At 67.0% G+C, this 48,398-nt stretch carries 38 protein-coding genes; 20 read left to right on the forward strand and 18 right to left on the reverse strand.

From position 1 onward, the window contains the following. The first annotated feature begins 470 nt into the window (after positions 1–470). Both ACK4HJ_RS19950 and ACK4HJ_RS19955 read left to right on the forward strand, forming a co-directional pair. Positions 471–1,064, forward strand: a complete 594-nt coding sequence (locus ACK4HJ_RS19950; RefSeq protein WP_409834802.1) for a ferritin-like domain-containing protein — start codon at positions 471–473, stop codon at positions 1,062–1,064. Positions 1,065–1,068: 4 nt separating this feature from the next. Beyond that, positions 1,069–1,536 carry a c-type cytochrome gene (locus ACK4HJ_RS19955; protein WP_409834804.1) on the forward strand — a complete coding sequence of 156 codons (468 nt, stop codon included), beginning with the start codon at positions 1,069–1,071 and terminating at the stop codon, positions 1,534–1,536. Positions 1,537–1,733: 197 nt separating this feature from the next. Here ACK4HJ_RS19955 and ACK4HJ_RS19960 read toward each other — a convergent pair whose 3' ends face one another. The 5 genes from ACK4HJ_RS19960 to ACK4HJ_RS19980 all read right to left on the reverse strand — a co-directional run bounded on the left by ACK4HJ_RS19960 (position 1,734) and on the right by ACK4HJ_RS19980 (position 14,371). Beyond that, positions 1,734–2,912, reverse strand: a complete 1,179-nt coding sequence (locus ACK4HJ_RS19960; RefSeq protein WP_409834805.1) for an L-lactate dehydrogenase — start codon at positions 2,910–2,912, stop codon at positions 1,734–1,736. Positions 2,913–3,238: 326 nt separating this feature from the next. Next, entirely contained in the window at positions 3,239–5,524 is a 2,286-nt protein-coding gene (locus ACK4HJ_RS19965; protein ID WP_409834807.1) for a diguanylate cyclase domain-containing protein, read from the reverse strand. A 93-nt stretch (positions 5,525–5,617) separates the two neighbouring features. Beyond that, entirely contained in the window at positions 5,618–7,972 is a 2,355-nt protein-coding gene (gene pbpC / locus ACK4HJ_RS19970) for a penicillin-binding protein 1C (RefSeq protein ID WP_409834864.1), read from the reverse strand. 19 nt (positions 7,973–7,991) lie between these two features. Continuing rightward, positions 7,992–8,390 (reverse strand): hypothetical protein, encoded by a 399-nt coding sequence (locus tag ACK4HJ_RS19975; protein WP_409834809.1) that lies wholly within the window; start codon positions 8,388–8,390, stop codon positions 7,992–7,994. Positions 8,391–8,416: 26 nt separating this feature from the next. Then, positions 8,417–14,371, reverse strand: a complete 5,955-nt coding sequence (locus tag ACK4HJ_RS19980) for an MG2 domain-containing protein (RefSeq protein ID WP_409834866.1) — start codon at positions 14,369–14,371, stop codon at positions 8,417–8,419. A 268-nt stretch (positions 14,372–14,639) separates the two neighbouring features. On the opposite strand from ACK4HJ_RS19980, the gene ACK4HJ_RS19985 reads away from it, so the two are divergent. The 3 genes from ACK4HJ_RS19985 to ACK4HJ_RS19995 all read left to right on the forward strand — a co-directional run bounded on the left by ACK4HJ_RS19985 (position 14,640) and on the right by ACK4HJ_RS19995 (position 18,948). Next, positions 14,640–16,757: a catalase gene (locus tag ACK4HJ_RS19985; protein WP_409834811.1), complete on the forward strand. Its 2,118-nt coding sequence runs from the start codon at positions 14,640–14,642 to the stop codon at positions 16,755–16,757. Positions 16,758–16,817: 60 nt separating this feature from the next. After that, on the forward strand, positions 16,818–17,426 hold the full coding sequence (locus tag ACK4HJ_RS19990; RefSeq protein WP_409834813.1) for a hypothetical protein: 609 nt from the start codon (positions 16,818–16,820) through the stop codon (positions 17,424–17,426). A 265-nt stretch (positions 17,427–17,691) separates the two neighbouring features. Then, the gene (locus ACK4HJ_RS19995) at positions 17,692–18,948 is read left to right on the forward strand and encodes an OpgC domain-containing protein (protein WP_409834815.1); all 1,257 of its coding nucleotides are present in this window, start codon (positions 17,692–17,694) and stop codon (positions 18,946–18,948) included. Here ACK4HJ_RS19995 and ACK4HJ_RS20000 read toward each other — a convergent pair. From ACK4HJ_RS20000 to argH, 3 genes are all read right to left on the reverse strand, one after another. Then, a complete protein-coding gene (locus ACK4HJ_RS20000) occupies positions 18,925–19,785 on the reverse strand; it encodes an SGNH/GDSL hydrolase family protein (protein WP_409834817.1) in 861 nt (286 codons plus the stop codon). The genes ACK4HJ_RS19995 and ACK4HJ_RS20000 overlap by 24 nt on opposite strands. A 128-nt stretch (positions 19,786–19,913) precedes the next feature. After that, positions 19,914–20,909 carry a Bug family tripartite tricarboxylate transporter substrate binding protein gene (locus ACK4HJ_RS20005; protein ID WP_409834818.1) on the reverse strand — a complete coding sequence of 332 codons (996 nt, stop codon included), beginning with the start codon at positions 20,907–20,909 and terminating at the stop codon, positions 19,914–19,916. Between the two features lie 58 nt (positions 20,910–20,967). Continuing rightward, on the reverse strand, positions 20,968–22,437 hold the full coding sequence (gene argH, locus ACK4HJ_RS20010) for an argininosuccinate lyase (RefSeq protein ID WP_409834820.1): 1,470 nt from the start codon (positions 22,435–22,437) through the stop codon (positions 20,968–20,970). Positions 22,438–22,489: 52 nt separating this feature from the next. On the opposite strand from argH, the gene ACK4HJ_RS20015 reads away from it, so the two are divergent. Then, the gene (locus ACK4HJ_RS20015) at positions 22,490–23,743 is read left to right on the forward strand and encodes a sensor histidine kinase (protein ID WP_409834821.1); all 1,254 of its coding nucleotides are present in this window, start codon (positions 22,490–22,492) and stop codon (positions 23,741–23,743) included. After that, positions 23,724–24,476: a LytR/AlgR family response regulator transcription factor gene (locus ACK4HJ_RS20020; RefSeq protein WP_409834822.1), complete on the forward strand. Its 753-nt coding sequence runs from the start codon at positions 23,724–23,726 to the stop codon at positions 24,474–24,476. The genes ACK4HJ_RS20015 and ACK4HJ_RS20020 overlap by 20 nt, the downstream gene beginning before the upstream one ends. 123 nt (positions 24,477–24,599) lie before the next feature. Here the strand turns inward: ACK4HJ_RS20020 and ACK4HJ_RS20025 are convergent, their stop codons facing one another. Then, positions 24,600–25,436, reverse strand: coding sequence for a ZIP family metal transporter (locus ACK4HJ_RS20025; RefSeq protein WP_409834824.1), 837 nt, complete (start codon positions 25,434–25,436; stop codon positions 24,600–24,602). 159 nt (positions 25,437–25,595) lie between these two features. Then, positions 25,596–26,495, reverse strand: coding sequence for a dienelactone hydrolase family protein (locus ACK4HJ_RS20030; protein WP_409834867.1), 900 nt, complete (start codon positions 26,493–26,495; stop codon positions 25,596–25,598). Between the two features lie 318 nt (positions 26,496–26,813). Here ACK4HJ_RS20030 and ACK4HJ_RS20035 point away from each other — a divergent pair, with 318 nt between their 5' ends. Continuing rightward, positions 26,814–29,171: a PAS-domain containing protein gene (locus ACK4HJ_RS20035; RefSeq protein WP_409834826.1), complete on the forward strand. Its 2,358-nt coding sequence runs from the start codon at positions 26,814–26,816 to the stop codon at positions 29,169–29,171. 23 nt (positions 29,172–29,194) lie between these two features. Then, the gene (locus ACK4HJ_RS20040; protein ID WP_409834828.1) at positions 29,195–30,100 is read left to right on the forward strand and encodes an NAD-dependent epimerase/dehydratase family protein; all 906 of its coding nucleotides are present in this window, start codon (positions 29,195–29,197) and stop codon (positions 30,098–30,100) included. A 25-nt stretch (positions 30,101–30,125) separates the two neighbouring features. Here the strand turns inward: ACK4HJ_RS20040 and ACK4HJ_RS20045 are convergent, their stop codons facing one another. The 3 genes from ACK4HJ_RS20045 to ACK4HJ_RS20055 all read right to left on the reverse strand — a co-directional run bounded on the left by ACK4HJ_RS20045 (position 30,126) and on the right by ACK4HJ_RS20055 (position 32,823). Then, positions 30,126–31,058, reverse strand: coding sequence for an amino acid ABC transporter substrate-binding protein (locus ACK4HJ_RS20045; protein WP_409834830.1), 933 nt, complete (start codon positions 31,056–31,058; stop codon positions 30,126–30,128). Positions 31,059–31,139: 81 nt separating this feature from the next. Beyond that, positions 31,140–31,916, reverse strand: a complete 777-nt coding sequence (locus ACK4HJ_RS20050; protein WP_409834832.1) for an aspartate/glutamate racemase family protein — start codon at positions 31,914–31,916, stop codon at positions 31,140–31,142. Between the two features lie 16 nt (positions 31,917–31,932). Beyond that, the gene (locus tag ACK4HJ_RS20055) at positions 31,933–32,823 is read right to left on the reverse strand and encodes an amino acid ABC transporter substrate-binding protein (RefSeq protein ID WP_409834834.1); all 891 of its coding nucleotides are present in this window, start codon (positions 32,821–32,823) and stop codon (positions 31,933–31,935) included. 335 nt (positions 32,824–33,158) lie between these two features. On the opposite strand from ACK4HJ_RS20055, the gene ACK4HJ_RS20060 reads away from it, so the two are divergent. Continuing rightward, entirely contained in the window at positions 33,159–34,379 is a 1,221-nt protein-coding gene (locus ACK4HJ_RS20060) for a D-amino acid dehydrogenase (protein WP_409834836.1), read from the forward strand. 5 nt (positions 34,380–34,384) lie between these two features. On the opposite strand, the gene ACK4HJ_RS20065 is transcribed toward ACK4HJ_RS20060, so the two are convergent. Next, a complete protein-coding gene (locus ACK4HJ_RS20065) occupies positions 34,385–35,296 on the reverse strand; it encodes a LysR substrate-binding domain-containing protein (RefSeq protein WP_409834837.1) in 912 nt (303 codons plus the stop codon). Positions 35,297–35,528: 232 nt separating this feature from the next. On the opposite strand from ACK4HJ_RS20065, the gene ACK4HJ_RS20070 reads away from it, so the two are divergent. The 5 genes from ACK4HJ_RS20070 to ACK4HJ_RS20090 all read left to right on the forward strand — a co-directional run bounded on the left by ACK4HJ_RS20070 (position 35,529) and on the right by ACK4HJ_RS20090 (position 38,596). Continuing rightward, positions 35,529–36,110, forward strand: a complete 582-nt coding sequence (locus ACK4HJ_RS20070; protein WP_409834839.1) for a GbsR/MarR family transcriptional regulator — start codon at positions 35,529–35,531, stop codon at positions 36,108–36,110. A gap of 44 nt (positions 36,111–36,154) precedes the next feature. Then, positions 36,155–36,607, forward strand: coding sequence for a thiol-disulfide oxidoreductase DCC family protein (locus ACK4HJ_RS20075; RefSeq protein WP_409834841.1), 453 nt, complete (start codon positions 36,155–36,157; stop codon positions 36,605–36,607). Between the two features lie 16 nt (positions 36,608–36,623). Continuing rightward, a complete protein-coding gene (locus ACK4HJ_RS20080; RefSeq protein ID WP_409834843.1) occupies positions 36,624–37,031 on the forward strand; it encodes a DoxX-like family protein in 408 nt (135 codons plus the stop codon). Further along, a complete protein-coding gene (locus tag ACK4HJ_RS20085; RefSeq protein WP_409834845.1) occupies positions 37,028–37,507 on the forward strand; it encodes a DUF2269 family protein in 480 nt (159 codons plus the stop codon). Before ACK4HJ_RS20080 ends, ACK4HJ_RS20085 begins: the two co-directional genes overlap by 4 nt. 72 nt (positions 37,508–37,579) lie before the next feature. Continuing rightward, complete coding sequence (locus ACK4HJ_RS20090; RefSeq protein ID WP_409834847.1) at positions 37,580–38,596, forward strand: SRPBCC family protein; 1,017 nt, start codon at positions 37,580–37,582, stop codon at positions 38,594–38,596. A gap of 134 nt (positions 38,597–38,730) precedes the next feature. On the opposite strand, the gene ACK4HJ_RS20095 is transcribed toward ACK4HJ_RS20090, so the two are convergent. The 3 genes from ACK4HJ_RS20095 to ACK4HJ_RS20105 all read right to left on the reverse strand — a co-directional run bounded on the left by ACK4HJ_RS20095 (position 38,731) and on the right by ACK4HJ_RS20105 (position 41,331). Then, positions 38,731–39,363 carry a glutathione S-transferase family protein gene (locus ACK4HJ_RS20095; protein ID WP_409834848.1) on the reverse strand — a complete coding sequence of 211 codons (633 nt, stop codon included), beginning with the start codon at positions 39,361–39,363 and terminating at the stop codon, positions 38,731–38,733. A gap of 23 nt (positions 39,364–39,386) precedes the next feature. Beyond that, positions 39,387–40,289, reverse strand: a complete 903-nt coding sequence (yghU, locus tag ACK4HJ_RS20100; RefSeq protein ID WP_409834850.1) for a glutathione-dependent disulfide-bond oxidoreductase — start codon at positions 40,287–40,289, stop codon at positions 39,387–39,389. Between the two features lie 157 nt (positions 40,290–40,446). After that, positions 40,447–41,331: a LysR family transcriptional regulator gene (locus ACK4HJ_RS20105; RefSeq protein WP_409834851.1), complete on the reverse strand. Its 885-nt coding sequence runs from the start codon at positions 41,329–41,331 to the stop codon at positions 40,447–40,449. A gap of 174 nt (positions 41,332–41,505) precedes the next feature. Between ACK4HJ_RS20105 and ACK4HJ_RS20110 the strand changes: the two genes are divergently transcribed. After that, positions 41,506–42,012: a universal stress protein gene (locus ACK4HJ_RS20110; protein ID WP_409834853.1), complete on the forward strand. Its 507-nt coding sequence runs from the start codon at positions 41,506–41,508 to the stop codon at positions 42,010–42,012. 172 nt (positions 42,013–42,184) lie between these two features. Here ACK4HJ_RS20110 and polA read toward each other — a convergent pair whose 3' ends face one another. Beyond that, on the reverse strand, positions 42,185–44,980 hold the full coding sequence (gene polA, locus ACK4HJ_RS20115) for a DNA polymerase I (RefSeq protein ID WP_409834855.1): 2,796 nt from the start codon (positions 44,978–44,980) through the stop codon (positions 42,185–42,187). A 54-nt stretch (positions 44,981–45,034) separates the two neighbouring features. Here polA and ACK4HJ_RS20120 point away from each other — a divergent pair, with 54 nt between their 5' ends. The 4 genes from ACK4HJ_RS20120 (at position 45,035) to ACK4HJ_RS20135 (ending at position 48,232) form a co-directional block, all read left to right on the forward strand. Beyond that, positions 45,035–45,406: a hypothetical protein gene (locus ACK4HJ_RS20120; protein ID WP_409834856.1), complete on the forward strand. Its 372-nt coding sequence runs from the start codon at positions 45,035–45,037 to the stop codon at positions 45,404–45,406. A gap of 106 nt (positions 45,407–45,512) precedes the next feature. After that, entirely contained in the window at positions 45,513–46,463 is a 951-nt protein-coding gene (locus ACK4HJ_RS20125) for a homoserine kinase (RefSeq protein ID WP_409834858.1), read from the forward strand. Between the two features lie 151 nt (positions 46,464–46,614). Next, positions 46,615–47,475, forward strand: coding sequence for a BPSS1780 family membrane protein (locus ACK4HJ_RS20130; protein ID WP_409834860.1), 861 nt, complete (start codon positions 46,615–46,617; stop codon positions 47,473–47,475). Further along, entirely contained in the window at positions 47,423–48,232 is an 810-nt protein-coding gene (locus ACK4HJ_RS20135) for an iron dicitrate transport regulator FecR (protein WP_409834862.1), read from the forward strand. Before ACK4HJ_RS20130 ends, ACK4HJ_RS20135 begins: the two co-directional genes overlap by 53 nt. Positions 48,233–48,398: the final 166 nt, after the last annotated feature.

A 48,398-nucleotide genomic window follows, 5' to 3' on the forward strand; every position in this document is an offset into this window, starting at 1 on the left:
GCACTCGTCGTTGCCGTGCTCGCCGGGTGTACAACCCGGCTGCGCCCGGCGCCTAGATTGCGGCCTTGCCAGACCCTCACGCACCGCCGATTACTCGGGCTCAGTGGACTAGAGTCTGCGCGGCAGAAGGCATCGAAGCGAAACGCGCGAAAACCGAGGGTCGCGTGGTGCTACCGACTAGCCCAGGGTGGGGCCCTGGGCGCAGGAAGTATTACCGCGCGAGGCCGGTTTGTCGTGCGTTGCAGCCGATGCCCCTTCTGCCGCACAGACTCGTGATACGCAGCGGGCGGCGGTTTGGATGTGGCGGAGCAGATGCCCTACTTTGCCAGTGGGCCTTTTGGAGGCGCATGAATCTGCGAATCCGGCAGCGCCGTATTGCAGATGTCGCCACCACAGCGGCAACGAGGCAAACCGTGCGGACCGTGTAGTGCGTTCCGCGCATCTTCCCCACTGAAACCAAGGACTCCACCATGACATCCATCATCACGCCGCGCCCCTCTGCAGCCCCCGCATCACGCCGCTCGTTCATTGCCACGTCGGGCTCGCTGTCCGCAGTGGCGGTGGCCCTGCTGGCTGGCAAGGACGCACTTGCGCAGGGCATGGCTGCCGATACCTCAAAGGACGTACAGATACTCAATGTGGCACTCGGGCTGGAGCACGAAGCCATCAACGCCTACCAGCTGGGGGCTGGCAGCGGCCTGCTGCAAAAGCCGGTGCTGGACGTGGCCCTCGCCTTCCAGGGCCACCACAAGGCGCACCGCGATGCGCTGATCGCGACCATCCAGAAGCTCGGCGGCATGCCGGTGCTGGAAAAAAAGATGGACGAATACGCCGCTGCACTGAACGCAAGCACTCTGAAAAGCCAGGCCGATGTACTGACCCTGGCCGCCCGCCTGGAACTGGGCGCCACCAATGCCTACCTGGGCGTGATCCCGGCTTTCGGCAACAAGGACCTGGCCAAGGTGGCCGCACGACTGGCGGCGGACGAGACCATGCACTACACCGTGCTCACCCAGGCGCTGGGCCGCCCGCTGCCCGCAGGCGCGCTCTCCTTCGGTGCGTGAGCGGATGGTGCGCAGCCTTTGGCGGCCGGCGCCGCACCGCTGGGCCAAGGCAGCCATCGCGGTGGCAGCGGTTCTTGGCGTGGCAACGCCGGCGGCCCGCGCGCAGTCAGCGCTTGCAACACCCGCCGCGCCTGCTGCCGCATGGAGCGCGTCCGCCGAGCGCGGCATGAACGTCTATGCCGCGCGTTGCAGCGGCTGCCACAGCGAAGACGCGCACCGCGTGGGGCCTCTGCACCGAGGGGTTGTGGGCCGGCGCGCTGGGGCCCTGGCCGATTTCGACTACTCGCCCGCGCTGCGCGACAGCAAGCTGCTGTGGACAAGGGCCACGCTCGCCGCCTGGCTGGCCGACCCCGAGGCGCTGATTCCCGGGCAGGGCATGGACTACCAGCTCGAAGATGCGCGTGAGCGCGAGGACGTGGTGGCCTACCTCGCCACGCTCAAGCGGCCCGTGGCCCCTGCCCGCGGCCGGTAGCTACCGGGCATGGCCCGCAGCGCCTGCGCAAGGGCTCAGAAGCTGAGAGTTTTTTGGCCGGGCCCCGAAAGGCGCGCCAAAACGCTTCGGAGGAGGCGCAAAGCACCGCCATAGCTCGGGCTATGGCGAGCATTTGCAACGATGCGCCGGAGCGTTTTGGCGTGCAGGGCGGGCCGGGACAAGAGACTCTCAGCCTCTCAGTGCCCCGTGGGGTACGTCCCCGGCAGCAGGATGCTCCGGTCCACCGTGTTGATGTTGGTGTGGCCGCAAAACGCCATGGTGATGTCCAGCTCCTTCTGGATGATCTGCAGCGCGCGGGTCACACCGGCCTCGCCAAAAGCGCCCAGGCCGTACAGGAAGCTGCGACCGATCAGCGTGCCTTGTGCACCCAGCGCGCGGGCCTTGAGCACGTCCTGCCCGCTGCGGATGCCGCCGTCCATCCACACCTCGATGCCGCCTCCGGCGGTGCGTACGGCTTCGGCAATGCCGGGCAGCGCGGCGATGGAGGACGGCGCGCCGTCCAGCTGGCGGCCACCGTGGTTGCTGACGATGAGCGCGTCGGCGCCGCTGTTGATGGCCAAGCGCGCGTCCTCGGCGTCCATGATGCCCTTCAGGATCAGCTTGCCGCCCCAGCGTTTTTTGATCCACTCCACATCGCCCCAGTTGAGCTGCGGATCGAACTGCTCGGCCGTCCACGACGACAGCGACGACAAGTCGCCCACGCCCTTGGCATGGCCCACAATGTTGCCGAAGCTGCGGCGCTTGGTGCCCAGCATGCCCAGGCACCAGCGCGGCTTGGTGGCCAGGTTGATGAGGTTGGCGATGGTGGGCTTGGGCGGGGCAGAGAGGCCGTTCTTGATGTCCTTGTGGCGCTGGCCCAGGATCTGGAGATCGAGCGTGAGCTGCAGCGCCGAGCAGTTGGCGGCCTTGGCGCGATCGATCAGGCGGTTGATGAAGTCGCGGTCGCGCATCACATAGACCTGAAACCAGAACGGGTGGCGGCCGGTGTGTTCGGCCACGTCTTCGATGGAGCAGATGCTCATGGTGGACAGCGTGAATGGGATGCCAAACGCCTTGGCTGCCTTGGCGCCCAGGATTTCACCGTCGGCGTGCTGCATGCCGGTGAGTCCCGTGGGCGCAATGGCCACGGGCATGGCCACGTCCTGGCCGACCATGGTGGTGCGGGTGCTGCGGCCTTCCATGTTGACGGCCACGCGCTGGCGCAGCTTGATGCGCTGGAAGTCGCTTTCGTTGGCGCGGTAGGTGCCTTCGGTGTACGAGCCGGAGTCGGCGTAGTCATAGAACATGCGCGGCACGCGGCGCTGGGCAATCAGGCGCAGGTCTTCGATGCAGGTGATTTTGGACAGGTCGGGCACGCGCGGGCTCCAGGCTTGTTGAGGGGCAGAGTGGCCTCAGTGACGCATGGACACGGAGGACATAAAAGACGACAGCGCCGCATGGTAGGTGCTGGCGCGGACGCGGGCCATCAAAATTATTTTGCGGGGGTGCAACAAATTTCCAGCGGGGGTGAGTCGGGGAGGAATGTGGGGGTGACATGCTGACGGCATAGACCCCTCTCCCAAGCCCTTTCCCTCAAGGGGGCCAGCGAGCGACAGCGGCCAACTTTTAAGATAAATTGGGCTTTAGCGCTTATCCAGAAAGCGCTGCAAGCTATCGATTTAAGAGCAGAATCCACTGCGGATCAGGATGCTGACGGGGGCGTTGGCGCGGCAGGCAGCACGGCTTCGGGCTCGGTGTCGGGGCCTCGGTAGAGCATGAAGCGCATGCGCCCGTCGCGCTTGGCGGCGTACATGGCGCTATCGGCGTGGCGCGAAAGGGCGTCCAGCGTGTCGCCATGCTGCGGGTACAGCGCGATGCCGCCGCTCAGGCCGACGGTGACGATGTGGCCGGCCAGGTCAAAGGGCGCCTCGGATGCGGCCAGGATCTTGCGCGCCACGCGGCATGCGGCCTCGGCGCCGTCCAGGCCGGGCAGCAGGACCACAAACTCGTCGCCGCCCTGGCGGCACACGGTGTCGGACGCGCGCACTGCGGCCTTCAGGCGCTGGGCAAACTGCACCAGCAACATGTCGCCCACGCCGTGGCCCAGGCTGTCGTTCACGGCCTTGAAGCCGTCCAGGTCCAGGTACATCACGGCCAGCAGTTTGCCGTCGCGCCGCGCCTGCGAGATGGCCTGCTGGGCGCGGTCCTGCAGCAGCACGCGGTTGGGCAGGTCGGTCAGCGCGTCGAACTGCGCGAGGTGCGCCATGCGCTCTGCCATGGCCACCGACTCCGTCACGTCGCGCAGCACGGCCACGCCGCCGGTCACGGTGCCGTGGCGGTCGGTGATGGGGCTGGCGGTTTCGTCCACCTGAAAGCGCTGCCCGCTGCTGCGGTGCACGACCATGCCGCGCAGCCCGTCCACGGCGCGGCCTTGGTCCATGGCGGCGCGCAACGCGCTGGCCAGGGGCTGGTCGTTGTCGGGGCTGCGCAGGCGCACCACGGTGTCCACATTCTGTCCCGCGGCATCAAAGGCCTGCCAGCCCGTCAGGCGCTCGGCCACGGGGTTGAGGTAGGTGATGTTGCCCTGCGCGTCGGTGCACACCACAGCGTCGCCGATGGCCTGCAGGGTCAGCCGCACGCGCTCTTTCTCGTCGAACAGCTCGTCCTCCATGCGCTTTCGCTCGGAGATGTCGGTGGCCTGTACAAAGATGCCGCGCACCACGCCTCCTTCGGTGTCGGGCCGGTAGGAGACGATCACGTGGCGCTGCACCCCGCGCATGTCCACCAGGGTGGACTCGAACAGCTGGGGTTCGCCCTGCAGGGCGCGCTCCAGGTGGGGCTTGTTGTCGGCATAGGCCGCAGGCGACAGCATGTTGGAGACGTGCATGCCGCGCAGGCGGTCGGGTGGCAGGCCAAACCATTCCTCATGCGCCTGGTTGGCAAAGCGGTTGCGCAGCTGGGCGTCCCAGTAGGCGATCATGGACGGCATGTTGTTGAGGATGGTGCGCACATCGTGCTCGGCCTCGCGCAGACGGGCCGACACCTGCTGGCGCAGCGCCAGCTCGCGCACAAATAGCGTCGCCAGGCCCAGGCAGGCCCCCATCAGCAGCACGGTGAACACCCCCAGTACCCAGGCGTTCACCATCCACTGGCCCAGGATGGTGCGGGTGGACTGGGCGACGTTCAGGATCAGCGGATAGCGGCCCACGGGGCGGAAGGAGTGCAGGCGCTCCACCCCGTCCAGCGCGGCCGTGCCCACAAAGGTGCCGGTGCCCTCGGCCTGAAAGCGCATGAAGTTGGGCGTGCCGCCGATGGTTTTGCCCACGTCGGCATCGCCGTACGGAAAGCGCGAGATCACCACGCCATCGTTGCGGAACAGATTGATGCCGCTGTTCGCCCCCAGGTCCAGCGCACCAAAAAGTTCGTTGAAATAGCTCAAGCGGATCGCGCCCACCACCACACCGGCAAACCGCCCGTCGGCATGGTAGTAAGCCCGGGACAGCGGAAGGATGTTGAGGCCCGTGACCCGCGACGGCACGGGCTTGCCCACAAACAAGCCTTGGTGCCCGCCGGACTGAAACGCCAGGAAGTAGTCCCGGTCGGAGAGGTTGACCCGCCGCGGCTCGGGTGCGCCAGAGTCCAGCACCACGTTGCCGCGCGCGTCCAGCACCAGCACATCGCCTGCGCCGCGCGAGCGCAGCGAGTTGTCGAACACCACGCGTGCGCGCAGGCCCGGAGGCAGGGCCCACACCTCGGGGCGGCTGACTTCGAGGGCCACGCCAGCCAGCGACTTGTCGAACGAATCCAGCGCCCAGCCCAGGCCCTGCTCCAGGGTCTGCACCAGGTTGGTATTGGTCTGGACGGCGTAGTTCCACTCGTCTTTGCGGATGGTCCAGATGGTGCGTGCAAACAGAGCGCCAATGCCCAGGGACACCAGCAAAGCCAGCCAGATGAGGCGGTGGGAGAAAAACTGGCGCAGAAATGGCATAGAAATAATTTGTAACCATTCTACGGGGCTGCTGTGGTGCGGCCCGGCGCCGGATGGAGGGTCTTCGCAGCCTATTTCCGGGCTTTGTCCGCGTCAATGCGCGGCTGCCCGGGGTGCCGGGCCCACGGCGCCCGCGCCGCGCACTTCGATGCGCACCTCATCGAGCACCTGGCCGCGCGCGTCGGTGATCTGCACCACATGGCGGCCCGGCCAGGGCAGCCACGCGACGCGCGGGCCGCGGCCCAGGGGCTTGCCGTCCATGCGCCAGTGCACGGTATCGCCGCCCGTGGCGGCGAAATGCAGGCGCTGGCGCGCGGGCGGAATGTCCGGATCCAGCGCCACGATGGTGCCGGAGGCGGGTGCGGTGATGCGTGGCGGCACGGCCGGTGGCGCAGGAGCGTTACTTGCCTGGGATCGACCCCGGTGGGGCAATTTTTTAGTGTCATTTTGGCCACCAGCGCTTTCTGGGTAAGCGCTGAAAGCTACTGAATCAATAGCAAACAGTGCCTGCTGTGTGCCCGCCACAAACCATTCGCTCCGGGCGGCCTCCAGCGGCTGGCGGTGGTCGCGCCAGCCCGGCGCGCCGGCAGGCCCCGGGCCAAAGCGCACGGCGGTCTGCTGCAGGCCCGCGGGCGGCCGGGGCGCCCGGCTGGGCTCGCGCGCGTGCAAAAAGCCCGTCACGGCCGACCAGATGGGCGCCGCCCCGCTGGTGCCGCTCACGTCGTGCATGGCGGCGCCGCTGGCGTTGCCGATCCACACGCCCACGGTGTAGCGCTCGGACCAGCCCACGGCCCAGTTGTCGCGCATGTCCTTGCTGGTGCCGGTCTTCACGGCCGACCAGAAGCGTGTGGCCAGCACGCTGTCGGTGCCAAAGGTGCGGGCGCGCGCGTTGCCGTCCGACAGGATATCGCCCACGATGTAGGCCGCCCCGGCGTCCAGACCCTGCGAGAAGCGCGGCGGCGCCGCCCCGTCTGCCGCCAGTGCCACGGGGCTGTGCCGCCCGCCGTTGGCGAGCGTTCGGTAGGCATTGGTCAGGTGGAACAGCGGCACCTCGGGGCTGCCCAGCGCCAGGCTGAAGCCGAAGTAGTCGCCGCTTTCGCGCAGCGGCAGGCCCATGCGCCCGAGCTGGCGGTGAAACGCGTCGGGCGTGACCATGACCAGCGTGCGCACCGCCGGCACGTTGAGCGATGCCGCCAGCGCCGTGCGCACCGACACCCAGCCCTTGAACTGCCGGTCGTAGTTCTGCGGGATGTACAGGCCGCTGGCCGTGGTGATCTGCGCGGGCGAATCCTCCACCAGCGACGCGGGGGTGAGGCGGCGCTCGGAAATCGCCTGCCCGTACAGGAACGGCTTGAGCGTGGAGCCGGGCTGGCGCAGCGCGAGCACACCGTCCACCTCGCTGGCCTGGCTGAGCGCGCCGGACGAGCCCACCCAGGCCAGCACCTGGCCCGTGGCGTTGTCCAGCACCAGCACCGCGCCGTCTTCCACATTGCGCCCGCGCAGCTCGCGCAGGTGCTGCTGCAGGGTTTGCACCGCAAACCGCTGCAGCGGCGCGCGCAGGGTGGTGGGCACGCGCTCGGGCACCGCGGCGTCTTTGCCGAACCGCTGGCGCAGCAGGTAGCGCGCAAAGTGCGGCGCCACGCCTTCGCTGGCGTCAAACGCGCGGCGCTGCAGCGCGGCGGTGGTGAACAGGTCGAGCGCCTCGCAATCCACGGCCGGGCGGGGTGCGGCGACGGCTGCCGCCCTGCCCTGGCGCGGCGCGCGGGGTGCGGCAGGGGCATCTGCCGCCGCCATCTCGCGCAGCACGCCGCAGGCCCGCTGGGCCACCAGCGCAGGGCGGGCATTGGGCGCGCGCACCAGCGCGGCGGCCACCGCCGCCTCGCGGTCGTCCAGCCCATGCGCGGCCTTGCCAAACAGCGTGCGGGAGAGGGCATCAATGCCCACCAGCTCGCTGCGAAACGGCACGAGGTTAAGGTAGGCCTCCAGGATCTGGTCTTTGCGCCAGCGCCGGTCCAGCACCTGGGCGGCCACGGTCTGCCCCAGCTTTTGCACCACGGTGCGCCCGCCCGGGCCCTGGCGCCAGTCGCCGTCCAGCAAACCCGCCAGTTGCATGGTGATGGTGCTGGCGCCGCGCGTGCGCTGGTTCCACAGGTTGCCCCAGGCAGCGGCCGATGCGGCGCGCCAGTCCACGCCGCTGTGCTCGTAAAAGCGCTTGTCCTCGCTCAGCACCAGGGCCGTGCGCAGCGCGGGCGACACATCGACCAGCGGCACCCACTGCCCGCGCCGCACGGTGGCGTCGGTGCGCAGGCGCTGCAGCAGCTCGCCCTCGCGCGAGAGGATTTGCGTGTCGGACGGGCGAAAATCCCGGCGTACTTCATCAAAAGCAGGGATGGCGCTTGCTGGTAAAGCGCAAGCAGCTATCAAAACAGGAGCTATCCATTGCCTCAGGTGGCCCGCTGCGCGGTGACTACGGGCCACTGCGGTGCTCCTGGTCAAACCGTTTTTCCGCCTCGCTCAGGTGGCGCACCAGCACGTGCGATGTCAGGTTGACCCCGATGCCGCCAAACACCACCGGCACGATGTACAGCGCCAGCGAAATCTCGGAGATGAACAGCGCGTCATCGGCCAGCGAGGGCGTGCCCTTGGCCACCGATGCCAGGCTCTGCAAAAGGTACACATCCACGCCGGAGATGAGCACCAGTGCAATGCCCAGCCCCAGCACTGCCATGCGCGAGATGGCCCGCACGCGCAGCAACAGCACGTAGATACCCACCGGCAGCACTGCCGAGAACACGACCAGCAGCCAGAACCTCAGCTCCACAAAGACGCTGAGGCTGGTGGCGGGGGACGCGAGCGGCGAGGCCATGGGCAGGGTCCGGCGTGGCAGGCAGGTCAACGCGTGGGTTCCACTTTGACCCGCGCGTTCGGCGCCTCGCCAAACATCTCGGGCGCATACAGGGCTTCCACACGGCTGGGGGGCAAGGCAAAGTCGCCCACGTTGTTCAGCCGCACGGTGTATTCCATGGTCACGGTGCCCTTGGGCAGGTATTCGTAGTAGCTGCGGAAAGACTCGAAGCTGCGCTCCTCGAACGCCGGCCAGCCCGCGCCGCTGCGCCGTTCGCCCTGCGTGGCAATGGCCGAGTCACGGCCCAGGCCGCTGCCCAGAATGGTGGCGCCGCCCGGGATGGGGTCGGTGATGGCCACCCAGGTCATGTCGGCGCTGGCGTTCACCTCCAGCTTCACGCGCAGCACGTCACCCCGGGTGTACTGGCCTGCGGGCAGCGACTTGTTGGCCTGCTCCACGGGCGTCACGGTCTTGGTGATCGTGTAGCCCGCCGAGAACGGCGCCTTGAGCTGCACGGCCGCCACCGATTGCAGCGTGAGCCAGGGCTTGCCCGGGCCCTGGTGGGCCACGGCCAGGGTCTCCTTGCCGCCCGCCTTGCCCCACACCAGGAACATGTCGTTGCCGCGCAGCATGCCGGGCGCTGCGGGGGCGCCAAACCAGGTGGTCTGGTGCGCGGCGCCGCTGGCATCGCTGGTCTTCACGCGCTCGACCTTGCTCCAGTCAACGCTGGCGGTGTTGCCGCCCATGCCCGCCTTGGTGGTACCCGAGACGGGCGTGGCCTCAAACCTGGCGCTGAATTTTTCCAGCGCCAGCCCGCCCCACAGGTTGGCCGTGGTGGTGTGCCAGGCGCCCGCCTGCTGGCGGCTGATGAAGCCGTTGGCCAGGCGGCCCATGTCGTCCTTCCAGGCCGGGTCGTCCATCACGGCGAGCATCAGGCGCGCGGTGTTCACGTCGCCGTTTTGCATCAGCCACCACCAGTAGTCGTCCTGTTCGGTGCTGAAGATGAGCTTGGTGCCCTGGAACGACAGGCGTGCGCGCAGCACCTGCATGGCCTCGGCCAGGCGCTGGTCGCGCTGCGGCACGTCGGCCACGCGCTTGAGCACGTTGACCCAGTCGATCACCGTGTGCGTGGGCCACTGGTTGGGCGCGATGGTGATGCTGCTGACCATGCGGCCCTGGGCCTTGCCGTAGCGCGACAGCGCTTCGAGCGCGGCCACCTTGCGCATGTCCAGGTCCTTGCGCGGGCTCCAGAAGCTGCGCTGGATGCGGCCTTCCACAAAGGCGATCAGGCCCCGCTCCATGGGCGCGCGCAGGTCGTCGGGCAGTGCGAACGCGGGGTTCAGGCTCGCAGCTTCATGGGTTGCCGCGAGCAGGTAGGCCGTGAGCGTGTCGCTGCCGCGGTTGCCATCGCCGTCGCGTGGCGGGAAGTAGTTGGCCAGGCCGTCGCTGTCGAGGTAGGTGGGCAGCTGCGCCACCACGGTCTGCCACAGCGCGCCGTCGCGCAGGCCCACGGCCTTGCTGGTCTTTTGCTCCAGGCACACGAACGGGTAGCGTGCCCACCAGTCGCGCACGCCGGGCAAGCCTTCGGCCAGCTTGGGCTGCAGCGACATCTTGAGGCCGCCCCGGCCCGGGATGGCATCGGCAGGCGGGTTCACGTCCAGGTGGAAGCTGCCATCCACCTGCACCAGCGTGGCCTGCTGCACCGTGAGCGGCACGGCCGGGATCAGCTTCTGGCTGGCCTTGAGCGCATCGCGCGCGCCGCTGACGGTGTCCTTCGCTTCGATTTCCCACAGGATGGCCTGGGCGCGCGTCTGCCCGAGCTGGGCGGGGGCGGTGACAGTCCAGGCCACTTCGCGCGCCTCTTCAGGCGGGATGTCCACGGTTTGGGGTTTCAGGTCCAGCAGCGTGGCGCGCGGCGCCACCTCGACCTTCATCGCGGCCTTGGTGGTGTTGCGCAGCGTGATCTGGGCACGGAACTGGTCGTCCTCGCGAACCAGGGGTGGCAGGCCGCTGATGATCTGCAGGTCCTGCGTGGCACGGATTTGGGTAGCGCCGGTGCCGAACAGGCCCGTGGCGGCATCGGCCACGGCCACGATCTTGAAGGTGGTGAGGGCGTCATTCAGCGGCACGGTCACCTTGGCCTGGCCGTTGGCATCGAGCTTGATCGCCGGCTCCCACAGCAAAAGCGTGTCCAGCAGTTCACGCGTCTGCGCCTTGCCGCCACCACCGCCTGCGGGCACGGCCTTCTTGCCGTAGTGGCGGCGGCCGATGATCTCCATCTGGGCCGTGGAGGTCTCCACGCCCCAGCTGCGCCGCTGCAGCATGGCTTCGAGCAGGTTCCAGCTGGTGTTGGGCATCAGCTCCAGCAGCGCCTGGTCCACGGCGGCCAGGGCCACCTCGGCATGCGCAGCGGGCTTGCCGCCCGGCAGCGTGGCGGTGATGGTGACCTGCGCCTTGCCGCGCACGGCATAGCTTTCCTTGTCGGCCTGCACTTTCACATCGATCTGGTGGGCCTGCGTGCCCACGCGGATCTCGGCCACGCCCAGGCGGAAGGCGGGCTTGGACAAATCGACCAGCGCGGTGGGCGCCTTGTATTCCTTGCCCTCGTACCAGAAGGATGTCCACCACTCGCGCGGCGACTTAAAGCCCCAGGTGAAGAAGCTGTACCACGGCACCTCGCGCAGACGGCCGCGCAGAGCCAGCACGCTCACGTACACATTGGGGCCCCAGTCGGGCTGCACCTTCAGGCTCACCGTGGGGTCCTGCCCGTTGAGTTGCACAACCTGGGTGTCGATGATGCCCTCGCGCTCCACGGCCACCAGCGCGGTGGCAAAGCGGAACGGCATGCGCACCTGGAACTTGGCCACCTCGCCAGGCTGGTAGCTTTTCTTCTCGGCCAGCAGGTCGATGCGGTCGTGGTCTTCGCCGCCAAACCACAGCTCGCCCTGGCGCGTCACCCACACCGACGACGCGGCCACGCTGGTGTTGCCGTCCTTGTCGGTGGCCGTGACCACCAGTTCCACCTCGCCGGGTTCGTCGAGCTTGGATTCGCACAGCAGCAGGCCGCGCGCATCGCTTCTTCCGCTGCACAGCGTGCCCAGGTCCTTGGTCTCGGTTTGGTTGTCGTAGCTGTAGAAGCCGCCCACCATTCGCTTGCGCGTGCTGGTGGTGATGCGGGCGATGGCCTGCACCTGCAACGAGGTGTCGGCCGCCGGCGTGCCGTTGTGCTGCAAGGCCAGTGCCTGGAAGCGAATCTTCTGACGGGCCGACACCCAGCCTTCGGTCTTGATGCCCGCCACCACGCCCGCAGGCCACAGTGCTTGCGTGCTGCGGATCGTCTGCACCTCGCCGTTGGGGTCGGCGTAGGTGGCTTCCAGCACCAGCTCCTGCGGCTGGCGTGTCTGGGGCACGTTCTCGATGGTGACCTTGCCCGCGCCATTGCGGTCCAGCGTCAGCGGCAGCTTGTCGGCGATCACGCGCGCGTCCTGGCTGGCCGTGGCTTCTTCTTCGTCGCTGCTGGCGTTGCTCTGCTCGCGCTTGCGCGGCGGGTTGAAGCTGAAGGTTTCGTAGTCGTCGTACTGCAGGTACTTGCCGCGCACCAGGGCCGACACGCGTACCGGCAGGTTGACGGCAGCGCCGCCCGCCACATAGTTGACCTGCACATCGGTGGGCACGGAACGCACGCGCACCAGCGCCTTCTTGTCCGCTGGCGTGATGCGCCCTTCCAGCACAGGCAGGCGGAACTCCTCCACGCGGAATTCGCCCGAGCTGAAGCTGCGGCCGCGCTCGGTTTCGCTGCGCAGCTCTACCTGGTACACGCCCAGTTTGGCTGCGGGCGGTATGGCGAAGGTGCTCTGCGCGCTCTGGCCGCCGGTGGCGGTGCCGCGCCAGGCCAGCGGCTGTGTGAACTGCTGGCCGCTGCCCACGTGGGTGATGACAAGCGTCTCGGGCACGGCCTGCGGCAACGCAAAGCCCTGGCGAGTCTGTGCGCGCACCAGGTGCTTCATCGACACGGTCTCACCCGCGCGGAACAGGGTGCGGTCAAAGATGGTGTGGGCACGCTCGTCGGGCCGCGGGTCGCTGCTGGTGGGCACGTTGAAGCGCCAGGGCTCGATGCCGCGCTGCCAGTCGCTCCAGGTGAAGGCCAAGTCTTCCACGCCATCGGCACCTTTGTGCCGCGCGCTCACAAAGTAGGCCGTGCCGCCTTCGCCCCAGTAGCCATCTTCTGTGCAGCGGGTGGGGTCGGATGACAGCCCTTCGATGCGGGCCACACCGTTGGCATCGGTGGTGGCGTTGGCCAGTTCATTGCCCTTGCAGTCGCTCACGCGCACGGTGGCGCCCTGCACGGGCTGGCCCTTGTCCAGCGTGGTCACCCAGGCCATGGCGTTCTCGCGGCCCAGCTTGAAGTGCACGCCAAGGTTGGTGACCAGGGCCGAGGTACGCACGTACATCGTGCGGTTGTCTCCCAGACGCTCGTCCAGCAGCGATGCGCCAAGCTTTTGCGATGCGATCTCCACCACATGGAAGCCGGGTGTGAGCGGGATGCCCACCACCTCGAAGGGCCGCACGTCGTTGCTGGCGGGCTTGGGCAGGTCCAGCGTCTTCACGCCGCTCTTGCCGGCCAGCAGCGACAGGGTGCGCGACTGCACCTGCTCGCGCTCGTCGTCGATCACGCGGGGCAGCGGGCCGGTCACGTCCTGGCGGGCCTGCTTGCGGCTGACGGTGTAGTTGTCGTAGCGCTGCACCTTTTTGAACCAGGCAATGATGTCGGCGTCGGTACGGGGCTTGAGCGTGCTGACCTTGCCGGCTGGCGCAGCGGCCGTACCGGTGGCGCCCGCCTGCAGGCCCTGGACCTTGAGCGCCGCTTCCACATTGCGCAGCGTGACGGGCAGCAGCGCGGGCGGCTTGTCGGCGGCGGGGCCTTCGGCAAACCGCTCGACGATGCCGAAGGGCGCGGCCGCGAACTTGGCCAGCGGCGGCGTGCCGCCCGTGGTCACCTTCAGCGGAAAGTTGTCGGCGTTGCGCAGGCTGCGCCCGGCGGAATCCTTGAAATCCTTGGGCAGCTCGATGGTGAAGGCGGTGTTCTCAGCCAGCCCGGGGCCAAACTGCACGCTGGTCACCAGCGCGTCGGGGTCCACCTTGCGGCCGGGGGTGTCGCCGTCCAGGCGGGGCTTCAGCGTCTCCTTGGCGGACTTCAAGCGTATGCCCTCGGCCAGCTTGCGCGGCACCGGGGCGTTGAACGACAGCGTCATCGGCAGGATGGGCCAGCAGGCGGCCTGGGCGTTCTCGCGCTCGCAGCTGAACTCGGCCGCAAACGGCTCGCGCACGGTGTAGTCGTACCGCCGCTCCACGGTGTTGGCCACGCCGCTGGGGGTCGCCACGCCCCGCCCATACACAAACTGCATGCGCGACCCCGAGGTGAGCCGGCGGTTGCACGCCACGGTGACGATCTGCAGCGGGTCCTGCGCGGCCCGCTTGTCCAGGCCCAGGGCCTTGAGCACGTCGGTGCGCTGCGTGCCATCGATCATCCGCACGGGGATGCGCTCGCCCACGCCGTCGGCCGTGCACCACACATTGGCTTGCACGCTGGCCAGTGTGGCCGGGCCGTTGAGCTGCAGCACAAAAAACTGCTCTTCGTCGATCAACTGGTAGGTGCCGGGGCGGATGTTCTGCACAAAAGGCCCGCCGCTATTGAATTGATAGCTTTTGGCGCCCGTCAGCTCTGCGCCAGCGGCTGATTTGAACCCCGGTTTGACGGTGGCGGTGCATCGCACGCCGGGCGGCAGGTCGCGTTCAAAGTCGAACACCCACTCCCGCTCGCCCGTCCAACGGCCCGTGCCTTTGGTGGCGTCCGCATCGCTGCAGCTCAGGCTGATGGGCGCAGGCGCCTTGGGGTCGCCGAAGTTGACGGCCGCGCTGTCGAACTTGGCCACCACCTGCCGCACACGCGCCACCTCGCCCTGCGGCGAGAAACTGCTGATCTGCAAGGCCTGTGCGCCCATCGCCAGCAGCGAAAGGCCGGCAGCCCCTATCCATTGTTGTGCTTTCACGGGGAACCCTCCGAACGAACCGGCAAGCGTAACAAAGCCGCATGAAACCGGCGAGCGTGTTGCAAGCGCTTACGTGTATGCCGCGTACAGGCTCCGCGGCAGGCAATCGCCTGCCGCCGATGACGCCCCCATGGGGCACCGTCTTACACCCCTTGCGACCTTCGCGGCCAAAGATGGCGGCTTCCCCTCTCCCTGCATTTGGACCCCTTCAGGAGCGCCCATGGCCCGATCCCCTTCATCGCGCAGCGCGGCTAAGAGCACGCCGTCTGCACTCCCCTCTTCCACCCAGGCCGACACCTACCGCGGCAACGCAGGCGAATTGCAGCAGCAGGCAGGTGGCAAGCACCCGGTGCTGACCACACAGCAGGGCATTCCCGTCGCTGACAACCAGAACTCGCTGCGGTCTGCACCGCGCGGGCCCACGCTGCTGGAAGACTTCATCCTGCGCGAGAAGATCACGCACTTCGACCATGAGCGCATTCCGGAGCGCATCGTGCACGCGCGCGGCTCGGCCGCCCATGGCTTTTTTGAACTGACGCATTCGCTCAAGCAATACACCACGGCCAAGGTGCTGACCGAGGTCGGCGTGCAGACGCCCGTGTTCACGCGCTTTTCCACTGTGGCCGGCGGGGCCGGATCGGTGGACACGCCGCGCGACGTGCGCGGCTTTGCCGTGAAGTTCTACACGCCCGAAGGCAACTGGGACCTGGTGGGCAACAACATCCCCGTGTTCTTCATCCAGGACGCGATGAAGTTTCCGGACCTGGTGCACGCGGTGAAGATGGAGCCGGACCGCGCGTTCCCGCAGGCCGCCAGCGCGCACGACACCTTCTGGGATTTTGTGTCGCTGATGCCCGAGACCATGCACATGATCATGTGGGCGATGAGCGACCGGACCATTCCGCGCAGCCTGCGCACGATGGAAGGCTTCGGCGTGCACAGCTTCCGCCTCATCAACGCGGCGGGCGAGAGCACCTTCGTCAAGTTCCACTGGCGGCCCAAGCTGGGCATCCAGTCCACCGTGTGGGACGAGGCCATGAAGCTGCAGGCGGCCGACAACGACTTCCACCGCCGCGACCTGTTCGAGGCCATCGAAGCCGGCGACTTCCCCGAATGGGATCTGGCAGTGCAGCTGTTCACCGAGCAAGACGCCGAGAGCTTTCCTTTTGACCACCTCGACCCCACCAAGCTCATCCCCGAGGAGCTGGTGCCGCTGCAGGTCATCGGCCGCATGGTGCTCAACCGCTGGCCCGACAACTTCTTTGCCGAGACAGAACAGGCCGCCTACTGCCCCGCCAACGTGCCTCCGGGCATCGACTTCAGCAACGACCCGCTGCTGCAGGGCCGGCTGTTCTCGTACCTGGACACGCAGCTGTCGCGCCTGGGCGGGCCCAACTTTGCGCAGATCCCGATCAACGCGCCCAAGTGCCCCTTCCACAACATGCAGCGCGACGGGCACATGCAGATGCAGGTGCCCAAAGGACGCGTCAATTACGAACCCAGCAGCCTGCAGGGCGATACGCCACGTGCATCGCAAGCGCTGGGCTTTCACCATTTTGCGCAGGCGGACGATGGCGTGAAGGGCCGCGTGCGCCCCGAGAGCTTTGCCGACCACTACAGCCAGGCGCGCATGTTCTACCGCAGCCAAAGCCCGCTGGAACAGGCGCACATGGCGTCGGCCCTGGTGTTCGAACTGTCGAAAGTGCAGACCGTGCACGTGCGCGAAGCCGTGGTGGGCCACCTCATCCATGTGGACCCGGAACTCGCCGCTCGCGTGGCGCAGGGCCTGGGCCTACCTGCGTTGCCCGCCGCCCCACAGACGGCCGAGCCGGTGCAGGACCTGCCCTTGTCACCTGCGCTGCGCATCATCGACCGCATGAAGCCCACGCTGCAGGGCCGTTGCATCGGCATCCTGGTGGCCGACGGCTCGAACGGGAGCACCGTGGCCAACCTGCGCAAAGCGCTTGAAAAAGTGGGCGCCACCGTGAAGATCGTCGCCCCCAAGGTGGGCGGCGCGGTGATGCGTGACGGCACCCTGCTGCCGGCAGACGGGCAGCTGCAGGGCACGCCTTCCATGGTGTTCGATGCAGTGGCGTCGGTGCTCTCGTCGGAGATGGGCGCGCTGCTGGCCAAAGAGGCCGCCGCAGTGGACTGGTTCCGTGATGCGTTCGGCCACCTCAAGGCCATCGCCGCAGGCAAGGGCACGCAGCCCATCTTGCAGGCCGCCGGCATCGAGCCCGACGCAGGCGTGGTGGACCCGGCTGACACCCAGGGCTTCATCGCGGCCGCACAGACCCGCCAGTGGGACCGCGAACCCAAGCTGCGTACGCTGGCCTGAAGACAACCCCCGTGAGCCATCACTTTTCCCACCTCAACCTTTCACCCCAAGGAGCCCCTCATGTCCAAAGACCGCTATGACAGCCAGCAACTCAACGACCTGGTGCTGCAGATGATGGAGACCGAACTGGGCGGCGAGCAGGTGTACCGCACCGCCATCGCCTGCGCGGTCAATCCCGACTTGAAGAAGGAATGGGAGGAATACCTGGAAGAAACGCTGACCCACCAGAACGTGGTGCGCAGCATCTGCGACGCGCTGGGCCTGAACCCCGACACGCAGGTGCCCAGCCGCCTGGTAGTCAAGCACATCGGCGAATCGCTGGTCAAAGCCATGCAACTGGCGCAAAAGGCGGGCGACCCTGCAGCAGCGCAACTGGTGGCCTGCGAATGTGTGGTGCACGCCGAAACCAAGGACCACGCCAACTGGGAACTGCTGGGCAAGGTGGCGGAGGTTGCCACGGGTGACATCGGCAAGGCGTTGAAAGCCGCGCACGAAGCCGTGGAAAAGGACGAAGACCACCACCTCTACCACACCAAGGGCTGGTGCCGCGAACTGGCCATCGAGGCCCTGGGCATGCCCGCCGTGCTGCCACCGCCCGAAGAGGTCAAGAATGTGGAAACCGCCATCGGCGCATCGCGCGCCGAGCAACAGCGCACGGCCATGCTGTGACGGCCGCGGGGCCTCACCCGCCGCTGCGGTGGGTGTCCCCGGCCTGGACTTCACACAGCTTTTAGCTATAAAAAGAAGAGCTTCCAGCGCTTGATGGAAAAGCGCTGGAGGCCTTTTTTATTTAAATTTCGGCCATCATCTTGCGCCACCTCGCCGACAAACCTGGGAACTGCGCCCTGCATCAACCTATCTTTTGAAACAGCCCGGTTTCCCAACTCGCTGTTGTTCTGCCCCCCGCCCACTGTCGTTCAAACCGCTCACCACCATGCCCGCCTCCGCCCCCACCCGCCGCTGGGAAATCGACGCACTGCGCGGTCTCATGCTGGTACTGATGACGGTGACCCACCTGCCCTCGCGCCTGAGCAGCCCGCTGGGCCAGCCCTTCGGCTATGTGTCGGCCGCAGAAGGGTTTGTGCTGCTGTCGGCCTACATGGCCGGCATGGTGTACGGCCGCATTGCGTGGCGCCGTGGCGTGGCCGAGATGCGCAGCGCGTTCTGGCGTCGCGCACTCAAGATCTATGCATGCCAGGCAGCCACGCTGCTGTTCCTGTTCACGGTGATCGCCTTCATCGGCCTGCGTTTTGACCAGCCCGCCGCCACCAATCTCATGGCGTACTACCTGCAGCAGCCGGTCACGGCGCTGGTGTACGGCCTTGCGCTCGTGTACTCGCCGCCGCTGCTGGACATCCTGCCGTTGTACATCCTGTTCATGCTTGCCAGCCCCTGGGTGATGGTGCTGGCTTGGCGCCACGGCTGGGCGCCGGTCATGGCGGTGAGCGTGGGCCTGTGGGTGCTTGCGCAGTTTGGCCTGTCGCTGGCGGCCTTCAACGCCATCGCCTCCGTGGTGCCCATCCCGGTGCCGTATTCCGAAACGGGCAGCTTCGACACCTGGGGCTGGCAGCTGCTGTGGGTGCTGGGCCTGTGGATGGGCGCCACGCGCAACGACCCGCAGGCGCCCCCCTTCGTCTTCCCCACCTGGGCGGTGCGTGCGGCGCTGGCCTTTGCGCTGGTCTGCCTGGTGTGGCGCCATGGCATAGGGCAGGTTCCGTTTGGCAGCAACACCAGCCTGAACGCGATTTTTGACAAGTGGTCGCTGGGGCCGCTGCGGCTCATCAACCTGTTTGCGCTGGTGCTGCTGACCCTGCACTACGGGCCGCGCCTGGCAGCGCGCACGCCCCGGCTGCGCTGGCTGGAAACGCTGGGTGCGGCCTCGCTGCCGGTGTTTTGCGCCCACCTGGTGGTGGTACTGCTGGTGCTGGCCCTGCTGGGCGCCGACCAGGACCGGCCGTTGGGCCTGGACATTCCGCTGTTGATCGGCTGCTTTGTAGTGCTGCACGCCGTGGCGCGCATCAGCCTGTGGGTAGACCGCCCGCCGGACGACCGCACGGGGCCGGACACCCAGCCTTCTGCGCTGCATGAATCCACCACCCCACCACCGCCACCTGCCAAGCCGGTGGGCTCGGCCACCAAGGCGGCCGCCGCACCCGGCGCGGGCGGGCTACCGGGAGGCGCCGCTGTGTAGCGCGGCCGAGGTGGACACCGTGGCAGGTGCGGGCACCGGCACGCTGCGCTGTGCAGCATCACTCTGATGCGACGCTCCGCCCCCAGCGGTCAGGCCGGCCGGCGTGCTCGGCCCCGGCAACAGATAGGGCCCGATCACGCCGCGCCACAGCGCGTAGCCCTCGGCGTTCATGTGCAGCCGGTCAGGGCCATACAGATCCGCACGCGGCTGGCCCTGAGCGTCCAGCATGGGGGCAAAGATGTCGATGAAATCGGCGTTGGACAGCGTGGCCACGTAGGCCTTGAGCAGCGCATTGGTTTCGCGCACCTGCGGCAGCAGCGCCGCACGCGCAGGGCTGGGCTTGATGGAGATGTAGCCGATGTGCGCCTGCGGCAGCTCGGCCCGCACGGCACGCACAAAACCCTGAAAACTCTCCAGCACCTGGGCGGGCGTGCGACCCTCGGCCAGGTCGTTGTCGCCCGCATAGACCATGACTTGGCGCGGCCGGTATTGCAGCACCAATTGCCGCACAAAGTGGTGACAGTCGTCCATGGTGGAGCCCCCAAAGCCCCGGTTGATCACCACGGGCATAGACGAAAAATCCTGCGCCATGTGGGCCCAGTAGCGGATGCTGGAGCTGCCCACGAACAGCACGCCGTCCGGCTGGGGTTGGCGCAGCTTGTCGGCCGCCGCAAACGCATCCATGCTGGCCTGCCAGCGTGAATAGCCAGCGGGCAGCGCGGTTTGTGCAGGCGCATGGATAGACGCCGCCAGCACGCCGGACAACGCGAGCCGGCGGGCCAGGGCACTGAGACGGGCAGAGGGAAATCGGCGGTGCATGGCGGCAAACAAGGGCATCAACGACTGAGAGCCCCATTTTCGGCAAGTTCACCGTTTGCCGCACATCTTTTACATCTGCAATGGAATGAAGGATTTACGCAGGGCAGTTGCGCGCATTCCACACATCCGCACGGAGCGGGTCCGGCTTATTGCGCCACAAAGCCGCTCGACTTGATGATTTGCGCCCAGGCCTGGGTGTAGGCCTGCTGGCGCGTCGCCAGTTGCTGCGGCGTCATGTAGCCGACGGTAAGCCCCATGGCCGTGAGCGGGCCATTCACCTCGGGCTGCGCCACCACCTTGGCCAGCGCGGCCGAGAAGTCGCTGATGAACTTGGCCGGCGTGCCGGCGGGCGCGTAGATGCCGTAGTACGGCAGGTCTTCAAAGCCCTTGAGGCCCAGCTCGCTGAACGTGGGCACATCCGGCATGGCGGCTTGGCGCGTGGTGCCCAGCACGGCCACCACGCGCACCTTGCCAGCCTTGTGGTTCTCGATGAAGTCCGGAATGGAGCCTACGCCCGCCGCGATCTGGTTGCCCAGCATGTCAGCCATCATGGGCGCACTGCCGCGGTAGGGGGCTGACACCAGGTCCAGCTGGTACTTCTGGCCCACCCGCTTCACCAGGAATTCGGGCGTGGAGGCCGGTGCCGGAATGCCCACAGCCCCCTTGCCCTGGCCTTGCGCCTTGACCCAGGCCACATACTCGTTGAACGACTTGGCCGGGTTGCCGCCCGAGACGGCAAACGCATTCACGAACGTGGCAAAACCGCCCACGGGCACGAAGTCGTGCACCGGATCAAAGCCGGGGTTCTTGATGACCTGCGGCAGGATGGAGATGGTGTGGTCATGCGACAGGAACAGCGTGTGCCCGTCGGCCGGCGCGGCCTTGAGCGCCTGCGCCGCGATCTGGCCACCCGCGCCGGGGCGGTTTTCCACCACCACGGGCATGCCCATGGCGTCCTTGAGCTTGTCCGCAAGCAGCCGCGCAATGGCGTCCGACCCGCCACCCGGCGGAAAGCCGACGAGCAGGCGGATGGGCTTGTCGGACTGGGCCGATGCCAGGCCCATGGTGAGGGTGGCGGCCAGCGCGGCGGTGGTGCGCACAGCGCGGGACAACAGGCTGCGGCGGTGCAGGGGTGCGGACATGGTCAGATTCCGAAGTGACGGGGTTGGACAGTGCAATGAGCGGGAGGCGTTGCAAGGTTCAGGCCAAACGGGAGCGGTGGCGCTCCAGTTGGGCTCGCACTTGCGCGGGCGCGGTGCCGCCCAGCGTGTTGCGGGCATTGAGCGAGCCGCGCAGGCTCAGGCAGTCATACACATCTTTCTCAATCGCGGGGTGGAAGCCTTGCAGCACATTGAGCGGCAGCTCCGACAGGTCGCAGGCGTGGCTGGTGGCGGCCTTCACCGCGTGTGCCACAGTTTCGTGCGCGTCGCGGAAGGGCAGGCCCTTCTTGACCAGGTAGTCGGCCAGGTCGGTGGCGGTGGCGTAGCCCTTGAGCGCAGCCTGCTCCATGGCTTGCGCGTTGACGGTGATGCCGCCCTCCTTCTGGCCCGTGGCGGGGTTCAGCTGGCCGCCAACCATTTCGGCAAAGATGCGCAGCGTGTCCTTGAGCGTGTCCACGGTGTCGAACAACGGCTCCTTGTCTTCCTGGTTGTCCTTGTTGTAGGCCAGGGGCTGGCCTTTCATCAGGGTGATCAGGCCCATGAGATGGCCCACCACGCGGCCGGTCTTGCCGCGCGCCAGTTCCGGCACATCGGGGTTTTTCTTCTGCGGCATGATCGACGAGCCGGTGGTGAAGCGGTCGGCGATCTTGATGAAGCCGAAGTTCTGGCTCATCCAGATGATGAGTTCTTCCGACAGGCGGCTCACGTGCACCATGCACAGGCTGGCGGCGGCGGTGAATTCGATGGCGAAATCGCGGTCGCTCACGGCGTCCAGGCTGTTCTGGCAGACGCCTTCCATACCCAAGGTCTTGGCCACGCGCTCACGGTCCAGCGGGTAGGTGGTGCCGGCCAGGGCCGCGCTGCCCAGGGGCAGCACGTTGGTGCGGCGGCGCACGTCGGCCATGCGCTCGGCGTCGCGCTTGAACATCTCCACATAGGCGAGCATGTGGTGGCCAAAGCTCACGGGCTGGGCCACCTGCAGGTGGGTGAAGCCGGGCAGGATGACATCGACGTTTTGCTCGGCCACATCGACCAGTGAGATCTGCAGCTCCTTGAGCAGGTCGCCAATCAAATCAATCTCGCCGCGCAGCCACAGGCGCACGTCGGTGGCCACCTGGTCGTTGCGGCTGCGGCCGGTGTGCAGGCGTTTGCCGGCGTCACCCACCAGCTGGGTCAGGCGGGCTTCGATGTTCAGGTGCACGTCTTCCAGGTCCAGCTTCCATTCGAAGGCACCGGACTCGATCTCTTGCGTGATCTGCGCCATGCCGCGCTGGATGGATGCGTGGTCGGAGGCAGAGATGATGCCCTGCGCGGCCAGCATTTCGGCGTGCGCCAGGCTGCCTGCAATGTCGGCCTGCCACAGGCGCTTGTCGAAGAACACGCTGGAGGTGTAGCGCTTGACCAGGTCGCTCATGGGCTCGGAAAACAGCGCGGACCAGGCCTGGGCCTTGGTGTCGAGCTGGTTGTGGGACGGCGCAGAGTCGGCGCTGGTGGCTTGGGCTTTGGACATAAGGAGGGCAATAATCCGGTGGTTCAGACACCCGGACAACCCGGGCGCCGCAATGCAAAACACGCAAATTTTATCGACCCAGCCCCCGCCGCCCGAATCCGGCAGCGCCCGGGGCACCGCGCGGGGCGGCCTGCCGCCGCGCCGGGCCCTGGTGTTCGACGCCTGCCAGGTGGGGGTGGTGCTGCGTGCGGTGCTGTTTGTGGAGCTGGTGATGGGCGTGGGCGCCATGTATGGCACCAGCAGCCCGGCCGAATGGCTGGCCAGCCTGGCCCTGCTGACCGGGGGTGCGCTGCCCGCCACGCTGGTGTGGCTGGTCACGGCCTGCAGCCTCAAGACGGTGCTGCAACGCTTGTCGATGGCGCAGCAATACGTGGCGGGCGTGGTGCTGGGCGCACTGGCCGGGGCGTACGCGTGCGCCATGCTGGCGCTGGTGGGCGTGGCCGCATCGCCACCGTGGTTGGCCAGCGCGGCCACCGGCGCCCTGCTGGCCGCCCTGCTGGTGGCGGCGCTGGTGCTGCGCGCGCGAGGCCGCACACCGGCCGCCACCACGGCACGGCTGACGGAGCTGCAGTCGCGCATCCGCCCCCACTTTTTGTTCAACACCCTCAACAGCGCCATTGCGCTGGTGCGCGAAGAGCCGGCCAAGGCCGAGTCGCTGCTGGAAGACCTGTCGGACCTGTTCCGCGTGGCGCTGGTGGAGCAAGGCGAATCGGTCACACTGGCCGAAGAGATCACGCTGGCGCGCCGCTATCTGGCCATTGAAGAGGTGCGCTTTGGCAAGCGCCTGCAGGTGCAGTGGAACCTGGACCCGCGCACCGACAACGCGCGGCTGCCGCCCCTGCTGCTGCAGCCGCTGGTGGAAAACGCCGTCAAGCACGGGGTGGAGCCCAGCGACCGGGGAGGCAAGCTGCGCGTGCTGACCGAGTTGCGCGGCAGCCGGGTGGTGGTGCGCATCACCAACACCCTGCCCGGCAAGGAAGGCCGCAACGGCGCCGCCGCCGCCGACGCTCCGTCCACCAAGGGCCACGGCATTGCGCTGGCCAATGTGCGGGCCCGCCTTGCGCTGCTGCACGATGTGCAGGGCGAGTTCACAGCGGGCGTGCAGGACGGGCTCTACCAGGTGCGCATCACCCTGCCCGCACCGTCTGCTGCGCCGCAGCGCCAGCCCCTGCCGCACGCCGCCAACGGCCGCGGCCGTGCCCGCCACCGCAACAGCCCCGACGGCAGCCCGCGCCGCAGCGCCGTGCCGTCCACCACCGCAGAATCTCCCGCACCGGACCACCCCCATGAACATCCTGATCGTTGACGACGAAGCCCTGGCCCGCAGCCGGCTGCGCACCCTGCTGGCCGACTGCGCGGACACCCAGCGCATCACCACGGTGGCTGAGGCCTCGAACGCGGCGGAGACCATGGCGCAGCTCAGCCCCACGGGCGGGCGCGCGTTTGACGTGGTGCTGCTGGACATCCACATGCCCGGGCAGGACGGCCTGGCCCTGGCCCACACGCTGCAGACTCTGCCGCAGCCGCCGGCCGTGGTGTTTGTGACGGCCCATGCAGACCATGCCGTGAGCGCGTTTGAGCTGGATGCCGTGGACTACCTCACCAAGCCCGTGCGCCGCGAACGCTTGCAGCAGGCCCTGGCCAAGGTGCAGCGCGGCACGCGGCCACCGCTGCAAGCCAGCGCTGCCGGCACGCAGGACGGCGACACCCTGCTGATCCAGGACCGTGGGCGCACCGAGCGCCTGCCGCTCGGCGAGGTGCTGTACTTCAAGGCCGAACAAAAGTACGTGACTGTGCGCACCACGACGCGCAGCTACATCATGGATGGCGCTTTAAGCGAGCTGGAGAGCCGCTTTGCCACACGCTTCCTGCGCATCCACCGCAACGCGCTGGTGGCCCGCCGCGCGGTGCGCGCGCTGGAAAAGCACTATGACGCCGAAGAGGGCGAAGGCTGGGCCGTGCGCCTGCAAGGATCGACCGAGCTGCTCATGGTGTCGCGCAGGCAGGTGGCGGCGGTGCGGGAAGAACTGGCGAGATAAGCCCCGCGCAGAACCGGGGGGCTGCATTGCTGAGCCGCGCAGTGTAGCGGCAGATCGCTACAGTTCCAGTAGCTACCAGCGCTTACCCAGCAAGCGCTAGACGCCAAAAATGCTTGAACTTTATCAGTGCGCACCGTGCGCCAGCCCGCTCACGGCCGTGACGATCACCATGCCCGCCAGCAACCAGGCGATCTGCGCAACGGTTTCGCGTGCCGTCAGGCGCTTTTGCAGTTGGGGAATCAGGTCCGCCAGGGCCACGTACACAAAGCTGCTGGAGGCCACGGCCAGGAAGTAAGGCAGCAGGTCCTGGAGTTGCCCCACCAGGAAGTAGCCCACCACGCCGCCGAGGGCCGTCACCGCGCCGGCCAGCGACACCTTGACGAGTGCGATGCGGCGGTTGGGGCTGGTCTGGCGCAGCACCACCAGGTCGCCCATGTGGTGCGGCACCTCGTGCGCCAGCACCGACAGTGCGGCGATCACGCCCAGGCGGATGTCCGCCAGAAAGGCCGAGGCGATGAGGATGCCGTCGCCAAAGCAATGCACGCTGTCGCCGGTCAGCACCGCCCAGCCGCCCGCCCTCGGGGCGTGGTGATGGTGGTGGTGCTCATGGGCGTGCGTGTGGGCGTGTCCATGATTGTGATCGTGTCCGTGGTCCGGTCCGGCATGGCTGTGCTCATGGCCGTGGTGCCACAGTTCGGCCTTGTCCAGCAGGAAGAAGAACACCACGCCCACCAGCAGCGTGGCAAACAGGTCGTGCGCGCCGGCCTGGCTTTCAAAAGCCTCGGGCAGCAGGTGCATGAAGGCGGTGGCCAGCAGGGCCCCGGCCGCCAGGCTCAGCAAGTGCTGCGGGCCTACGCTGCCGCCGCGCCCGCTCAGGCCCAGCCGCATCAGCAGGGCGGCCAGCCAGACGCTGCCAATACCGGCGGCCAGTGTGGCCAGAATGATTGCTACCAAAGTCATAGCTATTTGCGCTTGCTGAATAAGCGCTAGGGCTTATTTTTATTGCAAGTCTCGCTGTCGATACAGAACACATTCAGGACAACAGCGACACCCGCACGGGATCAAAAAAAGCCGCCTCGGTCAAGGGGCGGCTGCAGGGGTCCGGGTGAGCCTGACGGATCAGACCACACCGTGTTTGCTGAACCAGGCCAGCGCCCGCTTCCAGCCGTCTTCGGCAGCTTCCTTGCGGTAGCTGGCGCGGTAGTCGGCGTGGAACGCGTGGGGCGCGTCGGGGTAGATCACAAACTCGGACGCCTTGGCCTGTGGCGAGCCACTGGACAAGGCGGCTTTCATCTTATCAACCGTGTCAAGGGGGATGCCGCCATCTTTTTCGCCATACAGGCCCAGCACTGGCGCCTTGAGGATGGGCGCTATGTCCACCGGGTGCTTGGGCGTGAGGTCGCTGGCCTGGCCCACCAGGCGGCCATACCAGGCCACACCGGCCTTGACCGGGCCGTGGGCTGCGTACAGCCAGGTGATGCGTCCGCCCCAGCAGAAACCGGTGATGCCCACGCGCGCGGCGTCGCCGCCGTTGGCCGCCGCCCACTGCACGGCAGCGTCCAGGTCGGCCATCACCTGGGCGTCCGGCACCTTGGAGACCAACTCGGCCTGCAGCTTGGCGATTTCGGTGTAGCTGGCCGGGTCGCCCTGGCGGGCATACAGCTGAGGCGCGATGGCCAGGTAGCCGGCCTTCGCAAAGCGGCGGCAGGTGTCGGCGATGTATTCGTGCACGCCGAAGATTTCCTGGATCACCAGCACCACGGGCAGGCCCGTCTTGCCGGCCGGGGCCGCACGGTAGGCGGGCACCTTGAAGCCATTCACCATGAAGCTGACCTCGCCCGCCGTCAGGCCATCGGCCGGCGTGGCAATGGCCGTCTGCGCCATCACGGGTGCCGCAGCGGCGGCGTAGCCCAGGCCCAGCGCGGCTTGGAGCGCGGTGCGGCGCGTGGCGCCCGCTTCGGTGGATCGCCCGGGCACCAGGGCCAGGGTGTCAGCGTGAAGATCGTCGTTGAGGGACATCAGGTTCTCCAGTTCGGTGGCGGACAAGGTTGGAAACGCCAAAAGGTGCGGCGCCAGGCGCGGCCGCCCGGCACGCTGGCAGCGGCGCCGGGGTACGGCAGTCTAGTGTTTTTGCGAAACATTCGCGTTGCGTGCCCCAACAATTTCGGCCCGTGGCAGCCCTTCAGAACGCACCAAGTCAGTGCACACCCGCGCATTTGCACATATGCCAATCCCATCAGCGCTGCTAGACTTTCTTCGACCCCCGCCCGCCCTATCACTGGCGGCTGCCCCCTCGACCCTCTTTTGAGTCCCCATCTCCCCGGAGACGCCCCGCCCATGAGCCCGCGCCCCGCTGCTGCCCCCCTCGCCTCCCGGCTGGTGTCGGCTTTGTGCGGTGGGGCGGGGCTGGCCCTGGGCACCACGGCGGTGCTGGATGCTGCGCCGGGCGGCATGGCACGGGTAGTGATGGGTGGCGCCGGTGCTGCGCTGCTGCTGATGGCCTGTCTGTACCTGCGCCAGGTGCAGCGCTTGGCGCGGGCGCGGGACGCCGCTGAACGCGCGCGCGGCCAGTTGCTGGCCACCCTCGACATCCTGCCCGATGGACTGGCCATTTACGACGCGCAAGACCGCCTGGTGCTGTGCAACGCCCGCTACCGCGAGGTCGTGCCTGGCACCACGGTGCCCATGGAATACGGCATCGCTTTTGAAGAGGTGCTACGCCGCGCGGCCGACTCGGGCGAGATCCTGGACGCGCAGGACGACATCCCCGCCTGGCTGGCCAGCCGCATGGCACGGCACCGGTCGCCTGACGCCCCGGAGGTGCAGGCCGTACGGGGCGGCCGCTGGATGCAGGTTACCGAAAAGCTGCTGGCCGGTGGCGGCGTGGTGGTGCTGCGGGCTGACATCACCGAGGCCGTGCTCAAGGAGCGCGCCCTGACGGAAGCCCTGAAGCAGGCCGAGCTGGCTGAGCGCCGCCTGCGCGAGGCCGTGAACGCCATGCCCGCGGGGCTCGACATCTACGACGAACACGACCGCCTGGTGCTGTGCAACGATGTCATGGCCAGCCTGCGCCCCCACCTGCCGGTGGAGACGTCGCTGGGCAAGACCTACGAGGAACTGCTGCGCGAAGGACTGAAACACGGCATTCCGGAAGAAGCGCTGGGGCAGGAGGAGCTGTGGCTGGCGCACGAGATGGCCTTGCGCGGCCACCGCCCTGGCCCGGAGGTGCGCCATTACCCCAATGGCGTGTGGATGCACATGCACGAAAGCCGCACGCCGTCCGGCATGACGGTGGTGGTGCGGCTCGACATTACCGACCTGATCGCCCAGCGGCAAAAGCTGGAAGAAGCCCGGCAGGAAAGCCAGCGCATACGCCAGCTACTGGAGCGCGCGGTGGAGGCGCTGCCGGTGAGCATCGAAATCTTCGATGAGCAGGACCGCCTGGTGCTGTACAACCAGCAGCTCTCGCGCATGTACCCGCACATGAACTACGCCGAGCACCTGGGCAAGACCTTCGCCGACATCCTGCGTTACTCGGTGGACCGGGGGCTGATCCCGTCGGCGCAGGGGCGCGAGGAGGCCTGGATCGCCGAGCGGCTGTCCGAGCACGGCAGCCGAACCTCCACCCTGGTGCAGCGGCTGGCAGACGGCCGCTGGATCAACATCTACGAAACCCGCACGCCCGAGAACTATGTGGTGGCCGTGCGCCTGGACATCACCGACCTGATCGAGCAGCGCCAAGCCCTGGAGGCCGCCCAGACTGCCGCGCAGCAAGCGCAGCAGCTGCTGCAGGACGCGGTGGAGTCACTGCCCGAAGGCTTTGCACTGTTTGACGCCGACGATCGCCTGGTGGTGTGCAACGCGCAGTACCGACGGCTGTACCCCATCTCGGCGCCCATGATCGTGCCGGGAAGCACCTTCGAGCAGATTGCGCGCTACGGCGCCGAGCGCGGCCAGTACCCCGATGCCATCGGCAACGAAGAAGCCTGGCTGGCCCAGCGCATTGCCGACCACCGCGCCGCTCAACACGCCGTGCTGCAGCGCCTGCCCGAAGGCCGCTGGGTACAGGCCGACGAGCGACGCACTCCCCAGGGCGGCATTGCCGGCGTGCGCACCGACGTGACCCAGCTGGTGCGAAAGGAACAGGAGCTGGCCACGGCCAACGCGCAGCTGGCCCTGCTGTCCACCACCGATGGCGTCACGGGCATTGGCAACCGCCGCCGCTTTGACGAGCGGCTGGCCACCGAGTGGCAGCGCTGCGGGCGCCACCAGACCCCTCTGTCGGTCATCCTCATCGACATCGACCATTTCAAGCTCTACAACGACCACTACGGCCACCTGGCGGGTGACGAGTGCCTGCGCCACGTGGCCCAGCTGCTGCAGGGCATGACGCGCCGCGCCGACGAGGTGGCCGCCCGCTACGGCGGCGAAGAGTTTGTGCTGCTGCTGCCCGATGTGCCCCAGGAAGACGCCATTGCCATGGCCCAGCGCTGCATGGCGCGCCTGCGTGAGGCGGCCCTGGCCCATGCGCGGTCGCCCACCGCACCGGTGATCACGCTCAGCATGGGCATCGCCAGCATGGTGCCCCGCACCGACGGCGGCTCAGACACCCTGGTCCAGGCTGCCGATGCCGCGCTGTACCGCGCAAAATCCGCCGGGCGCAACCGCTTCGAGGTGTTCGACCCCGCGCACTGACCAAAGCACTAACGGAAGATTGCATGCACATCCTGTTGACCGGCTCCACCGGCTTCATCGGCCACACTGTGGCCCGCGCCCTCACCCAGGCGGGGCACACCGTGCACGGCGGCATCTCGCCGCGCCAGCACACAGCACCCCATACCCAGGCAGATGCCTTGCAGGTGCCCATGGACTTCGCCCGCGACACCACGCCCGCGCATTGGCTGCCGCGCCTGGAGGGCGTGGATGCGGTGATCAACACAGTGGGCGTGTTGCGCGACAGCCGCACGCGGCCGATTGACGCCGTGCACCAGCACACGCCCACTGCGCTGTTCGATGCCTGCGCCCAGGCAGGCGTGCGGCGCGTGGTGCAGATATCGGCCCTGGGCATTGCATACAGCAGCACGCGCTACGCCAGCACCAAACGCGCCGCCGACGAGCACCTGCAAGCGCTGGCGGCACAAGGTGCGCTTGCCCCAGCCATCCTGCGGCCCAGCGTGGTGTTCGGCAAAGGCGGCGACAGCAGCGCGCTGTTCATGAACCTGGCCCGCCTGCCTGTGGCGCTGTTCCCCGGCCCCATGCTCACGGCCCGGGTGCAGCCCGTCTCGGTGCATGACCTGGCAGCCGCCATCGTCGCCCTGCTGGGCCCTGCCCTGGCCACGCGGGGCATCATCGAGTGCGCCGGGCCCGAGGCCCTGACCCTGGGCGACTTCGTCGCCAGCCTGCGCCAGCAACTGGGCCACCGTCCCGCCCATGTGCTGCGCCTGCCCGACCCGTTGACCCGGCTCAGCGCCCGCATGGGAGACGCCGTCCCCGGTGTGCCCTGGTGCAGCGAAACCCTGGCCATGCTGGGCAGCGACAACGTGGGCAACCCAGCGGTGTTCGAGCAGTTGCTGGGGCGCAAAGGCGTGCACTACAGCCAGCTGGTGGCCACTGCCTGGCACTGAGTGCCCAACCCGTGTTTCAACTGCTCTACTGAGGTACGTAATCCGACGGATACTTGAACGAATCCACCAGCAGGTGCGGCATGCGCATGCCCAGGTTGATGCCCTGCGGTGGAATGGGCTGCGTGAACCACTTGTCATACAGACGGTGCAGTTCGCGGGTCTGGATCAAGCGGCGCAGTTCGGCGTCCACCACCGCCTTCAATTCGGGGTTGTTGCGCTCAAAGGCCACGGCGTAGGGCTCAATGGTCATGGGCTTTCCAATCACCTTCAGGTCCTGCGGCCGGGCGTGGCTGGCGCGCAGCCCATACAGCAGCACATCGTCCATGGCGAAACCTTCAACCTTGCCGCTGACGACCCAGGCAAAGCCCTCGGCGTGGTCCCTGGCTGGCTCGATGCGCACGCGCACGGACTTGGCGGTCGCTTCGCGCGCCAACGAATCGATGTTGGTGGTGCCCGCTGTGGAGGCGACGGTCCTTCCGTCCAGGTCTTCGATGCGGGAATACGGCTTGTCACTTTGCACCACGATGCGAGAAGACGCAATGAAATGCGCAATGGTGAAGGCAACGCGATCGCGGCGCGCCGCCGTGTTGGTGGTGGATCCGCATTCCAGGTCCACTTCGCCTTTTTCAATGGCGTCAAACCGGCTGCTGGAGGTGACCAGCCGGTAGTCCACCCGGGCTTCTCTCAGCTTGAGGTGTCGGCCCAAAGCCTGTGCAATCTGTAGGCAGATGTCCACGCTGTATCCCATGGGTTTTCCGCCTGCTACATAGGACATTGGCAGCGATGATTCGCGGTGGCCGATGACCACCACGCCGCTGGCCTGTATGCGCTGCAGCGTCGATCCTGGCGAGGGCGTTTCCGCCTGTGCCCATGCGTTGGCGCCCATGCCCAGTGCGCAGGCCAACGCCGCAACCAACCTGCAAGCGCGCACGCGCCATTCGAACGCCGTGAATGCCATGACTGTCACCTATGAGGGAGGAGTTGCCACCCGCGAACGCGGATGGCCGAGAAGAAACCTATGCGCCGGCCGCGGTGCCATTCAACCCAAGGCGTCTGCGCACCCATAGGCGTGCCGCGCCAGAGCCGCGGCCAGCTCGACCGAGGGGTTCACCAGCGCCACCCCCGGTAGCCCGGGATGTTCAGCCAGTGCCAACGGAATCTCGGTGCATCCCATGATGAGCGTGGACACACCATGCCGCTGCTGCAGCGCCAGCGCCACGGCCTCGAACCGCAGGCGTGCCAGGGGATAGTTACCCGCTTTCACGCCGTCGTAGATGCCTTCCATGAGCCACTCGCGCTCGTGCGGCTCGGGCAGCAGGCAGTCCGTGCCTTGGCGCTCCAGCTCGCGCTGGTAAAGGCCCGCTTCATACGCTCCCTGAGTGGCCAACAGGCCCACCGCGCGCACTTGGCGGCGCGCGAGCGCACTGGCCACCTCCTGCACGCCATGCAGCACCACCAATTGCGGAAAACGCTGCTGCAGCAGCCCGTGCCAGGCATGGGCCGTGTTGCATGCAATGGCGACCACCCGGGCGCCCAACGCGGCCAACCGGCCGGTGGCCTGCAGCAGTGGATCAGCGGGCTGGTGGGCGCCGGGGCGCGTGTCGTTCAGCGCGGCCGTCCGGTCGGGGATGGGCACCTGCGCCAGCCAGTGCTCGGGGTAGGCCTGGTCGTGCACGGGAATACCCAGCGCGCCCATGCGCTCGGTGCAGGCCTGCACGAACAGGCGCACAAAGTCGGCACCGGCTGCGGGGCCCATGCCGCCGAGAATGCCCACGATCTGCGGCGGTGTGGGGCGGGTGTGAGCAGCAAAAGACATGAGAGCCCGGCAACGCCTACATCGCGGGCTTGTCGCTCTGTGCCACGAGGTTGTCGCGCAGCTCCTTGCCCATGGGCAGGTTCAGGTTCTGGTTGCGCGGGGGCACGGGCGACATGAACCATTTGTTGTAGAGCTTTTCAAAATCGCCGGACTTCATCATCCCGCCAATCACCCCGTTGACCAGCGCCTGGAACTGCGGGTCGTCCTTGCGCAGCATGCAGGCGTAGGGCTCCACCTGCAGCGAATCACCCACCACTTCCCAGTCGCCCGGGTTGCGCTGGTTGCCCATCAGGCCAAAAAGCAGGATGTCGTCCATTGCGAAGGCTTCTGCGCGGCCGCTGTCCACCAGCAGCACCGCGTCGTCGTGGTCCTTGCCGAGCACGATGTCCAGGTCCAGGTTGTTGTCGCGGCTGTATTTGCGGATGACCTGGGCGTTGGTGGTGCCGGAGGTGCTGGCCACCTTCTTCTTTGCCAAGTCGGCATAGTTCTTCACACCTGATGTCTTCTTGGTCAGCAGCCGCGTGCCGGTGTAGAAGTGGTTGATGGCGAACTGCACATCCTTGGCCCGCGCGGTGTTGTTGGTGGTGGAGCCGCACTCCAGGTCGATGGTGCCGTTGGTCAGCAGCGGGATGCGGTTCTGCGAGGTCACGGCCTGCAGCTCCACCTTCAGGTTGGGGTTGTTCACGCGCTTTTTCACCGCGTCCACCACGGCGTTGGAGATGTCCACCGCAAAGCCGATGGGAGCGCCAGGGCCTGCCAGATAGCTGAAGGGCACCGACGATTCGCGGTAGGCCAGCGTGATCTTGCCGGAATCGGCAACCTTCTTGAGGGTGTCGGCACTGGCCAGCGTGCTGGCCAGCAGGCCGGTGGCCACGATGGCGGCAGAGGTGACTGCGGAGAGCTTCATGGGTATCCCTTTGCAAAAATGAAATGGCAAGGTTGAAAAAACGAAACCTGAGGGCAACAAGCGGAACGCAGGGGCACTGTAAAAACTCGCGCAGCGCTTGAACAATTCATTTGCACGGGTACACCATGATGAAAAGTTATGGCTCGTTTTCGGTGCGCCGCTGCACCATCAATGAACAGGCCGGATGCAAGGGCCAGGCCCGCGCGCACAGCAGACAACACGTGGCAGCACCAGGTTCACCCCATAACCTGCGGGCATAGCCCACCATGGCATCGGCATTGTTCAGGTGCAGTACGTCGCCCTACAGTGGCCCCATCCATTCACCACCTTTCACCATGCATGTATGTGTTCTCGGCGCAGGCATCGTCGGCCTGGCCACTGCGTATGAGCTTCACCAGCGCGGCATGCAGGTCACCGTCATCGACCAGGGCATGCCCGGCGCCGGGGCCAGCGGCGGCAACGGCGCGCAACTGAGCTACAGCTATGTACAGCCCTTGGCGGATGCCAGCATCTGGCGCCAGCTGCCCAAACTGCTGCTCTCGCCGCATTCGCCGCTCAAACTGCGGCTGCAGTGGGACACACACCAGTGGCGCTGGGGCGTTGAATTTTTGCGGGCATGCAACCAGCAAACGTCCGAGCGCAGCACCGCCCAACTGCTGGCCCTGGCCGCGCTGAGCCGCCACCATTTTGAAGCCATGCTGCAGGCCGAACAGATGGACTGCGACTTTTCCGCCACGGGCAAGCTGGTGCTGTACGACACGCCTCAGGGCCTGCAGGCTGCACGCCGCCAGATGGAGCTGCAGCGCGCCTGGGGCAGCGTCCAGGAGGTCGTTTCAGCCCAGCGCTGCGCAGAGATCGAGCCCGCGCTGCAACACTACCAGCAACACATTGCGGGCGCCATCTACACCCCCAGCGAGTGCGCTGCCGACTGCCTCAAGGTGTGCACCGCCCTGCAAGCCCTGCTGGCTGCGCGCGGCGTGCGCTTTGTGCTGGGGGCGCAGGTGCACGGCTTTGTGCGCGACGGCCGGCGTGTGGTGGCCGCGCGCACCAGCGCAGGCGACGTGCAAAGCAACCAGTTCGTGCTGGCCCTGGGCAGCCACAGCGACCCCATCGCACGCACGCTGGGGTTTCGCCTTCCGGTGTACCCACTCAAGGGCTACAGCATCACACTCGACACCGACCATGCGCCGGGCGCTGCACCGCGCGTTAACGTCACCGATGCCGCGCGCAAGGTGGTCTTTGCCCGCATCGGCCATCGCCTGCGCGTGGCGGGCATGGCCGAGCTGGTGGGGCACGACACCCGCATTCCGCCCGCACGCATCCAGAGCCTGCGCGACGCGGCCGAGTCGCTGTTCCCGACCTGCACCGCTGGCAGCGCACTACACCCGTGGAGCGGCATGCGCCCGGCCACGCCCACAGGCGTGCCGCTGGTGGGCCGCCATGTCGCGTCGCCAGAGAACCTGCTGATCAACACCGGCCACGGAGCACTCGGTTTTACCCTGGCGTTTGGCACAGCGGCCCAGGTGGCGGAACTGTTGGCGCCCCACTGCGCCTGAGCGCCCTACTGCACCAGCCCCAGCGTTTCCACCACGGCCTGGCGCATGCACTGCGTCATCGCGCTGGCCAGCAGCGAACTGGGCCGATTGACCGTTCGCAAGGACTTGATCGGCACATCGATCTGCGGCTGCAGCGTCAGCACATCCACTTTGGCGCGGTCGGCCGACGCGGCCGTGCATGCATCCACGATCGCCACCGCAAGCCCATGGTGCGCCAACGCCAGCGCGGCGTGGTAAGTCTGCACGGTGAAGGCAGTGGACAGGCCCACGCCCGCCTCGCGGCACGCATGGCTGACCAGCGTGCCCAGCGGGTCACGCACATCAAGCCGCACCACGGGCAAATCGGCCAGATCGGCCAGATGCACGGCCCCGGCTTGCACCAACTGCGGCGCCAACATGCCCTTGGGGGCCACGCACACCATCTGGCCATCGGCGAGATGCTCTTGCGTGAGTGAGGGGTGCGCCACAGCGCTGAAGACAAAGCCCACATCAGCCTCTTGCAGCACCAAGGCGGAAATGATCTGCGGCGAATGCAGGGCGTCGATGGTGACCATCACATCCGGGTGTTTCTGGCGAAAGAACCGCAGCGCACGGGGCAGTACTTCGTAGCTCAGCGCGAGCACGCTCAGCACATGCAACTCGCCCTCGCGCCGGTCGCTCTTGAGGCTGTTGGCAAGGCGCTGCACGTCGTCCAGTTGTGTGAACAGGCGCTCGATGTGCGGGTACAGCGTCTGCGCTTCGGTGGTGGGCACGAGCTTGCCCTTGAGCCGGTGGAACAGCGGAAATCCCAACTGCAATTCCGCATGCGCCAGGATGCGGCTGACGGCTGGCTGGGTGACGTTGATGAGGCGGGCTGCGGCACTGACACTGCCCGTCAGCATGACCGCGTTGAAAACTTCGATGTGACGCAAACGCATCCCGTCACGATGCAAGGAACGCGCCATGAAAGCAATCCCGGTTTGCCAGGGTGTACGCCAACCATTTGCGCCCACCACCCCTCTGCAACCTGGACAACTCACCTTGCACGCCCACGCATCGCGAGCGCATCGCCAACCCAATCGACGGGATGACTTCCCACCACCATACCGGATGAGAAATTGCGAAATTTCAGTCTTGACAGAAATTTCAGAATCCCCGAGACTGCGCTCCATGCAGCTCACACCCATCGCCCAGCAATTCGTCGTCCACTGGGGCGAGATGGGAAGCGCCTGGGGCGTCAACCGCACGGTGGCGCAAATCCATGCCCTGCTTTTTTTTCATGGCCGCCCGCTCAACGCCGAAGAGATTGCGGACACGCTGGTAGTGGCACGGTCCAATGTGAGCAACAGCCTCAAGGAGCTGCTCAACTGGCAGCTGATTCGCGTGACCCATGTGCTGGGCGACCGGCGTGACTACTACGAAACGAGTAGCGACGTGTGGGAGCTTTTCCGCACCGTGGTGCGGGAGCGCAAGACGCGCGAATTCGACCCCACCACCCGCATGCTGCGTGATCTGGTGCGCAAGCCCGACTTTGCCCAGGAGAGCCCCGACGCGCAGGACCGGGTGCGCGAGACCCTGCATCTGATGGAGTCGCTGGGCACCTGGGCCGACGAGATGCTGCGCCTGTCGCCCAACACGCTGGAGAAGGTGCTGCGCATGGGCGCTTCCGTGCAGAAGTTCGTGCGTGGCGGTGATGCGCCCGCAGCCCCCGCTGATGCCACCCGCGCAGCCACTACCCCCTTTGATCGGTAAATTTTTTTTGGCACGAAATTTCTTTTTTGACAGAAATTTCAGAAATGGATGAGACTGTGCCCGGAACCACCTATCCCGTCACGCTGTTCTACGACAGCGCCTGCCCCCTGTGCGACACCGAGATGCACAACCTCATGCTGCGCAACCAGTCCGGGCAGCTTCGGTTTGAGGACGTGCAGGCCCCCGGATTTGCGTGCCCCGACGGCGTCACCCGCGAGGCGCTGCTGACCCGCATGCATGCCCGCACAGCGGACGGCCAATGGCTGAGCGGCGTACCGGCCTTCGAGATGGCGTACGCCGCCGTGGGCCTGGGCTGGGTGATGGCGCCAGCCCGCATCCCCCTGCTGCGCGCCGCGATGGACGCGCTGTACCCTGTGGTTGCGCGCAACCGCTACCGTGCGCCGGCGTGGTTGGTGCGGATGTTCTTTGGCAAGGCTTTGCGCCGCGCTGCACAGCGGGCCGCAGCCCGGCAGTGCACAGACCAGTGCACGCTTTAAACCGACGAGCCACAACATGACGCGTTCCATAACTCACTCCACCGGCGCCCTGCCCCCACACACCGCCCGCCTGCTGCGCACCAGTCTGGTGGCCGTGTGGCTGGGCACTGCGGTGGTCAGCGCCATCACGCACCGCACACAAGGCGAGGCCCTGCTGCGCCAGGCGGGGCTGACGGATGACGGGTGGATTCAAGCCCTCATCTGGGGCGGCGCAGCGGCCGACCTGCTGGTGGGCCTGGCACTGTGGCGCTGGCCGGGTCGGCACAGCGCATGGGCCGCCCTCGGCCTGATGGGGGTGATGACCCTCACGGCCACCGTGCTGCTGCCCCACCTGTGGCTGGACCCGCTCGGGTCCCTGCTCAAGAACCTGCCCATCGCCGCCATCCTGGTGGTGCTGGCCCGTGCCGAGAAATCTGCGCCATGAACACCTACCTCGTCCTCAAGACCATACACATCATCTCCAGCGTGCTGCTGGTGGGCACGGGCCTGGGCTCGGCGTTCTACCTGTTCTTTGCCAACCGGAGCGGCAGCTTGGCTGCGCAGGCCGTGGTGGGACGCCTGGTCGTGCGGGCGGACTGGTGGTTTACCACCCCAGCCGTGCTGGTTCAGCCCTTGAGCGGCATTGCAATGGCCCACATGGCGGGCTGGCCGCTCACCACGCCGTGGCTGGCGCTGTCGATGGCCTTGTACATGCTGGCCGGAGCCTGCTGGCTGCCGGTGGTGGCCATCCAGATCCGCATGGCCCGCATGGCCCGGGCCGCACATGCCGCAGGTACGCCGCTGCCGTCCGAATACGCGCGCCTGCAGCGCTGGTGGGAAGGCCTGGGCTACCCCGCATTCATCGCCATGGCCGTGGTCTTTGCGCTGATGGTGAACAAGCCGGCCCTGTGGGGTGGTTGAGACGCCATACATCGCCACCTGCCAGAACGGTCCTGAAAAACACATCCAACACAACCCATCGAGGGAGCAACCATGCCAGACGACCCTACCCGGCCTCCGCCCCAGCCAACCCCACCCTGGGACGCGGCCGAAGACCCGTCACGCCTGCCCTTTCGCAAGTGGACGCCTCTCGTCAGCGGCATGCTGTTTGGCCTGCTGCTGCGCCTGGCGTTCAGCGGTGCGGCCGGCAGCCGCTGGTCGGCCATGGTGGGCGCTTTCATCTGGCTCGCGCCCCTGGCCACCGGCGCCATCACCGTTTATCTGGCGGAACGGCAGCAGCGGCGCAGCTGGTCCTACTACGCCTGGGCGCCCGCACTGGCCTCGGCGCTCGTCGTGATCGGCTCCTTGCTGGTGCTGATCGAAGGGCTGATCTGCGCCATCGTCATCGTGCCGCTGTTCACCTTCATGGGCATGGCGGGCGGGCTGTGCATGGGGCTGGTGTGCCGCCTCACCCGCTGGCCCCGCCACGCGGCCTATGGCTTCGCCGCGCTGCCGCTGGCTGCTGCACTGGTGCTGCCCCATGGGGCGCCCGCGCAGCTCGGGCAGGTCGAGCGCAGCCTGTGGATCAACGCCCCCGCCTCGGCGGTGTGGCAGGGCATCAACGACATCCGCAACATCCAGCCGCACGAGGTGGCAGCGTCCTGGACCCACCGCATCGGCGTGCCTCCACCCGTGGAGGCCGTCACGGTGCAGGAGGGCGATCAGCGCGTGCGAAAAAGCCGCTGGGCCAAGGGCGTGCACTTTGACGAAATCATCCAGGACTGGGAACCCAACCGCCATGTGCGCTGGACCTACCGCTTCACCCCGGACTCCGTCCCGCCGGGCGCGCTGGACGACCACGTGGCCATTGGCGGGGCCTACTTCGACCTGAACGACACCGCCTACACCCTGACCCCCGAGGCCGGCGGCACGCGGCTGCACCTTCGCATCAGCTACCGCCTGTCCACCGACTTCAACACCTATGCCAACTGGTGGGCCCAGGCGCTTCTGGACAGCTTTGCGCAGACGCTGCTGCAGCTCTACAAGGCGCGGCTGGAGGGGCAGGTGTGAGGAGTGACAGCCATGCGAGTCCACTGGATCCGAGAAATCAGCGATGCGTGAGGGTCTGGCAAAGCCGCAATCTAGGCGCAGAGCGCAGCCGCGTTGCACACCCGGCGCACCGCCGATTTCTCGGATTCAGTGGACTAGAGCGCCATCGACGGCCGCGCCGCCATCGCCGCCCGCCAGCGCAGCAGGTGCGCGTGCTGCTCCCCAGGCTTGTGCCTGACCACGCGCGCAAAATCCACCGCCACGACGGCGGTGATATCGGCCACGCTAAACCGGTCGGCGGCGATGAACTCCCGGCCCGCAAGCCGGTCGTTGAGCAGATGGAAGAACTGCCCGACGCGCACCAGTCCGCGCTCGGCCAGGGCGGGAATCTGCGGGTAGTCCACCGCACCCGGCAGGGCCCGGTTGGCCATGGCAGGGGCGCTGTTGCGCAGCGCCTCTGCGATGGCGAGCAGGCCTTCAAACTCCACACGCCAGTTCCAGCTGGCGATCTCGGCCTTCTCGGCCGGTGTTTCGCCCAGCAGCGGCGGCTGCGGCCAGCGCGCTTCCGCGTAGGCCGTGATGGCCGCGTTGTCGGTCAGCAGCAGGCCGTCTTCCAGGCGTAGCGCGGGCACCGTGCACTGAGGGTTGATCTGGCGGTAGGCCTCGCCCAGCTGTTCGCCGCTCTTCAGGTCCACCTGCACGGTCTCGTGGGCAACGCCCTTTTCAGCCAGAAGGATGCGCGCCCGGCGCGGGCTGGGCGCGGTGGCGCAGTCGTAAAGGGTGACCATGCTTGTTGCCCCGTGTGCAAAGGTTACCGGGCGGACGATGACGCCGACACCGCGGCCTCGATCTTGTCCTGCGTCTTCGTATCGAAGTCGCTGGCGTCGTGCCGCTCGCGCAGTTGGTTGGCCAAGTCCCCATTCACGCGGTTGACCTTGCGCCCGCGCTGCACCGCCGGGCGTTTGGCCACCTGGTCGGCCCAGCGCACCACGTGCGTGTATTCATGCACCTGCAGGAATTCGCCGGCGTTGTAGGCCTGGCCCTTCACCAACAGGCCATACCAGGGCCAGATGGCGATGTCGGCCACCGTGTACTCGCGGCCGGCCACAAACTCGTTGTCCGCCAGGCGCTGGTTGAGCACATCCAGCTGGCGCTTGACCTCCATCGCATACCGGTTGATCGGATATTCGTACTTCTCGGGCGCATAGGCATAAAAGTGTCCAAACCCGCCGCCCAGAAACGGCGCGCTGCCCATCTGCCAGAACAGCCACGACAGGCATTCGGCCCGCGCGGCGCCCTCCTTGGGCAAAAAGGCACTGCCAAACTTTTCGGCCAGGTACATCAGAATGGCGCCGGACTCGAACACACGCACCGGCTGGGCGGGGTCGGTACGGTCCAGCAGCGCGGGGATTTTGGAGTTGGGGTTCACTGCCACGAACCCGCTGCCAAACTGCTCGCCCTCGTTGATGCGGATCAGCCAAGCGTCGTACTCCGCACCGGCGTGGCCCAGGGCCAGCAGCTCTTCCAGCATCACGGTCACCTTTACGCCATTGGGCGTGCCCAGCGAATACAGCTGCAGCGGGTGGCGACCCACGGGCAGTTCCTTGTCGTGCGTGGCGCCCGCGATGGGGCGGTTGATGCTGGCAAACTGGCCGCCGTTTTCCTTGTTCCATTGCCAGATGGCGGGCGGGGTGTAGGAGGTGGTGTCGGGCATGCGGGGCTCCGGGCGATAGGGATGGGATGGGGTGCGCGGCCGGGCGGCCGCTGTGCGCTGGAGTTTATAGACGCATCCGGACGGCTGCAGACCCGCTGCACATGCCCCCAAGGCGCGACACGGCCCAGATGCCCGAGGGCATGCAATGCGTGCACGCCTATCGCTGCACCCTGAACAATCTCTCCACCAAAGGATGCAAGACCTTCTTGCGGGCCCCGATCGCAAAAAACTGCTCGGCAACGCCGTCACACGGCCCCACGCGCCGCACGCCGTAGCGGTCCTTGAGGTCGCCATGCACCAGGCCAGCCATCGGGAACACGCCCATGCCCGCCGCACCAAAGGTCTTGAGCAGGGCACTGTCCTCGAACTCGCCCACCAGGTGGGGCTTGATACCCCTGCGCTCAAACCACTGGTCGAGCCGGGTGCGCACGGCAGCGTGCGTGGTGGGCAATAGCACGGGCACGCTTGCCAGAGACTGCGGGAAGCCCCGCCGGGCTGCCGCGTACAGCGCCGCCGGCGCATACCAGGCCAATGCAGAGCTGCCGAGGGACTGGCTGTAGAGCTTGAGGTTGGGGTTGGGCGGAGCAGCGCGGTCTGCCAACACCACATCAATGCGATGCAGCGCCAGGTCGCCCAGCAGGTCCTCAAACTCATCGACCAGGCACAGCAAGCGCAAGTTCGGCTCCTGCATGACCGGCTGCATCAGTTGCTTGACGGCCAGCTTGGGCAGTTGGTCTGAGATACCGACCACCAGGCGCACGGCCGGCGAGCCCACGGCATCACGCAGTGCCGCAGGCAGCTGTTCGCCCAGCTGGAAGATTTGCTCGGCCTGGCGCAGGGCGGCAAACCCGGCGTCCGTCAACGCCACCCCGCGCCCCGCGGGCTTGAGCAGGGCATAGCCCAATGTGCGCTCCAGTTCGCGCACCTGTGTGCTCACGGTCTGCACGGCCATGCCCAGCCTTTCGGCAGCGCGCGCCATGCCGCCTTCCTTCGCAACGACCCAGAAGTAGTAAAGATGGCGGTAGCTGAAGTCCGGACCCATAGCCAGGTTCTCAGGTTATCGGCTCAGGTACTTGGGTTTGTCAGATTTTTCAGAACTTTCGCTTCTTCATTATCTGCTTCCACAAAGCCGCCGCAACCCTATCGTGGAGCCTCATTCGGGGCCTGGGGCATCCGCCAACCTGCCAGCTCCGCCATCCACGCGAAGGAGACAGCCATGTTGAGAGTTCTTGTTCCGTCCGACGGCTCCACCAACTCACAGCACGGCATCCGCCACGTGATCCGCGAATACGCGAAAAACGGGGCCATGGAGGTCCATCTGCTCAACGTGCAGGCGCCCTTTTCCAAACACATCTGCGATTTCTCCAGCAAGAGCGCCCGTGCGGAGTTCCATGAGGAGCAGGCCGCGCTCGCGCTCGCGCCCGTGCGGCAGGTGCTTGACGAAGCCGGTGTGCCCTACACCGTCCACGTCGAAGTGGGCGACAAGGCCGACTGCATCGTGGCCACGGCGCGCCGGCTGCAGTGCGACTGCATCGTGATGAGCACAGGGCGCAAGAGCTCACTCGTCCGCATGGTTGAGCAATCCGTCACCAACCAGGTGATCGAGCGGACCACCGTGCCGGTCGAGGTGATTGCCGGAGAGCCCGCGTCCAAGTTGGAGCGGTTTGGCATTCCCGCGGGCGTGGGCGCGGGCATTCTCGTGCTGTGGATGGCCGCCAGCTGACGCGATGCCGCTGCGCCGGCCGCACGCGCGGGAGATAGCCCCTGACTGTGGATGCTGGCGCAGGGCCACGCGGCAACGAGCCATCAATAATGATAGCTATCAGCGCTTGATAGATAAGCGCTAGAGGCCAAAAAGACCAAAAACTCGAGGCCGCCCGCGGCCCCACCGCAGTTCAGTGCGCCTTGTCCCAGTTCGGCCCCACGCCCACCTCCGCCAGCAGCGGCACCTTCAGCGCCGCGACTTCGGCCATCAAGCGGGGGACATGGCTCTTGACCCAGTCCACCTCGCCCTCGGGCAGCTCGAACACCAGTTCATCGTGCACCTGCAGCACCATCTTGATGTCGGGCTTGTGCGCGTCAAGTTCCTTCTGCACGGCCACCATGGCCATCTTGATGAGGTCGGCGGCCGTGCCCTGCATGGGCGCGTTGATGGCTGCACGCTCAGCCCCAGCCCGGCGGGGGCCGTTGGGCGAGTTGATTTCCGGCAGGTACAGGCGCCGGCCAAACACGGTCTCGACATAGCCCATCGACTTGGCCGCAGCCTTTGTGTCGTCCATGTACTGCTTCACGCCGGGGTAGCGCTGGAAATAGCGGTCGATGTAGGCGGCTGCGGCCTTTGTTTCTATCCCTAAATTCTTGGCCAAGCCGAAGCTGCTCATGCCGTAAATGAGGCCGAAGTTGATGACCTTGGCGTACCGGCGCTGTTCGCTCGTCACCTGGTCCACCTCCACGCCAAACACCTCGGCTGCAGTGGCGCGGTGCACGTCCAGGCCGGCGTGGAATGCGTGCAGCAGGGAGTGGTCGCCGCTCAGGTGGGCCATGATGCGCAGTTCGATCTGCGAATAGTCAGCGCTCGCAATCACGCGGCCAGGTGGCGCGATGAAGGCCTCGCGCACGCGGCGGCCTTCGGGGGTGCGGATGGGGATGTTCTGCAGGTTGGGGTCGTTGCTGGACAAGCGGCCTGTGACGGCCACGGCCTGCGCATAGTGCGTGTGCACACGGCCTGTGCGCGGCAGGGCCAGTTGCGCGAGCTTGTCGGTGTAGGTGCCCTTGAGCTTGCTGAGAGACCTGTGCTCCAGCAGTTTGGCGGGCAGCGGGTAGTCCTCGGCCAGCTTCTCCAGCACTTCTTCGTCGGTGCTGCGCGCGCCGGTGGCGGTCTTCTTCACAACGGGCATGCCCAGCTTGTCGAAGAAGATTTCGCCCAGCTGCTTGGGGCTGCTCAGGTTGAAGGGCTGGCCTGCAATCTCGTAGGCCTCGGTTTCGAGCTGCAGGATGCGCTGGCCCAGTTCGTGGCTTTGGGCGGCCAGCGTGGGCGCGTCGATGAGCACGCCGTTGCGTTCGATGCGATACAGCGCCTCGCTGCTTTGCATCTCCAGGTCGTAGATGAAGCGCAGTTTCTCGTTGGCCTCCAGCAGCGGCCACAGGGCCTGGTGCACGTCCAGGGTCTGGTCGGAGTCTTCGCAGGAGTAGGCGGCGGCCTTGTCCACCGGCACCTGGGCAAACGGGATCTGGTGCGCGCCCTTGCCGCAAAGGTCTTCATAACTGATGCCCTTGCGGCCAGTGTGGCGCTCGGCCAGGCTGGCCAGGTTGTGGGGCTTGTGCACTTCCAGCACATAGCTTTGCAGCATGGTGTCGTGCGCGTAGCCCTGCACGTCGATGCCGTGGTTGGCAAACACGTGCTTGTCGTATTTGATGTGCTGGCCCAGCTTGTGGTGCTTGGGGTCCTCCAGCCAGGGCTTGAGGCGGGCAAGCACGTCATCGAGCGGCAGCTGCGCGGGCGCGTCCGGGCCCACATGGGCCAGCGGGATGTACGCCGCCTCGCCGGGCTGCACGCTAAAAGATATGCCCACGATCTGTGCACGCACTTCGTCCAGCGAGTCCGTCTCCGTGTCCAGCGCCACCAGGGGAGCCTTGAGCAGGCGTTCCAGCCATTGGTCGAAGTCGGCCCAGTTGAGGATCGTGTCGTACACCACCGAGCGCTGCTGCGCGGCCTCGGCCACAGTGCTGGCGGAGTGGTCGGCAAACAGATCGCCGCTTTCGCCGGGCATGGCCACGGTGGGGGCCGCAGCAGGGGCCGCTGCGCCCTTGATGGCGGCGGCCAGGCCCTTGAAGCCGTACTTTTCGTAAAACGGCAGCAGGCCAGCGTTGTCGGGCGCGTCCAGCGTGATGTCGTCAAACGCGGGCAGGCCGGGGATGTAGTCGGCCATCGCGCAGTCGGTCTTCATGGTGACGAGCTGGCGGCTCAGCGCGAGTTGGCCGCTGGCAATCGCCTCACGCAGGTTGTTGCCCGCCACGCCCTTGATGGCGTCGGCGTTGGCAATCAGGTTGTCGAGCGAGCCATACTCTTCCAGCCACTTGGCGGCGGTCTTGGGCCCCACCTTGGCTACGCCGGGCACGTTGTCCACAGCGTCGCCCACCAGCGCCTGGTAGTCCACCATCAGCGTGGGTGGCACGCCGAACTCGGCCGTCACGCCCGCCATGTCGCGGCGCTTGCCGCTCATGGTGTCGATGATGGTGATGTGCTCGTTGACCAACTGGCTCAAGTCTTTGTCGCCGCTGGACACAATGACTTCCATGCCCTGTGCCGCGGCCATGTGGGCCAGGGTGGCGATCACGTCGTCGGCCTCCACGCCGGGCACAGCCACCACCTTCCAGCCCAGCAGGTCCACCACCTCGTGGATGGGCTCGATCTGGCTGCGCAGGTCGTCGGGCATGGGCGAGCGTGTGGCCTTGTATTCGGTGTACAGGGCGTCGCGGAAGGTGGGGCCCGATGCATCAAAGATGCAGGCAGCGTAGTCGGCCTGCACCTCCTTGCGCAGCGCCTGCATCATGTTGATCATGCCTCGGATGGCGCCCGTGGCTGCGCTCGTCATGTCGCCCGGCACGGCCCGCAGGTCGGGCATGGCGTGGAAGGCGCGGTAGAGGTAGCTGGAGCCGTCCACCAGCACCAGGGTCTTTTTGTTGCTCATGCGGGCGATTGTGCACGGCCCTGCCGCCCGGGGGCAGCGCTCTACAATCGCCCGATGCGCGCCGCTCACCTCCCCCTCCACCTTGTCTTGCTGCTGGGCCTGGCCAGCAGCACCGCCCTGGCACAGACTTCAGGTCAAAACAACCCGCAGGCCGCTCCCATCCAGCGCGAGCCGCTACAAGATCCGGAGCAACTTACCGGCCGCAGCAACCAGCGCACCGAGCGCATCCAGATCGAAGACGCCGGCAGCCGTGTGGACGAGCTGCGCGTGGGCGGCCAGACGCAGAGCATTTCGGTGCAGCCCAAGGCGGGCAACATGCCCAGCTATGAAGTGCAGTCGCCCGACGGCGCGCGCAGCCGCGCGGGCAGCCACAACGGTGCCGAGACCAACACGGCGCCCCGCGTCTGGAACGTGCTGAAGTTCTGACCGCCCTAGGGCCTGTCCGCCTTCTGCGCTTTCCGCACCTGCCCTCGCCCCCCCGTGGCGCGCCCCGCGCCTTTGTTCTTTTTTCTCTTTCCCCTTCTCCCGACCCATGGCCGTTTTCACCGAAGTCTCCACGAACGAGGCGCAAGACCTGCTGCGCCGTTTGCAACTGGGTGAGCTGGTAGCGCTGCGCGGCATCGAGGGCGGGATCGAGAACACCAACTACTTTCTCACCAGCGACCAGGGCGAGTTCGTGCTCACGCTGTTCGAGCGCCTCACGGCCGAGCAGCTGCCGTTCTACCTGTACCTGATGAAGCACCTGGCGCACGGCGGCATCCCCGTGCCCGACCCGCGTGCCGACAAGGCTGGCGACATCCTGCACACGGTGTGCGGCAAGCCCGCTGCCGTGGTGAACAAGCTGCGCGGCAAGAGCCAGCTGGCGCCAGAGGCCGTGCATTGCGCGGCTGTGGGCAGCATGCTGGCGCGCATGCATCTGGCGGGCCGGGGCTTTGACCGCCACCAGCCCAACCTGCGCGGCCTGCCCTGGTGGAACGAAACCGTGCCCGTGGTGCTGCCGCACATCGACGCGGCGCAAAGCGCGCTGCTGCGGTCCGAACTGGCCTACCAGAACCATGTGGCCGCCAGCGCGACGTATGCCGCCCTGCCGCGTGGCCCGGTGCATGCCGACCTGTTCCGCGACAACGTGATGTTTGACGGCGAAGCGCTGACCGGCTTCTTCGACTTCTACTTTGCCGGCGTGGACACTTGGCTGTTTGACCTGGCCGTGTGCCTGAACGACTGGTGCATTGACCTGCCCACCGGCACACACCATGCCGAGCGCGCTACCGCCATGCTGGACGCCTACCAGGCCGTGCGCCCGCTGACAGGGCCCGAGCGCGAGCTGCTGCCCGCCATGCTGCGCGCGGGCGCGCTGCGGTTCTGGATCTCGCGGCTGTGGGACTTCTACCTGCCGCGCGAGGCCTCCATGCTCAAGCCCCACGACCCCACGCACTTTGAACGCGTGCTGCGCGAGCGAGTGGCGCACCCGGTGCACGCCTGACTCCATCCGCATCGCGCCAAGGGCCCTGGGGCACGGCGCATGTGCCGCAGCCCCTGCGCCGTGGCTGGAATGGGCCGCTGGGGTAAATTCCTGCCATCGTGCATTCCGGCCTGTCGCGCGCGGACCCACCTCTCCTGCTCACCACTCTTCCATGAAACTCCACATCGTCCCCGCCCGCACCGGCATGTCCTGGGTCAAGCTCGGCATCCGGGCGTTCTGGCGCCAGCCCATGGCGCTGGCGGCGCTGTTCTTCATGACCATGGCGTCTATGTCGGTGGCCACCCTGGTGCCGCTGGTCGGTCCGGCCATTGCGCTGGCGCTGTTGCCGTCGGCCACGCTGGCCATGATGGTGGCGGCCGCCGAGGCCACGCAAGGCCGCTTCCCCACGCCTGCGGTGCTGCTGGTGGCGTTTCGCACCGGGCGGCAGCGGCTGCGCGATATGCTGGTGCTGGGCGCGCTGTACGCGGTGGGCTTTTTGGGGGTGATGGGCTTGTCGGCCCTGATTGACGGCGGGCAGTTTGCGCAGGTGTACCTGGGCGGCGCCAAACTGACGCCCGAGGTGGCGCAGGACGCCTCTTTCCAAAGCGCCATGTGGCTGTCAATGATCCTGTACCTGCCGCTGTCGCTGCTGTTCTGGCATGCGCCCGGCCTGGTGCACTGGCATGGCGTGCCGCCGGTCAAGGCGCTGTTTTTCAGCATCGTGGCGTGCGTGCGCAACTTTGGCGCGTTCTTCGTCTACGGGCTGGGCTGGCTGGGTGTGTTTCTGCTGGGCGGCATGGCCATTGCCACGGTGTCGGCGCTGCTCACCGTGGCGGGGCTGGCGGGCTCGGCCGCAGGCGGCATCATGGTGGGCGCGGCCATGATGATGGCGGCCATGTTCTTCACCTCCGTGGTGTTCACCTTCCGCGACTGTTTTGAGCCTCCAAACTCGCCCACACCCCCCTCCGCAGAGGTGCCCCATGACGCAACCGCTACCGACCCCGCAGACCCACCAGCTCCTGGGCCGCACTGAGCGCGAGATCTTGTGGTTTCAGCGGCGCAGCATGCTGCAGGCCGCTGCAGCCTGGACCGCCACTGGGGGCTGGGCCGCAGCCTTTGCCCAGCAGCGCAGCAACATCGTGGAGCTGCGCGGCGACGTGCTGCGCAACGGCGAAACGCTGGCCCCCGGCAGTGCGTTGAGCATTGCACCGGGCGACCGCGTGGAGACCGGCCCTGGCTCCACCGTGGTGTTTGCGGTGGGTGACAGCGCCTTCATGGTGCGGCAGAACTCGCGCGTGGCGCTGGAAGGCGACACCCCCACCGCCGTCAAGGTGCTGCGGCTGCTGACGGGTGCCGTGGCCAGCGTGTGGGGCAAGGGCACGGACCGCCAGGTCGTGCTGCCGACGGCCACCGCCGGCATCCGGGGCACGGGCGTGTATGCCGAGGTATTTGCGGACCAGGCCCACCGGGGCTACTTCTGCAACTGCTATGGCACGGTGGACATCGCCGCAGGCGGCGACCGGGTGCTGAGCCAGTCCGACTACCACCAGGCCTTCTGGGCAGAACCCGCGCCGCGCGACGGCCGGCTGCTGACGCCGGCCGGCGCCATCAACCACACCGACGAGGAGCTGGAGTTTCTGGCCGCGCTGGTGCAGCAGCGCACCGCGTGGCAGATCGCGGGGCGCAAGGGCATCAAGGACGGGCGGGGACGGATGGACTATTCCGCACCCGCACCCGCACCCGCCCCGGTTCCCCGGCCGTCAGCAGACCCGGCGCAGAGCACGTACTGACGAGCCTGCGCGCTCGACGCATTGCAAAATTTCAAACATTTTTGGCCTCTAGGGAAGCTCTTCACGAATCGGTTCTGGCAGTGCCGTAGTGATGCCCGAACTAAGACAGCCCTTGCTTTCGAGAATTGATCGCCCCCAGCAGGCGCTGTGCGCGGGCAATTGCCCG

This window comes from Acidovorax sp., from assembly GCF_046294525.1.
Classification (GTDB): Bacteria; Pseudomonadota; Gammaproteobacteria; order Burkholderiales; family Burkholderiaceae_C; genus Acidovorax.

Excerpts from the sequence above, each read along its gene's own strand:
- ACK4HJ_RS20045 (WP_409834830.1), bottom strand. The coding sequence starts at position 31,058 with ATGGCATTCACGGCGTTCGAATGGCGCGTGCGCGCTTGCAGGTTGGTT.
- ACK4HJ_RS20015 (WP_409834821.1), top strand. The coding sequence starts at position 22,490 with ATGCAAAACACGCAAATTTTATCGACCCAGCCCCCGCCGCCCGAATCC.
- ACK4HJ_RS20035 (WP_409834826.1), top strand. The coding sequence starts at position 26,814 with ATGAGCCCGCGCCCCGCTGCTGCCCCCCTCGCCTCCCGGCTGGTGTCG.
- ACK4HJ_RS19975 (WP_409834809.1), bottom strand. The coding sequence starts at position 8,390 with ATGGCCTCGCCGCTCGCGTCCCCCGCCACCAGCCTCAGCGTCTTTGTG.
- ACK4HJ_RS20080 (WP_409834843.1), top strand. The coding sequence starts at position 36,624 with ATGACGCGTTCCATAACTCACTCCACCGGCGCCCTGCCCCCACACACC.
- ACK4HJ_RS20055 (WP_409834834.1), bottom strand. The coding sequence starts at position 32,823 with ATGAAGCTCTCCGCAGTCACCTCTGCCGCCATCGTGGCCACCGGCCTG.
- ACK4HJ_RS19950 (WP_409834802.1), top strand. The coding sequence starts at position 471 with ATGACATCCATCATCACGCCGCGCCCCTCTGCAGCCCCCGCATCACGC.
- ACK4HJ_RS20005 (WP_409834818.1), bottom strand. The coding sequence starts at position 20,909 with ATGTCCGCACCCCTGCACCGCCGCAGCCTGTTGTCCCGCGCTGTGCGC.
- ACK4HJ_RS20125 (WP_409834858.1), top strand. The coding sequence starts at position 45,513 with ATGGCCGTTTTCACCGAAGTCTCCACGAACGAGGCGCAAGACCTGCTG.
- argH (WP_409834820.1), bottom strand. The coding sequence starts at position 22,437 with ATGTCCAAAGCCCAAGCCACCAGCGCCGACTCTGCGCCGTCCCACAAC.
- polA (WP_409834855.1), bottom strand. The coding sequence starts at position 44,980 with ATGAGCAACAAAAAGACCCTGGTGCTGGTGGACGGCTCCAGCTACCTC.
- ACK4HJ_RS20065 (WP_409834837.1), bottom strand. The coding sequence starts at position 35,296 with ATGCGTTTGCGTCACATCGAAGTTTTCAACGCGGTCATGCTGACGGGC.
- ACK4HJ_RS20020 (WP_409834822.1), top strand. The coding sequence starts at position 23,724 with ATGAACATCCTGATCGTTGACGACGAAGCCCTGGCCCGCAGCCGGCTG.
- ACK4HJ_RS19965 (WP_409834807.1), bottom strand. The coding sequence starts at position 5,524 with ATGCCATTTCTGCGCCAGTTTTTCTCCCACCGCCTCATCTGGCTGGCT.
- ACK4HJ_RS20085 (WP_409834845.1), top strand. The coding sequence starts at position 37,028 with ATGAACACCTACCTCGTCCTCAAGACCATACACATCATCTCCAGCGTG.
- ACK4HJ_RS20130 (WP_409834860.1), top strand. The coding sequence starts at position 46,615 with ATGAAACTCCACATCGTCCCCGCCCGCACCGGCATGTCCTGGGTCAAG.
- ACK4HJ_RS20030 (WP_409834867.1), bottom strand. The coding sequence starts at position 26,495 with ATGTCCCTCAACGACGATCTTCACGCTGACACCCTGGCCCTGGTGCCC.
- ACK4HJ_RS20060 (WP_409834836.1), top strand. The coding sequence starts at position 33,159 with ATGCATGTATGTGTTCTCGGCGCAGGCATCGTCGGCCTGGCCACTGCG.
- ACK4HJ_RS20105 (WP_409834851.1), bottom strand. The coding sequence starts at position 41,331 with ATGGGTCCGGACTTCAGCTACCGCCATCTTTACTACTTCTGGGTCGTT.
- ACK4HJ_RS19980 (WP_409834866.1), bottom strand. The coding sequence starts at position 14,371 with ATGGGCGCACAGGCCTTGCAGATCAGCAGTTTCTCGCCGCAGGGCGAG.
- ACK4HJ_RS20110 (WP_409834853.1), top strand. The coding sequence starts at position 41,506 with ATGTTGAGAGTTCTTGTTCCGTCCGACGGCTCCACCAACTCACAGCAC.
- ACK4HJ_RS20135 (WP_409834862.1), top strand. The coding sequence starts at position 47,423 with ATGACGCAACCGCTACCGACCCCGCAGACCCACCAGCTCCTGGGCCGC.
- ACK4HJ_RS20040 (WP_409834828.1), top strand. The coding sequence starts at position 29,195 with ATGCACATCCTGTTGACCGGCTCCACCGGCTTCATCGGCCACACTGTG.
- ACK4HJ_RS19990 (WP_409834813.1), top strand. The coding sequence starts at position 16,818 with ATGTCCAAAGACCGCTATGACAGCCAGCAACTCAACGACCTGGTGCTG.
- ACK4HJ_RS20120 (WP_409834856.1), top strand. The coding sequence starts at position 45,035 with ATGCGCGCCGCTCACCTCCCCCTCCACCTTGTCTTGCTGCTGGGCCTG.
- ACK4HJ_RS20075 (WP_409834841.1), top strand. The coding sequence starts at position 36,155 with ATGGATGAGACTGTGCCCGGAACCACCTATCCCGTCACGCTGTTCTAC.
- ACK4HJ_RS20095 (WP_409834848.1), bottom strand. The coding sequence starts at position 39,363 with ATGGTCACCCTTTACGACTGCGCCACCGCGCCCAGCCCGCGCCGGGCG.
- ACK4HJ_RS20070 (WP_409834839.1), top strand. The coding sequence starts at position 35,529 with ATGCAGCTCACACCCATCGCCCAGCAATTCGTCGTCCACTGGGGCGAG.
- ACK4HJ_RS20025 (WP_409834824.1), bottom strand. The coding sequence starts at position 25,436 with ATGACTTTGGTAGCAATCATTCTGGCCACACTGGCCGCCGGTATTGGC.
- ACK4HJ_RS19955 (WP_409834804.1), top strand. The coding sequence starts at position 1,069 with ATGGTGCGCAGCCTTTGGCGGCCGGCGCCGCACCGCTGGGCCAAGGCA.
- ACK4HJ_RS19985 (WP_409834811.1), top strand. The coding sequence starts at position 14,640 with ATGGCCCGATCCCCTTCATCGCGCAGCGCGGCTAAGAGCACGCCGTCT.
- ACK4HJ_RS19995 (WP_409834815.1), top strand. The coding sequence starts at position 17,692 with ATGCCCGCCTCCGCCCCCACCCGCCGCTGGGAAATCGACGCACTGCGC.
- ACK4HJ_RS20000 (WP_409834817.1), bottom strand. The coding sequence starts at position 19,785 with ATGCCCTTGTTTGCCGCCATGCACCGCCGATTTCCCTCTGCCCGTCTC.
- ACK4HJ_RS20050 (WP_409834832.1), bottom strand. The coding sequence starts at position 31,916 with ATGTCTTTTGCTGCTCACACCCGCCCCACACCGCCGCAGATCGTGGGC.
- ACK4HJ_RS20090 (WP_409834847.1), top strand. The coding sequence starts at position 37,580 with ATGCCAGACGACCCTACCCGGCCTCCGCCCCAGCCAACCCCACCCTGG.
- yghU (WP_409834850.1), bottom strand. The coding sequence starts at position 40,289 with ATGCCCGACACCACCTCCTACACCCCGCCCGCCATCTGGCAATGGAAC.